Here is a 55,730-nt window from a genome sequence, read left to right as displayed (position 1 = left end):
CGCCACACCGGGCTGAACAGCGACGGCGCAGATTCGCCGCCAATCAGCAGCGGCGTTTCCTGCGAACCCAATTGTGGAGCATGCCGTAAACCTACTTCGACAGCGCGACGCCGTCAAGGCTAAAAATCCTAGAATTTGAATTTAGTCCTTAAATTGGAATTTTGTCCGAGCGATCAACGCGCTGGCTATCGCGGCGGCTGCGACCACGCCGCTCCCGGCGCACCGGTGATCTTGCCGGGATAGTCGATATTGACCACGCAATTGCCGCGCAACGCAGCCGCGGCCTGCAGGCACTGCTGATAGTCGAAGAACCGGCAGATCTGCGGCACACTCCCCGGCCCGCGGGGGCCGCCGGTCAACACGCAGAACGGCGGAATACCGGAGCTGGCCGCGACCGATGGCCGCGCCTGCGCAGAATCCACAGCCGGCAACGACGCCGACGCGATTGCAATCGCGGCCACAGCCCATACGAGCCCGCGAATCCTTGTTGTCATCGATGTGTCCCTCACGAACCGGCGATCACTCAACGCGCGCGCCCGCGACGTTGGGGCGCGGGTTCCGTGGCAGCTCCGCCGCGATACTCGACATTGCCCACGCAGTTGCCTCGCGTACCGACGGCAGCATTGATACATTGCTGGTAGTCAGAAAAGATGCAGTTGCTGACATAGGAGGATTCGCCGTTGGCGCCACTCTGGGCGATGCAGAATTGCGCACCAGCCGCCGAGGCCGGCGTCGCTCCCGCGAGGACGAATGCCGCAAATCCCAAACCGGCCAATGCCGAAAGATTCAAACGCGAATTCAATGTCATGATGATCATCCATATGAAAATGCGCAGGCTCGAGGCCCGCGCACGATCATATAGGGTGCAGCCCCCCAATCGATAGGACATTCACGACATTGCGTTTCGACAAGACAGCCATGTCTTTTGTCGATTGCAATGGCGGCGCCCGGCACCGGCCGGTCTTCGCTGCCCTATTTCAGCGAGGTATTCACGGCGGCGTAGCGCCCGTTCAGCGTGGTACCAAGGCCCTGCACAGCCACGATGATCGCGAGGCTGATGCCAGCAGCGATCAGCGCATATTCGATGGCCGTCGCACCGGACTCATCGTCGATAAATTTCGAAATCAAACGCAACACGGAAATCTCCTCATACGGCCGCGGATTTCTTCCACGCCGTCCCCTGAAAACTGAGCTCAACCTAAGCGGCAGAGGTTGCAGGAAGGTTCACCAACAGGCTCAATTATGAATTAATCATGCGGTAACCATGTGTGCGCTCGCCCGGAGCAGCGGGACTTGGGAGTATCCTGGGGCCGGGTATCGTCTGCATTTCAGCTTGCACTTAACCAGAAGTGTCGAGGCTTGTCCCAATGGCATCTGAATCTGTCGCATGCAGCCAATCCGTCGCGGCGTTCATTCCCGAATTCGAGCATCTTGTCGTAGAGGTCATGAAGGAGTGGAAGGTCCCGGGCCTCGCCGTCGCTATCGTGCAGGACCTGGAGGTTGCGTTCGTCGGGACCTATGGCCTTCGCGATATCGAAGCCGGCCTGAACGTCACGACGGATACGCAGTTTCAAATCATGTCGGTCTCGAAGTCGTTCGCTGCTACGGGCCTGGCTCTGTTGGTCGACGAGCGACGCATGGATTGGAAGAAGCCGGTGCGGGAATACATCCCGGAATTCCGGCTCTATGACGCCGTTGCGAGTGACCGCGTCACGGTGCGCGACGTGCTATGCCACCATTCCGGATTGCCACGTCACGATTGGATCTGGCTGCCCGGCGATCTGTCACCCGCCCAAATGCTGGCAGCGCTGCCCTATCTCGAACCGAGCGCCGACATTCGCAGCGCCTTTCAGTATTCGAACCTCGGCTACCTCATTGCGAGCATGGTGGCCGAGCGCGTCAGCGGCCGGAATTGGGCCGACTTCACCCGCTCGCTGACCGACAAGCTGGACATGAAGGTGACGTTCACTGTGGAGGAGCTTGCCGCAGCTACCGACGCGGCCGTGCCCTACGGGATGATGGGAGACACTTGTCAGCGCACGAAACTCTGGCCCATCAGCGTGCCGGCTGCGGGCGGCATGAGCACGTCGATTACAAGCTTCGCGAACTGGCTTCGTTTTCATCTCGGCCAGGGCGCGTTTGAAGGACACCGTCTTCTGTCATCCGGCTTGATACAGGAGCTCCAGAAGCCGCGCGTGCATGTCGGGGCAACCGGCTTCGCCGAGTACAGCGATGTGCATTACGGTTTCGGCTTCCGCTCGCACTGGTATCGCGGAGAACGCGTGGTGTGGCACGGAGGCGGCTTCACCGGCACGAATGCGCTGATGATGATGTTGCCCGATCGCGGCGTCGGTGTCGCGGTGCTCGCCAACAACGGCATGACTCCGATACTCGCTCCGCACATCCTCGCGAATTATGTCTTCGACCGCGTCTGCGGCAAGGAACCAGTACCCTGCTTCGATCGCTTCCGCGAGCAACGCCGCAAATTCGTGACGCAATACGAGGCCTGGCTGCAGGCCGGGAAAGCCGCACCGACGTCGGCCACCGAGCCGCACCGTGACCTCGCGGATTATGCCGGTGACTACGAGCATCCTGGCTACGGCCGCATGACGATCACGCATAGCGAAGGCAAATTACATTGGGCGTTCCGCAGCATGTCCGAGCCACTCGCGCATCGGGGCTCGGACACGTTCGAGCTGCCCGAGGCACCCGATTCACCGGGCGGCCTGATGCCGAGCCGGCTTTCCCTCTCATTTTCCACCGGCGAAGACGGGAATATTGCGAGCGTGGCAGTCCCGCTCGAACCGCTGGTCAAGGACATCGCCTTCACACGCATTGCAGCGGGGCATGCCTGAAGTCGGATGACGGTTTCGCCCTACTCCGAAACCAGTGACGGCTTCGCCTTTGCCGGCCCCGCCAGCGGGCGTTCTTCCATCAGCAGCAGGAACAGTGTCGACAGCGCCAGCAGAGCTGCCGCGGCTTCGAACACATAGCGGAAGGCGCTGACCATATCACTGGCCGCGATCGGATGCGTGCTGGCGGCATGTTCGCCTGAGATCGAGATGTCCGTGCCCAGCGCCATCAACAGGATGGTGGTGAAAGCAGCGACGGTGAACGACGCCATCAGCGCGCGGAAGAAATTCATCGCACCGGTGGCGGTGCCGATCTGTGGTCGCGGCACGGCGTTCTGGATCGAGACGAGGCTGACGGGAAACACCGTGCCAAGCCCGATGGAGAACAGGCCGAGCATCGTCAGCAGCGCCCACAGCGGCAGCGGTGTCATCAGCGCCAGCAGCAGGCCCATCAGCGCCGACATGGCGGTGCCCGCGATCGCCACGCGCTTGTAGTGTTTCGCCTTGGTCATCATGTGCCCGGCAAAGGCGGCGCCGCCGACCGACACCGCCGCGATCGGGATCAGCGCGACGCCGGCCTCGCCTGCGGTCAGGCCGTAGACGACTTCGTAATAGAGCGGCATGTGCACGGTGAGCCCGAGCATCGCGCCCATCGCGCAGCCGCCGGCGGCCATGGCGAAAGGCACCACCGAGCCGGACATCAGCGGCAACGGCAGGAACGGCTCGTCGTGATGGATCGCATGCCAGATAAAGGCGAATGCCATCACCGCTGCTGCGCCGATCATCGCGACGATGGTCGGCGACGCCCACGAGAATTTGGTGCCGCCCCATGTCAGCACCAGCATGAAGACAACGGCGGAGGCCATCAGCAGCATGCCGCCGAGCCAGTCGACCTTGCGGCGGCGATGGAACACAGGAAGCTTCTTCATCTTCGGCAGCAGCAGCGCCAGCGATCCCACACCGAGCGGAATATTGATCCAGAAAATCATCGACCAGTGCAGATGTTCGGCGAACAGCCCGCCGATGATCGGGCCGCCGATGCCGGCCGCCACCCACACGCCGCTGAAATAAGCCTGGTACTGACCGCGCTCACGCGGCGACACCACGTCGGAAATCACCACCTGCACGATCGGCAAAATGCCGCCGCCGCCGAGGCCCTGCAGGGCACGTGCGACGATCAGCACGATCATGTTCGGTGCCAGGGCGCAGAGGATCGAGCCGACCATGAACAGCGCCATCGCGGTGATGATCATGGCGCGGCGGCCATAGATATCGCTGAGCGTGCCGAACACGGGCGCCACTGCGGTCGATGCCAGCAGATAGGCGGTGATCACCCAGGACAGATTGTTCACGTCGGCGAATTGCCGGCCGATGGTCGGCAGCGCGGTGGCGACGATGGTCTGGTCGAGCGCTGCCAGGAACATGGTCAGCAGCAGGCTCATCAGGATAGTGCGGACTTCGGCGGGGGTCAGCGGCACCTTCACGACAGCAGGCGCGTCGCCGGGTTCGATTACTTCTGTGGGAATCCGCGACAGTTCCTGCGCGATTTCGTCCGACAGGAGCTCATCCGACGGGATTTCCTCGGGCAATACCTGATCATCGGCCGCTGACCGGCTCTGTCGCTCGAACTTGTTCATGAAACTTCGGATTCAAAGGACTTGGGAGGTAACCGGAGAGCCAGATCGGCACGAACTCCCGCGCACAGACTCTCTTTGGAAGAAATCTATTCCCCTGCCCCGTACAGCAACAGTTGTTTCCTTGCATGGGAGCGTCCCGCGGCGATCATCTGACCGTCATATGCGCGTGATCGAACACCGCGCGCCGCAGATTCTACGCCGGCCGCTTCTTCAGCTTCGCCTTGCGCGGCAGCAGCGCCGGCCAGGTCACGATGTGATCCTGCAGTTCGTCGTCGGAGATCGTGTCCTCGCTGCCCTCGACCCGCCCGCGGACCGATACGCCGGCTTCATGGACGGTGTCGGGGCTGCCGGAAATCAGCGGATGCCACCAGTAGAGATCGCGCCCCTCGGCCGCGAGCTTGTAGCCACAGCTCGGCGGCAGCCAGCTCAGGGTGCGGACATTGTCGGGGGTCAGCCGCACGCAATCGGGAACATGGTCGGAGCGGTTCGGATAATCCTTGCAGGCGCAAAGACCCGCATCGAGCAATCGGCAGGACACATGGGTGTAATAGATCTTGCCGGTATCCTCGTCTTCCAGCTTTTCCAGACAGCAACGTCCGCAGCCGTCGCACAGGCTTTCCCACTCGGCGCCGGACATCTCTTCCAACGTCTTGGTTTTCCAGAACATTCCCTCCTGTGCGGAAGGACGCGGGGGACGCGCGGTCATGCGATTTGAATCGATCCAGGTTGCAGCGAAACGCCCTTCTAGGAGTTGCGGTGCAGGCTCTGCAAGCAACATCGTGTCGGCCGGCTCGCAAACAAGGGCAAAACCGGCAAGCTGTTAGCCCTGTCGTGCAAATGATAAGCAATGCCATTGGTTTATCCGCCCTGCTCGGCTAGAACTTGAACGACTCTCCGGCGGCCGCAAACCTGCCGCCGGGTTGCCGCATTATTTCAGCATGACGTCCGCGCGGTGCCGGTGGGTGCACGCGAGCGCTGCAACAAACCAAGGGCCCCTGTGCCTCAGATCGTGCCATCCCGTTGGAAGACCAAGTTCCGGCATTTCCTGCTGGATCTGGATGCGCGCATCGATTCCGGCCTGTTCTCGTCCGGCCGCGGCACCCGCGAACTCTGGGAACGCTACTCGACCTTCATGGACCGCTTCTATGTCGGTCGCTGGAAGCGCTGGGTGTTCATCGAGCCACTGTCGGAAATGGCCACCATCGGCCTCGGCGGTCTCATCCTCATGCTCGCTTTGGCGCAGCCGGCGTTTCGCGAAACCGCCGATGAAGACTGGCTGAAGAAATCCGACCTCGCGGTCACGTTCCTCGATCGCTACGGCAATCCCATCGGCAGCCGCGGCATCAAGCACAACGACTCGATCCCGCTGGAAGACTTCCCGGACAATTTGATCAAGGCCACCCTCGCCACAGAGGACCGCCGCTTCTACGATCACTTCGGCATCGACATCGCCGGCACCGCGCGCGCGCTGGTCACCAATGCGCAGGCCGGAGGCGTGCGCCAGGGTGGTTCGTCGCTGACGCAGCAGCTCGCGAAAAATCTGTTCCTGTCGAACGAGCGCACCATCGAGCGCAAAGTCAACGAAGCGTTCCTGGCCATCTGGCTGGAAACCCGCCTGACCAAGAACGAAATTCTGAAGCTCTATCTCGACCGCGCTTACATGGGCGGCGGCACGTTCGGCGTCGACGGCGCAGCGCATTTCTATTTCAACAAATCCGCGCGCGACGTGAACCTCGCGGAAGCCGCGATGCTCGCCGGCCTGTTCAAGGCCCCAACCAAATACGCGCCGCATATCAACCTGCCCGCCGCCCGCGCCCGCGCCAACGTGGTGCTCGACAACCTCGTCGATGCCGGCTTCATGACCGAAGGTCAGGTGTTCGGTGCGCGGCGTAATCCCGCCGTCGCCGTCGATCGTCGTCAGGAAATCTCACCGAACTACTATCTCGACTGGGCCTTCGACGAGATGCGCAAGCTCGTCGATACATTCCCGAAATCCTATGTCGAACGCGTTTTCGTGGTCCGCACCGCCATCGACATGAATGTGCAGCGCGCCGCCGAAGCCGCCGTGGAAAACCAGCTTCGCCAGTTCGGCCGCGACTATCACGCGACGCAGGCTGCCACCGTGGTGTCGGACCTCGAAGGCGGCGTCCGCGCCATGGTGGGTGGCCGCGACTACGGCGCAAGCCAGTTCAACCGCGCGGTGGACGCGATGCGCCAGCCCGGTTCATCGTTCAAGCCCTATGTCTACACGACGGCACTGCTCAACGGTTACAAGCCGACCTCGATCATCCTCGACGGCCCGGTCTGTATCGGCAACTGGTGCCCGCAGAACTATGGCCACTCCTATTCCGGCAACGTCACGCTGACGCAGGCCATCACCCGTTCGATCAACGTCGTGCCGGTGAAGATTTCGATTGCGCTCGGCAAGGGCGCGCAGAATCCGGCCAAGGCCGGCCGCGTCAAGATCGTCGAGACCGCGCGCCGCTTCGGCATCACGGCGCCGCTGCTCGATACGCCGTCGCTGCCGATCGGCTCCACCGAAGTCACCGTGCTCGAACACGCCGTCGCCTATGCGACTTTCCCGAACAAGGGGCGCTCGTCGAAGCCACATGCAGTGCTGGAAGTCCGTACCGGCGCGGGCGACCTCGTCTGGCGGTTCGACCGCGATGGTCCGAAACAGTTGCAGGCCATCCCCGCCTCCGTCGCCTCCGATATGGCCGGCATGATGAGCCACGTGGTCAGCGAAGGCACCGCGCGCCGCGCCGCACTGGACGGCATCCCGACAGCAGGCAAGACCGGCACCACCAATGCGTATCGCGACGCCTGGTTCGTCGGCTACACCGGCAACTTCAGCTGCGCAGTCTGGTACGGCAATGACGACTACTCGCCGACCAACCGCATGACAGGCGGATCGCTGCCGGCGCAGACATGGCACGACATCATGGTCGCCGCCCATCAGGGTATCGAGATCAAGGAAATCCCGGGTGTCGGCGCGGGTACCAAGAATCCTGCTGCAGCCGTCTCATCCGTGATGGCCGCCAACGCGCAGGACGCCAAGCCCGGCCCGCCGCCGGTGCTGACGCGCCGCGGCGCCGACGTCCTGCTGCGTGTCGAGAAGCTGCTCGACGACGCCGGCAAGACCGCCGGCCGCACATCATCCAACGAACCGTTGAAGCCCCGCGCCTCCTCCGCGTTGGCCTTCCCCGAGAGCTACGCGTCGGCGAATGATGCACCGGATGCCAAAACGACCACATCCGCAACCGCCCCCGCGTCGCGCAAGAACTGAAGCTGCTATCATGACGGTGCGCACGTGCGGCTGATCTTCCTCACGCTTCTGGCGCTCGCGATCGCCACTGCTGTCGGTCTCGGCCTGACCTGGACCACCGCGACCCGCGGCACAGACCTTGGCACACTCACCATCGGTGCATGGACGGCGCGCCCACGCACCGGCACCAGCGAGATCGATCCCTATGCGCGTGCGTCCATTGCACGATCGGGCGAATTGCCGATCGGCACGGGCGACGGCGTCACCTTCACTGCCACCGCCGACGACAAGAAAAAGCCGCTGGACGGTCGCTGCGATATCGTCGTGTCAGGAGTGACACCGGCTGCGCGTTTCTGGACGCTCTCGCTCTATGACACCAAGGGCCGTCTGGTGCCCAACACATTGCAGCGCTACGGCTTCACCAGCCAGGAAGTGGTGCGCAATGCTGATGGCGCGTTCGAGATCCGCATCGCTGCACGCTCGCGCGCCGGCAACTGGCTGCCGACATCAGCGCTGGAACGCTATGTGTTGATACTACGGCTGTACGATACACCGGTTGGCGTTGCCACCCGGACGCAGAAAGACGCACCGATGCCCGCCATCGCCACGGTGAGCTGCCCATGATCCGGCTGATGTTCGCGCTCATCGGTGGTGTCGTGCTTGGCGGCATCGTGCATCTTGTCAGCGTGCTGGCGTTGCCACGTATCGCGACGCAGGACGCCTATTCGCGCCTCGCTTCGGTGACGAAAGAAAATGCGGTGACAGCATTGCCGCAGACCGAGCCGGCCAATGCGCTGCTGCCATTCATGGACCCGGCCTTCGCCATGGCGGTCTGCCGCTACGACCTGGCCAAGGGACCGATCAAGCTCACCGTGCCGGTCAGCCAGTCCTACACCTCGGTGTCGTTCTACACCCGCAGCGACGTCGCTTACTACGCAATCAACGACCGCTCCGCCGGCCGCCGCGTCATCGAGCTCGATCTGATGACCGAGGCGCAGCACGAAGCGCTGCCCGAGGAAGAGGACGTTACGTCCGCCGACCGCCTCATCATCGACTCGCCGACCGCGACCGGCCTGATCGTACTGAAGGCGCTCGCCGCCGAACCCGGCCTGATGATCCAGGCCCAGGCATCCCTCGCCGCATCGAATTGTCGGGTGCAGACCGATCCGCCGGCTGCGCCGGTGAAAGGCAAGCGCTGATAAGCGATCGTCATCGTAGGATGGGTAGAGCGTCTTCGCGAAACCCATCATGTCGTCGTGTGTATTTGATGGGTTTCGCTGCGCTCTACCCATCCTACGTGCGCTATCCCGTAGCCAGCGGCGTGCCGATATCCGCCACGAGCTTCACGAGATCGGCCTGCCGTGACCTGCCGGTCTTGGCGTAGATCCGGTTGAGATGTGTCTTCAGCGTATTCTCCGAGATCCCGAGCGAAGTGGCCGTCTGGGACGGGTTGAGCCCCTTTCCGGCGCTCACGAGCACGCGCGCTTCGGCGGGCGTGAGCTCGAACAGCGTTGTCAACACGGCCTCCGGCATTGGAGAGGCCGAGGTCGTTGTCGAGACGAAGACGGCCGCACATGCGGGGCGAAAAGCGGCGCGCGCCGTACCAGCGGTCAAAGGCAGGACATAGGCGACCGCGGGCGGTTGTCCTGCCGCCGACACCGGCAAGCCAATGCCTTTGGCGCCGAGCGAGAGGTCCGAGGCAGCGCTTGCGATCGCCTGCAGCAAGGCGTCGCCCATCAATGCGTTCTGTGCCTGAATGGTTCGCCCCTGACGCAGGATCGGACCATCAGTTGCGAACATGCGTTCGGCACTTGCATTGGCATGGAGCACCGATCCGGCCGCGTCGGTCAACACGACGGGCACCGCGAGGTTCTCAAGCGATTCACGAAACAGCTGCGCGGTCACGCGCACGTCATCGAGCAGGTCGCTGATCATCGCGGCCCTGCGCAAATGCGGAGACAGCAAGGTCAGAAACCGTTGATCCTCGGCAGATACGGCAGCCTTGTCCGCCCAGGTGGTGCAGCCGAGCAGACCGATGCGGTCCGGCGTGTGGACGAATTTGACAATGCACCCTTCCCGCAATCCCTGCGGTCCGGCCCAATTACGAAAGAAAGCGGTCTGCTGCAATTCACTTTCGGGCATCAGCGAGAGCGTGGATACGGGCGTATCGATATCGCCGACCACTGCAGCCTTCAGGCCCGGAATATCATCGAAACTGTAGTCCTGCAGCGCGCGCATGCGCTCGGCATCCCAGGGCGATTGGGCAGCAAACCGGCCGTGATTGTCCGACGTGCCAGCGAGCGCAATCGTGGTGTAGGCCGCATCCATCGTCTGTGTGATGCGGGTGAGAACACGCGACCATCCCTCACGGTTCAGAACGCAGTCGTAGATATCTCCGATGATTGAAGAGAGTACGTCATTGTCGACAACGTCCATGAACATTCCAAATCCGTGATTGCGCGCGCTCTGGTGTGGCAGGGCGAGATCGAAGTCAATTTCCGGACGCGCACACGCAGCATATTTTACCACATCATACTTCAGGGTGACGACACGAAATCCCGCGGCGCTTAGCAGTAGCGATGGCGACTCTGGGCTGTTCGGAGGGCGCATATGGGGCCTGCTTGCCTGATCGCCCCCGCATGTCTGGAATTCTCGACTCGAAGTGCTGGAGAACTCAATGTCGAAATCCGCTAAGTTGGCCTGCGTAATCGGCTGCATTCTGCTTGCGTCAACGCCCGTGCTGGCCGCGGACAATCTCGCTCAACCGCACTACAAGGCGGCAGTGTCCCCACAAATCGTGACATGGACAGGCGCCTATATCGGCGCCACCTTGGGCTATGGCTGGACCGAAAGTGCGTCCACCATTACGGCCATCGACACGATCATCACGCCATTTTTCCTGTCGCAGGGCACGATGCCCCGGTCGCTCAATTCCCGCTTTGATGGATTCATCGGTGGCGCTGAGATCGGCTACAACTGGCAGATCGACCGTTGGGTAACAGGTCTGGAAACAGACTTGTCCTATTCGAAAATGGGCGCGGGCGTCACTTATTACGCCCCGGAGATTGGTGCCAATCCGGAAACCCTGACCAGCCATAACACCGAGCTGAGCTGGTTTGGTACCGCGCGTGCACGATTGGGCTATCTGGTGACACCGGAGACATTATTCTTCGCTACCGGCGGTCTGGCCTACGGCCACGTGAAAGTCTCGTCCACTCTTGTGCCGGAGCCGACATTTCCATGTGCCCGGAACGCTCTCTGCTCCGCAGGGTCTGCATCGGAGACACGGATCGGCTGGGCGATCGGCGGCGGCGTGGAATCGAAGATCGCATCGAACTGGACAGCGAAGGTCGAATATCTGCATTTCGATCTCGGAACGATCAGCGATACGACGTTAAGCAAGGCCACCTTCGCGGCCTGGCCAGGAAAGCCGATCATGGGCGTTAATTCGGACATCACAGGCAATATCGTCCGCATCGGCGTGAATTATCAGCTGTAAGACGACCTCGGCGTGACGTTTTTCCGCATAGAAAACGTCCAGAGAGCCCTCTGGCGTAATCTGCCTGCAATCTCCCGCAGCGAAGCTCCGCATCCATCGTCGACCCACGAATCGGCGCGAATGCGGAGCCTCCATGCAACACGACCAAGAGCCGGCCGATACGGCCGTCGGCCATTTCCTGTCCCTGATCTGGTGGCCGCTGCTGTATTTCGGCGCGCTGACGGGCGCATGGTTTGCCTTCGCGAGCACCGCACCGATCCTCTGGTTCAATGTCGTCTATGCAGCGCTGCTGCTGACGATTGTGCTGCTCGAACGCATGACGCCGCATCGCGCCGAATGGCTGGAGCATGATGGCGAAACGCTGAGTGACATCGGTCACACGCTGCTGACCAAGGGGGCGGCGCAACTGGCCGTCGCGGCCACTGCGATCGTACCGATGGCGGTGGCTACCGTGACGCGCGCGGACGATCATGCCTCGCATCTATGGCCCACGCACTGGCCGCTGATCGCGCAGATCGTGCTCGCGCTGGTGGTTGCCGAATTCGGCCTCTACTGGTCACACCGGATCGCGCATGAAAACCTGTTCTTCTGGCGCTTTCATGCGCTTCATCACAGCGTGGTCCGGCTCTGGGTGGTGAATACTGGACGCTTCCACGTGATCGACTCGCTGATCAAGATGGCGCTCAGCCAGGCGCCGCTCTATCTGCTAGATGCGCCGCTGCCAGTCTTCCTCTGGGTCGGCGCCGTGACGGCCATCACCGGCCTGCTCACCCATTGCAACGTGGAGACGCGCACGGCGCTGTTCGATCCGATCTTCGCGACGCCAAAACTGCATCGCTGGCATCATTCGAAGACGCTGACGGAAGGCAACAGCAACTATTGCGAGAACATCATGGTGTGGGACCATGTGTTCGGCACCTATCTCAATCCCGCCAAGGCGTCACCGGACCGGCTCGGCATCAGCGGCAAGGTTGCATCGGATTTTCTGGGACAGATCGTGCAGCCGTTTTCGCGCAAGGGCGCGCGGCAGATTCTTGGCCGTCAAACCGTGCCGGACGATCAGGTGAAGCCAGTGGAAAAGTCCGACGCCGTAGCGCGGATCAGCGAAGCGTAATCCGCCCTACACTTCCAGCCCTACACGTCCAGCTATCCGCCGACCTGGAGCACCTTGCCGGGGCGCACCGGCGTGAGGCTGCCGGCCATGGCCGTGGTCTGCGCCGCCAATTCGCCGATCAGCATATCGGCGCTGGACGCCATGCCATCGGGGGCGTGGATCACCATGCGTTCCAGCGCCCACTTATAGGACGACACCCGGCGCTGCAGGCATTGCTCGACCCACTGCACGATCAGCGCGTTCTCATCCATGCGTGCGATGGCGTCGGCGCGCTCCTTCGGCTCCAGCGCCGACACCAGCTTCAGGCTGGCATTACGTTTGCGATCGAGTTCGACGACCTTTGCAGCCGTCGCATAAAATCCCTCGAAACGCAGGATGTCGTCGCGCGCGTCGTCCATCAGCACGCTGTAGCGCGACGTATGCGAGCGATGTGGCTCGTCGATCAGCAGCCGACCATAGGCCGTGCGATCGAAGGTGACGTTCTGCCGCCATGGCGACGCGATCGGCTTGTAGTCGCCGAACACACTCTTCCACAGCGGGCGCGAATGCGGCGGCTCGATCAGCGGATAAGCGAGATCGCGCATCTGGCGCTCGAGATCGGTGAGCTGGAATTCCGACGACTTCAGGCCGACGCTGCCGGTTGCCTCGACGCCGATCCAGCGATGCATGTCGTCGGTCACCGCATTGTTGCGGGTACGGCCGAAATCGCCGCCGGCGCAGCCGCCGAGCGTGCTGCCGATCAAACTCGCAAGTATCAAACACGGCGCAAGAAACGACGTCTTGCGCCGAAGCCGTATCCGGTTCGGATGGGATATCGCCGACATCAGGATCAATCCGGAATCAGGAACGGGCGCGGCGCTTGCGGCGGCGTCCCGGCGCAGTGCCCTCTTCCGGGCCGCTGCCGCCATTGCTGTCGTCGATCTGACGCTCGATTCGGATCACCGGCAGGATCAGGATTTCGGCGGAGGTTTCGCGGGGCGATGGCGCCACATTCACGCCCAGCCTGCGCGCTGCCGCATCCGCCGGGAACTTGATGATGGTGCTCATTATCCAGTCTCTCCGCGCCGCTTCGCCCGTTTTGCCGACGCATGGTCATTAAGGACATTCATGGTTAACAGCATGTTAACGCCGCCGTGCCGCCATATGGTGGCCGCGTTGGGGAACATGATTGAGCGTCGCAGCATTGACCAAAAGTGGAACGGTATAGGGGCGCATTTTTTCATGAGCGACATCGTTGGAACCCTGATGGAATGCTCCCATTCTACGGACTGGAAATTCCGCATGCGCTGCCCGCGCTGCGGCTCGTCGATCTCCGACATCCAGACCAAGCCATCCTGCGTGAACTATAACTGTGATTACAGCGACGCCGGATTCCCGGTTGTCGATGGGCAGCCGGTACTCATTGACTTCGAGTCCAGCGTGTTCGACCGCCGCCGCTATCATCGCGACAATGGCTCGGTGATGCCGCGGGATGTCGCCGGCCAATCGATCGGTACGCGCCTGCATCGCTTCACGTTTGGTGAAAACCCTGTCGCGGCCAAGAACTGCGAGAAATTCCTCGACCTTCTCAAGCAGGAGACTGCGAGACCCGTCGTGCTCGTTGTCGGCGGCGGCACCGTCGGCTCCGGTGCGGACTGCCTCTATGATGATCCGGATGTCGAAGTCGTCGGAACCGACGTGTTCTCCACCGACAACACCGCGCTGGTCGCCGACGCGCACAGACTGCCATTCGAGGACGCGACCTTTGACGGCGTCTGGATTCAGGCTGTGCTCGAACACGTTCTGGAGCCGGCCACCGTCGCGGCCGAAATCCATCGGGTGCTGCGCCAGAACGGCATTGTCTATGCCGAGACGCCCTTCATGCAACAGGTGCACGAACGCGCCTATGACTTCTCGCGCTTCACCCAGAGCGGACATCGCTGGCTGTTCAAGAAATTCACCGAGATCGATGCCGGAGCCGTCAACGGCGCCGGTATCGGCCTGCTCTGGTCGATCCGGTATTTTTCACGCACGCTAGGCGCCGGCGACAAATTCTCGCGCCTCTTCACCCTGCCATTCTTCTGGCTGCGCTACTTCGATCGCCTCGGCCGCTCGCGTGCCCGCGCCGACGCGGCGTCAGGCGTGTATTTCATGGGCCGCCGGGCCGAACGGGCCATCAGGCCGCACGAGATGCCGCGCTATTACAACGCTCAGGCCTGAACCGACTCGTCGGAATCAGATCTGCCTCGGCCAACGGCCCATGGTTAAACACATATTAATGCGTCCGCGATAATTTGAGGCAAGGTTCCCTTAGTAAGCGTATGCCATGCCTGCCTCACCTCCAATGTTTCCGGGCTTTGACGGATTGCTGACGCTCTCGCGTCGCGAAGGTGTAGACGTGCGACCGACCTTGCTGCGCGTGCTGACGGATCTTTATGTCCAGGCACCGAACCATACGATCGACGAAGAGAAGCAGTTCGTCGAACTCACCGCGCGCCTGATCGATCAGGTCGACGACGCCACCCGCGCCACGGTGCGCGCTCGGCTGTCGATCTATCCGAACACCCCGCGCGCGATCCTCAACCGGCTCAATCTGCGCCCGACCGAACCCGGCCAATCGGTGCCGCTCGCGCAGCCCATTTCCGCAGCAGAATCTCCCGCGCCGACCGTGAAGCAGCCGAGCGAAGTACAGATGCGTGTCGCCGCCAATATGGCCATGGCACCCAGGGACGCGTCCGAGATCAGCACGCTGTTCTTTGCCGCATCGAGCAGCGAGCGTACGCAGATCCTACACAATCTCGCCGAAACGCCGCTGCGATCCTCCGCCCGGATTCCGCAAGCGCGCGCCGCACGCGCCATGCACATTCTTGAAATGGCCGCCTTCGCCGAAGACCGCGACAACTTTGCGCGCGAGCTGAGCGAAGCCCTGATGCTGCCTGCCAGCATTGCCGAGCAGGTCGTCAGTGATCCCGGCGGCGAGCCCCTCGCCTGCTGCGCCAAGGCGCTCGGCATGCGGAGCGACATCTTCCAGCGTGTCCTGCTGTTCCTCAATCCGGAATTCGGCACCTCGGTGACGAACGTCTACCGGATCGCGCGCATGTATGACGTGCTGCGCGAACGCTCGGCGCTGATCATGGTGGCCGCCTGGCGCGGCGCGCATATGGCCGCGACGCGCGCCAAATTCCGGCCTGCGCTCTATGACGACGAACGCCATCGCGCTCGGCCGAGCGCGCCGCAGGCACGGCCAAGCGTCCAGCCGGATGTGGATATCACGCGCGTGACGCGGAATTCGTCGGGGCGCTAGCCCTTCGCCAATTCGAGAAAATGCCGTCCGGCCTTGTCCTCGGTCTCGACGATCCAGACGTCGGGATCGAACGAGATCTCCTTCTGCAAGCGCTCTTCGATCTTGCGTTCTTCGACGGGCTGCGGCGGTGACGGCGCGAAGACGCGATCGACAGGGCGGCTCTCGTCATAGGCGCTTTGCGGCGCCGGCGTGTAGAGCATCGCGGTGCCATCCAGCAGCGCAACCTTTACGAACACAGCGCCCGCCTCCTCCGCACCACGACGGCGCACGGCGCCGAACACGCCTTCGGTCTGGCAGCGGCGCAGATATGCGGCCACCCATATTGCTGATTTCAATCTCATGGGGAGGACGATAGGCCAGCCGAAAGGCCGGCGCTAGTCGATCGCGCGTCCGGTGACGGTGGCGAGTTCGCGCACCATGCGGTCGGACACCTGGCCGGTGACCGGCAGCTTGCGTTCACGTTCGAAGCGCTGGATCGCGGCTGCTGTGTCCGAGCCGACATTGCCGGTCGGCTTGAGCTGACCGTAGCCGTATTCAGTGAGCGCACGCTGCACGGCGGCGACGCGGCGCGTATTGGTGATGAGATCGCCGAGCGGATCGGTGCGCGTCGCATTCGGGATCGCCGCCGGCGGGCGCGCCACAGCGCCCGTGGTCGCCGGTGAGGCCGATGGTGCCGGCGCCTTCAGGAGATTGCCGACCGGATCGGCCGCGCGCTGTTCGACGGGCTTGGCCGCGAGTGATGGCTTCGGCTCATTGGCGCTGTTGACCGGCTTGGAATCCAGCATGCGGGAATCGAGCTTGGTGTCCGGCGACGCAGCATCCAGCGGGCGCGGCTTGGGCAGCGGATTGGCGACCTGCGCCGGTGCCGGAAATGCAACGACGGTGCTGGAACCGAACATCGGCGACGGATGATGCCCCTTCTGCAGGAAAATGGCATTGGCGATGATAGCGCTGACCGCCGCGAATGCGATCAACCCGGCGACCATGTCCTTCGGGCTGTGCAGGAGCACGCGCAGGACGATGCCGCGCTCCGCGGGCTCGTCGACGATGGCGACGGCGCGGCCGCGTTTGGACTTGGTCGCTTTGGAACTGGCTTTAGGCACTCTTCTTCACCTGATGGGCTTGGTCGGACGGCGCGGTGCGCGCCGCGGGATTCAAGATCGCGATATTGCTGACGTGTTCAGCCTGCGGCGTAAACTCCAGCGGCAGCGCGATTGTGATGGTGGTGCCTTCGTCGATCCGGCTCTGCACCTGCATCTCGCCACCATGCATGCCGACGAGGCTCTTCACAATGGACAGGCCTAGGCCGGTGCCCTCATGGCGCCGCTGATAGGTCTTGCCGGCCTGGAAGAACGGATCGCCGATCCGTGCGAGATCGTCCGATGCAATGCCGACGCCGGTGTCGCTGACGCGCAGCATCAAGCGTGATCCTTCGACGCCCGCTGCCACGGTGACGCTGCCGCCGCGCTCGGTGAACTTGATGGCATTGGACACGAGGTTGAGCAATATCTGACGGAATGCGCGCGGATCGCCGTTGACCTCAGGCAGATCCTTCGGCGCATCGGTGATGAGATCGATGCCGTTCTCGCGCGCCTTCAGCGCCAGCAGATTGCAGCAATTGATCAGCGCCGGACGCGGGGCGAAGGGCTCGGGCGAAATCTCGAAATTGCCGGATTCCAGCTTCGACATGTCAAGGATACCGTTGACCACCGACAGCAGGTGCTGGCCGGAATCGTTGATCAGCTGGGCATATTCCTTGCGCTTGGTCGCATCGAGCATCATCAGCTCTTCCTGCACCAGCATATCCGAGAAGCCGATAATGGCATTCAGCGGCGTGCGCAGTTCGTGGCTCATGGTGGCGAGGAAGCGCGTCTTCGACGCATCGGCGCGCTCGGCCTCGATGCGGGCCTGTGCCAATGCCTCTTCCTGCAGCTTGCGGTCGGTGACATCGCGCAGCACCGCGACGACTTCCGCATCGGCATTAGGCGACGAGATATCAGCGCCCTGCTCCATTGGGCGGCAACGCATTTCAACCCAGATGAATTCGGCGCCAGACGGACGCATGCGATCATTGCCGCGCGCGACATCGCGGCGCAGGCGGAATTCGACGCTGCGGGCTTCGCCGCCGCGCGCGGCGTCGGACAGAGCCGTGAGATAGGCCGGGCGATCCGCGACATGGACGCGATCGAACAGGCCATGGCCGAGCAGTTGCTGTGCCGGAGCGCCGACCAGTGCTTCTGCCGCCGGCGAAATGAACTGCACGGCGCCATTGTGACGATGACGCGAGATCACGTCGCTCATATTGCGCGCCAGCAGGCGATAGCGGTCTTCCTCGACATAGAGCAGCGAGACGCTGGTGCGCGCCAGCGACTCCGCGCCGAAGGCCAGACCTGCTGCATAGATGGTGGCGGAGGCAATACCAAAGCCCATGAAGACGCCGTGGCCGGCGACACCAGCTTCGGATGCGGGCAACCAGTCAAGGCTGGTCAGCGCGATGAGAATGCCGACGCAGGACAGCGCCAGCGCCGATGCAAAGGCAACGATACGGCGCGAAGCCGAGAGTGCCGCCTCGATCGGTACCACCACAAGCCAGATCGCCGCGAACGAATTGATGCCACCGGTGGAGATCGCCATCATCATCACGAGGCCGGCGAGTGCGATGGACGACAATACCTGTGCGCTTTCGTAGCGACCGGTGCGCGACAGAAAATATGAGCAGAGGATCGGCGCCATCAACCAGGCAAAGGCCGCAACCTCGATCGCGTTTGGCGCGCCGCGTAGCGCGAGATAGACAGGAAAAGCCGCAAAGGCCGCAAGGCTGCCGAGCAGACGCGGCGCCATGAATGCGCGATGACGCGCACTCGTCAGCGCATCGTAGCGCACTGAAGGGTGCAGCATGGCATCAAGGCAGTCGCGGATGATGGTCGATACTGTCACTGGTCTCGCTTCGGCTTGATCGTCAATTCAGACGCGCCGAAACGCCTCCTTTTATCGTTGCGCCAACGTGTCAGAGCGACATTAAGCGAACACTAAAGTGACCGCCGCGTTCGCCATGCCTAACGTGTAAGTGCTGATTTAAGAGGAGTTTTCGCGTTTCCATTCGACAACGATGGTGAACGAGTAGTTTCCATCGCCGCGTCCATATGGTTTCGAAAGTGTGCATCCCCAACATCGTGTCGGAAAACGCACGAACAGCTCATCAATGGAAAATTTACGCCAAACCGAATGAAGCGAATTTTCGTCGATTTAACCGCATCGCAAATACTTGCAATTTATCGACTGCTGCTAACTTCGATCCCAATTGCGACAAATCGCAACGGTTCGAAGAGACTAACGGGGTTCGCGATGTTCTTCCTGCTTCGCATGGCATTCTGGCTCGGGCTCGTGCTCGTGCTGCTGCCGAGGGACAAGACGCCGGAATCGGACAAGCTGCCGCAGATCGGCGCGTCCGATGCGGTATCGGCTGCGAGTGCGGCGATGTCCGACATGGCTCAATTCTGCAAGCGCCAGCCGGCCACCTGCGAAGTCGGCGGCCATGCGGCCACCGTGATCGGCGAACGTGCCAAGGACGGCGCGAAGAAAATCTACCAGATCATCACCGAGAAGAAGCCGGATACCACCGGCTCGATCGGTGGCGAAGGTGAAAACCAGGGGACGATCGCCATGGTCAAACCTGACACGCTCACCCAGGACGACCTCGCCGCCGAGTGGCAGCCGCCCACCGTTGCTCCCTAAACGGCTGATTGCGGCGGATAAATACCGCAAACGGCGGTCGCTTTCGGCGCTGTTCGTCCCTATATAGGGCCTGACATTGCTTGCAGGCCCCGATGACCACAATTGACGATATCCGCGATAATTTCGAGCTACTCGAGGACTGGGACGACCGCTACCGGTACGTCATCGAACTCGGGCGCAGCCTCACGCCGATGCCGGATGAGGAACATTCCTCCGCCAACAAGGTCAACGGCTGCGCGAGCCAGGTCTGGCTGTCGCGCCAGGTCGCCCGCGACCACGGCACGCCGGTGCTCAGCTATCTCGGCGACAGCGACGCGCATATCGTTCGCGGGCTGATTGCGATCCTGCTGACGCTGTATTCGGGCCGCAAGGCCGAGGACATCCTGGCCACCGATGCCATCAAGGTGTTCGACGAGCTCGGCTTCAAGGAACACCTCACGCCGCAGCGCTCCAACGGCCTGCGCGCCATGGTCGAGCGCATCCGCCGGGACGCCACCGAGACCCTGGCAGATGCGAACCAGGGCGTGACCCCATAGGCTCGAGCGTCCGCGGGCGCTGCACCAGCGCTCCGCCAGGGATCCACTGATCGGAGCGCATCTGAGGCCCGTTTACCGGGCTTCAGCCCCAAGCGCGCCCGACCGAGCTCTCGCCTGCAGCCGGGACACCGCCTCGGCCAAAGGAACGTCGGCCTGTGAGCCGTCGCGCTCGCGCAGGCTCACCCGGCCGTCCCTCATCTCGCGCCCGCCGACGATCGCCATCACCGGCACCGCCATGTCATGCGCCGCTACGATGCGCCGTGAAAGCGTATCGGCGCCGTCATAGGCAACGGCCCTAATCCCCGCATCCTCGAACGCCGCCACGACGTCAGCGCCGTATCCGGCCTGGTCTTTCGAAATCGGCGCAACGGCGACCTGATCCGGCGACAACCAGAAAGGAAGCACGCCGCCGTGGTGCTCGAGCAGGATCGCGATCATGCGGCCAAGCGATCCGAAGATGGCATGGTGGATCATCAGGGGCCTCGCGCGGCTGCCGTCGGCGGCGATGTAGGACGCGTCGAGCCGCTGCGGGAGAACGCTGTCGAGCTGCACCGTGCCGCACTGCCAAGATCGTCCCAGCCGGTCGCGCAACGCGAATTCCAGCTTCGGTCCGTAGAACGCGCCTTCGCCAGGATTGATTTGAGGCGCGAGGCCGCATTGCCGCGCGGCATCGCCGAGCGTCGCCTCCGACCAGTCCCAAGCCGCGTCGTCGCCAGCGCGCATCGCCGGACGCGTCGACAGCGCCACTTCGTAGTCGGGGAAGCCAAGATCGCGATAGACCTCGTCTAGCAAAGCGATGAAGCGCGCGACTTCGTCCTCCACGTCCTGCTCGCGGCAAAACACATGCGCATCGTCCTGCTCGAAGGCGCGCGTTCGCATGATGCCGTGGAGCGAACCGGACGGCTCGTTGCGGTGGCAAGCGCCAAACTCGGCATAGCGGATTGGAAGCTCCCGCCACGAGCGCAGACCCTTGTTGAAGATCTGTACATGGCAAGGGCACGACATCGGCTTCAGCGCCATCGTCTGCTCGCCGTCATCGACCCGGAACATGTGCTCGCGGAATTTGTCCCAGTGGCCGCTGCGGCTCCAGAAGTCCTTTGGCAGCAGCTGTGGCGTTTGGACCTCGACATAGCCGGCTCTGCGCATCTTGCGCCGGAGATAGTCCTCCAGCACCCGGTAGATCGCGTAGCCGCGCGGATGCCAGAACACCATGCCCGGCGCATCGTCCTGCAGGTGCCAGAGTTTGAGTTGTACGCCGAGATTTCTGTGGTCGAGATCGTCCATGGCTGTGTTCCTTACGAGGGGAAAAAGCGCGGACGGGGATCATCAGAAACAGAAAAGGCCCCGTCCGTCGCCGGCGGGGCCTTTTCTGGGTGAAGTACGCTTGTCTCTAGCGCGCGCGACCAGAAGGCGATCCGCCGTGAGCGGTCGCCGTGGTGGTCAATGCAGCTGATCGAAGCTTGTTCATGCGCTGTATATGGCGGCAAAACGCGCAGGCGTCAACGAAAGCTGCTTGGCGTCGCGGCATCGATGATGCGCCTATGAGCGCCGCCACGACCTGGCCGTCGTCAAGCTCGCATCTATCCTCATCTGGCTGCGCGCTATCGACTCCGCAGCCTAGCTCTCGAACGCCGCATCGTCTGCGAGCCAGGTTCGCACTTTCGATGGCTGCCCCCTGACCTCACTGGCGAAGCCGTAGTGCCGCGCGAGGCGATCCAGCGCGAGTTGCAACACGACCTTGGCGGAACGCGCCGGCCAGTTGCGTTCGCGCTCGATGTCTTCGAGGCCACGCAGAAAACAGCACACATCCATCAGAACCCCTGAAAACTCGGGCCCGCAAGCCTCCAGCGCCTGACTGACGTGCTGGCGCGCTGTCATCATAATATCCGTCATCTCGCCGGGACTGCTGCCGGCCCCGCGTGGTCGGCCGCCGGTCGGCGCGGCCCAGTTCGCCGTCATGCGCGGCGCCATGTTGCCGCGCGTGAAATCGGCGCGCAGCTTTTCGCCGGCGATGAACTGATGCGGGCTGATCATGCAGCGACCATCGCGGCCCTTGCGCCGGGCCAGCCAGCCGAGCGGGCTTTCACTGTCATTGACGAGGACGCTGGCGACGCCGTCCTCGGTGAGGATCTGCCGCGTTTCCAGCGACAGATGCTGCGCGCGGTGGTGATCGACGCGGTCGGGATGCCTGGTGGTGGTGCTGCGGGATGTCTTCATCGGAACGACTCCATTTAGGATAATAAGCTCACATCCCGAATGGCCTCGCAAGCAGAATTTTAGACTTTATTCCTTTCTGGGCTTTTATTCAAAAGAACCAGTGCCTTCGCATGATCGCTCAAAGCCGCGGCATTAAGAAAGCGGGTTTCCGGCGGCGACTGCGACTGATCCGCGGCCGGCGCGCGCGAAGAGTTCATCGCAGTCCTCGGCCACGACCTGCGAGCAAAGCCCACCCCCCGTCGTCCGACAGATCACGTCCAAGATTTCGCGGTCGGGCATCGATGCGCGGGATGGCCTCAACGTCCGCTTGAAAGTCTCCCGTCATACCCGCCAAGTTCACGTATCGCCTGGCTGTGTTGTCACACACCAATTGCGCGTGGCCGGAGATGTATCCCGCATCCAGACGTAGAACTTTCTTCGTCTCCGATTTGTTCTATATTGGTTCCTGCGGATGGAACCTGACTTTATTGCTTAGCTTTACTTGTGCGGATTACTTACGGGATCACTCGCCCAGATCGCTTGCTCAAGTCACCTGTTCAGGTCACTTGCGCCGGCGGCGCTGCTGACCCAGCCCCATTTTCTTGGCGAGCTGCGAACGCGCCACCGCATAGTTCGGCGCGACCATCGGATAGTCGGCCGGCAGGCCCCATTTCTCGCGATACTGTTCCGGCGTCATCGCGTACTGCGTGCGCAGATGGCGCTTCAACGATTTGAAACGCTTGCCGTCCTCGAGACAAACCAGATATTCGGCGGTCATCGATTTCTTGACGGACACCGCCGGTTTGGCCGGCTCCGCTGCGACCTCCGGCCGGCCGTTCGACACCCGCACCAGGGCGGCGTGAACCTGACCGATCAGCGCCGGCAGTTCGGACGCCGGTGTCGGATTGTGACCGACATAGGCCGACACGATCGTCGCCGTGAGATCGATGAAGCTCTTGCCGGCGATGTCGTTCATGGTCCGTCGTCTTTCAAGGATTCGAGCCGCACTTTACTTGACAATCATGCGGGCATTACAGCCACGAGGGCAATAACAACGTATAGCGCGCCGGTTTCATTCTGCGTGCAAGATTAGTCGAGATCAGCTGAAAGTGACCGCCAACGGAAAATGGCTGAGCGGATGTCAGCCCCTGTTGTCGAGATGCTCACGCAACTCGTCGATCGAGGCGAAGCGCATCATGCCTTCGGGCATCTGCGCCTCGATGGAGCCGTCGGAATACAGCGAATAGGCCATGCCATCGACGACCCCCGATTTCAGCACGGTGACGTCCGGTGCTTGCGACGGCTCTTCAGCCGGCGTCGGCGGAACGTAGCGATCCGGGATCAGCGCGGCATCCGGCAGTTTGTCGCTTGGCGAGGACGAGGTACGGGCGGCGCGGCGGATCGCGTCGGAGCGCGACCGATCCGGCTGCGGCCAGGCATCCTCGAAACTCTTCGGCTGCTCGGCGGGCGCCTCCGGCGTTGGCATGGCCGCCTCGAATGCGGCAGCTGCCTCGGCCCTCTCCCGCTCCCGGCGCGATGATTGGAACAGCAGATTGCGACGCTTCGGCTCCTCAGGCACCGGTGCCTCGGCAGCAGCGGACGCGAGCCGCTCACGGTCGCGCAGCACTTCGTCCTGCCACGGAGGAACACCTGGCTCCGGAACGGCAGGCCGCGCGGCCGGCTGGTCACGGCTGAACAGCGGGGCCGGCGCGGGCGCGTCATCCGCCTCCTCTGCGTCCTCCCCCGGAACCGGCGGCAGTTTCAGTTCCCGGCGCGGCAGCCGGGGCGACGGAACCGGTTCATCGATCTCGCCCTGCGGCCCAAACTTCTTCAGTTCGCCGACGGCGAGCGCCATGCTCACCATGATCAGGCCGGTGCAGGCGCCGACCGTTCCAGTCAGGATCAGGGTATTGCCGAAGCCGAATTCCTTGACCGGAATGCCGAAGCCGATCGCGGCAAGGCCCGCCAGAATGACCCCGATCCCGGCAATCAGCAGCAATTTCATAGTCTTCGAACTCCTCGACGGACCACTCGCGAGTCTCGTCATGGGTGCCACGATAGCGTCATATTGCGTGCACCGCCAAACGGCATTTTGCGTTCATCCCTTGTACATCGGCCTGGTGGTAAGTTTTGGGAGAGTTTTCTTCCACCGGAGACAACAGGTTTGGGACAGCCGACGCCGATCTATCCCTAAACGGTAAAGCTTTTACCTTGTCCTGTTTGTTGCAACGCATTAAGAAACTTCAGCCACAATTCTCAATTACTTCAAAAGAGAAGTGCGCTATATCGATGCCGGGGAAACGAGGCTCAAAGAGCGCTAAAGCCGAGCCATTGGGGACACCGGGTTATCCATCGCCATGTCATCGATTACGACTGCGGCCATCGACACGCCAGTAAGGCGCTCGGTGGAACGGACGTGTGACGACCTCGCCATCCTGGCGCTTGTCGTTGTCAGTATCGTCGCAAGCTTCACGTTCCGGGACTATGGTCTCGGATGGGACGACTATACCCACGCTGAATATGCAGATCTTCTATTGAAGATGTACGGGTCGGGCTTCACCGACACCGGCGCTTTGTCTTTTGCAAACCTCTACATGTATGGCGGCGGCTTCGATATGGCGGCCGCGCTGCTGCACAAGATCATCCCGCTGGAGCTGTTCGAGACGCGACGCCTGCTCGGCGCGATCGTCGGCGTCATCGGCCTCGGCGTCACCTGGCGTCTCGGGCGCCGCGTCGCCGGCCCCGTGGGCGGCCTCGCCACGCTGTTGCTGCTGGCGCTGTGTCCGACCTTCTACGGTCATATGTTCATGAACCCGAAGGATGCGCCTTTCGCCGTGGCGATGGTCATCCTGATGCTCGGGCTGGTGCGCCTTGCGCAGGAATATCCGAACCCGTCGCCGCGCACGGTTCTGATCCTCGGCCTCGGTGCCGGCTGCGCGATCGGCTGCCGCATTCTCGCCGGCCTCACGCTGATCTACGCAGTGATCGGCTTCATGCCTCTGTGGATCGAGGATGTCCGCACCAATGGCGTGCGCGAGAGCGTGCACCGCTTGCTGCATGTGCTCTACGTGCTGCTGCCGGGCCTCGCTTTCGGCTATCTGATCATGGGCCTGATCTGGCCGTGGTCGATTCTCGAGCCCGCCAATCCGCTGCGCGCACTGGGCTACTTCTCTCACTTCTTCGAAAAGCCGTGGAAGGAGATGTTCGACGGCGCGATGATCTCGGTGCCGGACATGCCATGGTCCTATCTGCCAACGCTGTTCGCGCTGCAACTTCCGGAAGTGCTGCTCAGCCTCACCTTCGGCGGCATCGCGCTGACCATCATGTCGCTGTCGCGCGACACCGTGCCGGCGCGTCGCAAGACCATCCTGTTGATGCTGACCTTTGCCGCCACTCTGCCACTGGTGATCGCCATGGTGAAGCGCCCGGCGCTGTATAACGGCATCCGGCATTTCATCTTCGTGCTCCCACCGATGGCGGTGCTCGGCGGCGCGGCTTTCGCGGCGCTGATGGACTGGCTGCGCGTCAATCATCGCGGCGCGCAAGCGGCTGCCGTCGCCGTGTTCTCCTTCGGCCTGATGCTGCCGACGGCCGAGATGATCCGGCTGCATCCGTATCAGTACACCCACTTCAACTACATCGCCGGCACCGTTCGCCAGGCCGATGCGCTGTACATGCTGGACTATTGGGGCCTTGCGCTGAAGCAGGCCTCCGATGCGCTGCGCGAGCAGATCGTCGAGCGCCAGGAAAGCCCGCCGGTCGGCCGCAAGTGGAAGGTCGCCGTGTGCGGCCCGCAGCGTCCGGCACAGGTCGCGCTCGGTCCCGACTTCACCATCGGCTGGGACAGCCAGTCGGCCGACTTTGCGATGACGCTCGGCGAGTTCTACTGCAAGGGCCTCACCGCCCCCGTGATTGCCGAGATCAAGCGTGACGACGTCGTCTTCGCCAAGGTCTACGACATCCGCGGCAGCAGCATTTCGAGCCTGCTCGCGATCCCCGCGCCGTAAAATTCTGCGTTAGTACTAAGTTCCAAGTTTTCGTCATGCCGGCCTTGTGCCGGGCATCCACGTCTTGGCGACCATGAAAGGCGTGGATGGCCGACAAGCCCGGCCATGACGACTCTTGTTGTTCATGGCCTGTGTCGGCCCGCGTCGTTGACTAACGCGCCGCCTGAAACCTGATGTCGCCGTTGTTCAGAAAACACGTCTTGCTGAACAGGCCGAGATCGACAGGATTCGGCAACCGGACGTCGTCCAGATCAGGACATGGCTTCACAGCCGGATCGTAGGACCGGTGGATCTGCGAGATGAAGACGAAGATCAACCCGCGTTCCCTCGCGAATGACTGCAGCGCGCGCACCTGCACCATCAATGCCGGGTTCTCGCGTTTCTGATCGAGCAGTTGCAGATAGTCGATCACCACAAGCGTGCCGCGCGGCGCGTCCGCCAGTTTCCGGGCGACGTAGTCCGCGCAGATGTCGTCGGAATTGTCGAATGCGAACAGCGTATCGAAACGCGCCCGGTCCACGCCGATGGCACTGAAACGGTCCAGCACGTCCTTTTCAGCGTATTCCAGCGAGAAGAACACGCTGCGATGGCCGGATTGCATCGCCTCCACGGCGAGCTTCAGGCTCATCAGCGTCTTGCCATGGCCCGGGCGCGCGCCGACCAGCACGAGATCGCCAGGAGACAGTTGCTCGAACAGTTTCGCGGCAGGTGTCACCGAAGACATCCGCGCCACCAGCAGGCTCCAGGCAGCAAAGCCTTCTCGCACGGCGATCCGATCAAGTGCCTCGTGCAGCGGAATGTTATCGGCGCGGGAGAGAAGCCTGGCCTTGCGCTTCAATTGATAAACAGGCGCAGAAAGACGCATTGTGAGAACCTCCTGGTGCGAGCGTTGTCACAACCCCTCCTTATGCTTGATGCTCGAACAGTTGGTTCGGTGATCAGAGAGCCCGGTATGATCGATACTTTCCCGCTGGAGGGGGGAGGCGTGGGCCGCGCCAGAATCAGAGTGTAGCGCAATCCCCTTCCCCGCGAAATTGCGGACTTCCAATCGCCCGCCATCAATTCTCCCTCTTCGCCCGCGAATGACACGCCATGATGATCAATCGACGAACATTGCTGGCGGCTGCGCCAGCGCTCATGGCGTGGCCGGCCTTTGCCCAAGAAGCTGCAAAGGAAGCGGCAAAGGACGCACCGGCGGCGTTGCAAGCCTATGAACGCGACACCGGCGGGCGGATCGGCGTCTATGCCGAGAACCTGAAGACGGGCGCAAAGATCGCGTGGCGCGCCAATGAGCGCTTCGTGATGTGCAGCACGTTCAAGGCCTCGCTCGCCGCCTGCGTGCTCGCCCGCATCGACCGCGGCGAGGACAAGCCCGATCAGATGATTTCCTACGCCGCGGCGGACCTGCTCGACTACGCGCCGGTCGCGCGCGACAATCTTGCCAAGGGCGCGCTCTCGGTCGCCGACATGTGCAAGGCCATCGTCGAGCTCAGCGACAACACCTGCGCCAACAAGCTGCTGGCGCGCGTCGGCGGTCCGGCCGCCCTCACCGCCTTCTGGAACAGGACCGGCGACAGCGTCTCGCGCCTCGATCACAACGAGCCGCTATTGAACCGTTCGCGCCCCGGCAATCCGCAGGACACAACCACACCCGCCGCGATGGCCGGCAACGTCAAACGCTTCGTCACCGGCAATGTGCTGACGCCCACGTCGCGCGATCAGCTCACCGACTGGATGGTGAACTGCAAGACGGGCGACAAGCGCCTGCGCGCCGGACTCCCCAAGACATGGAAGATCGGCGACAAGACCGGCAATAACGGCAAGGACGCCGCCGGCGACATCGCCGTGACCTGGCCGAAGCCGGACCAGCCCGTCGTCATCGCCGCCTATACGCAGGGCGGCACGCCGACGGCTCCGCAATTGGAGACGGTGTTCAAGGCGATTGGCGAGATGGTCGAGCGGCAACTGGGATAGGTTGCGTCGTCGGCACAACATCTGGCTTCCGGCGCGACATCGTTCCGACGACAATCCCGCCAAGAATCATGGCCATCGAGGCGATCAGCGACAGCTCGATCGCCTCGCCCAGCACCAGTGCGGAGATCGCAACGCCCATCACCGGCGTCGCCAGTAGACCGAGGGACGTGATGGTCGCCGGCAGGCTGCGGTTGATGATCACCATCGCCCAATGCGCCAGCGCCGTGCCGAAGATCCCGCCGAACAGCAAAGCGCCGACGAGTTCGCGCGTCCAGGCGATAGCGGGGACGCCTTCGCGCATCAGCGCCAGTACTGTCAGCAGCACGCTCGCGAGCAGCGCCTGCCAGAACACGAGTTGAAACGGCTCGGAGATCCAGCGATGGCCGCGGACATAGACGATATTCGCTGCCCAGCACAAAGCCGCGAGCAACAGCAGCCCGCTGCCGATCAACGCATTGCCGTTGCTCCAGTCGAATGCCGACGGGTTGAACATGACAGCGATGCCGGCAAGCCCCAGCACGATGCCCGCGAGACGTTCTCGCGGAACGGGTTCGCGCAGCAGCAGCCAAGCGGCGGGCGCAACCCAGAGCGGCGTGGTGTAGCCGAGCACGATGGAGCGCCCGACCGGCACGAATTGCAGGCCAAAGGCAACCAGCACCGAGAATAGGCCCATATGCAGCACCGCGACACTGACGATCACCGGCATGTCGCCGCGCCGCGGCACGATGAATTGCCGGCGCGCCAGCGTAATCGCCGCAAGAGCGAGCGCTGCAATCACGGCGCGAATCGCCACCGACCACAGCGGCGAAATGTGCTGCACCAGAAATTTCGTCAGCGTCCAGTTCAGCCCCCACATGGTCACGACGACGGCAAACAAAAGCAGCGCCGTGCGGCGCGACAGGGGATATTCGGACATGGCTTCATCTCACGGCTTCGGTGCATGGCGCACTCGACAGACCGAGGACACTAGGTTTTACTGGCCCCAATCAAAGATCCATTCCAGTAAAAATGACTGAGCCAGTTTGATGGGCGACATTCTCGCAGGGCTGATCGATATCGCTCGCGGATCCGCGAGCGGCGAGACGTTGACGCGGCAGCTCTATGATCAGCTTCGCGCGGCGATCCTGAGCGGCGCGCTGCCGCCGGGCCATCGCCTGCCGTCGAGCCGCGACTGCGCGCAGCAGCTCGGCCTCGCGCGCAACACCGTCTCGACCGTCATCGATCAGTTGGCGATGGAGGGCTATCTCGACGTCACGCAGGGACGACGCCCCATGGTCGCCGCCGCCGAGCGCAAGGCGTTGCTCACCGGACGCAACATTGCCGGCAAGACGCCGAAGCCGCTCGGCCTGTCGCGCTGGGCCGAGCGCGTGCAGAAGTCGGATTGGCCGTTCATCAACAAAGGGCGGCCTCTGCTGTTGGCCCCGGCGCTGGCAGATGCGCGGCTGTTTCCCCACGACATCTGGGCGCGCTGCCTGCGCCGCGCGGCGCGACGCGGATCGACCGGCGATCCCGCCATCAATCGCGCCTCGTTGCGCAACGCCCTGCTCCGCCATCTCATCGCCTATCGCGGCGTGCGGGCCGAGGCACGACAGATTGTCCTGATGCCATCGGCGCAGTCTGCGCTTGAACTCATCGCGCGCGTGTTACTCGATGCCGGCGATCTCGCCTGGGTCGAAAGCCCCGGCTATGGCGGCGCATATGCGGCGCTCAATGCGGCCGGTGCGACCTTGCGCGGCATTTCGCTGGATGGCAGCGGCCTCTCCATCAAAGGCCGGCGCGATCGCCCGCGGCTGATCTTCGTGACCCCGTCGCATCAGCATCCCACCGGACGGCTGATGCCTGTGAGCCGGCGGCAGCAATTGCTTGCATTTGCCAATGACATCGGGGCTGCCATCGTCGAGGACGACTATGACAGCGAATTCCACTATGACGGCCGCCCCGTCGCCGCCCTGCAGGGCCTCGATGACAGCGGCCGCGTGTTCTATGTGGGCACGTTCTCGAAACCGATGTTCGCGGACGTGCGCAGCGGCTACGCCATCGTGCCGCCGGATCTTGCCGACCTGTTCGAAAAGGCGCAGCGCCACGGCAGCCATATCGTGCCGGCGCCGGTGCAGGATGCGCTGGCCGAATTCATCGACGACGGTCACTTCGCAGCGCATATCCGCAAGATGACGCGTGTCTATCGCAGCAGGCGCGATCACCTGCTCCAGGCACTGCAAATTCATGCCGGCGATCACCTGACGATCGAACCGCCGGCCGGCGGTATGCAGTTGCTCGCCCATCTCGATCTCGATCGCGACGACCGCGCCATTTCGGCACGACTTGCCGAGCTCGGCGTGACCGGCCGCCCGCTATCGATGTATTTCACCGGACCTGTGGCCGGCCAGGGATTGTTCATGGGCTTTTCCGCCTGGAACGAACAGGAGATCGACAAGGCCGCCGCCATCGTCGGACAGGTGCTGCGCGCCACCGCCACGCCGCGCGGCCGCTCCGGCAAGGCACCGAAGCGGCCGAAGGGCTGACGCGTTCCTATGCTGCCGCGAGCTTCCTCTCGACGGCCAGCGCCGCCGGCAGCGGTCGCCACAGCACCGTCATTTCCTGTATGAGGCCGGCGTCGTTCAGACGCCAGTAGTCGACGCCATCCAGCTGTTCCGTTCCGACGGTGATACCGAAGAAGGCGGACACGTGTTCGGGCCCCTGCAGCACTTCGCGGAAATCGAAACTGTCGACGACACCCAGCAGCGCCGTGACCACCGGACGGATTGCCGCCTTGCCCTTGAATGGCTCGGCGGCAAGCGGCGTCTTCAGCACGATGTCGTCGGCCATATGCGAGAGCATGGCATCGAGGTCTTTGCGCTGCATCGCTTGGGTAAATGCATGGATGTGCGTGAGGTTCATGGTCATGATCCTTTCGATCATATTAGAAGCGGCTTGCGCAACTCACTCCGCCGCTGTCGGCACGATGATGCCAAGCTTCGTCGCGATGCGTTGTGCGGTGGCCTCGCGTTGCGCGGTGATCTTCGCCACCGACTGACGGGTCTGCGCCAGCACCGTCGCCGGTGCGGTTTCGGGCGTGCCGCTGTTGAACGGCGGCTGTGGCGCATATTCCATGAACAGCTGAATTCCCTGCGCCACCTCGTCGCCGCGCAATTCTGCAGCCAGACGCAGCGCGCCATCGATGCCCGACGTCACGCCGGCGGCGAAGATCCAGTTGCCGTCGATCACCACGCGCTCCTTGACCGGCGTTGCGCCAAAATAGCGCAGCAGATGAAACGACGCCCAATGCGTGGTCGCGCGGCGGCCCATCAGCAATCCCGCAGCGCCGCAGATCAGCGCGCCGGTGCAGACCGAAAAGATTCGAGCGTGTCCGGCCTGCTGACGGAGCCAATCGAGCACAACCGTATCGTCCATCAGCGCTTCCTGGCCGAAGCCGCCGGGCACATGCAGCACGTCGAGCTGGGGCGCGTCGCCAATGGCTGCATCCGGCGTAATACGGAGCCCCCTGTAGTCGCGCACGGGATCGGTGGTCTTGCCATAGATTCGATAGGTCGAATTCGGGATCCGCGACAGCACTTCGAACGGGCCGGTGAGATCGATCTGGTCAAGCCCCTCAAACAACAGCGAGCCGATCTGGAGATGTTGGTCTGGCGGGATCATGGAATGCTCCAAGCATTTGTGAATGGACAAGCCGAACCTAGCCCGGCACAGTCTGGCGAATATGCCAAAGACCCCTCGTTCTCCGCCAAACTCTGTTGCGACGGTTCCGCGCGTTATCGACGTGCTGGCGTTCCCGTCGGTGCAACTGCTCGACGTGTCCGGCCCGCTGCAGGTCTTCGCCACGGTCAATGAGATCATGCAACGCAAGGGACAACCTGCGCCCTATAGGCTGCGCGTGATCGCGCGCGGCGGCCATAGTGTGACCGCCTCTGCCGGACTAGGCCTCGCCGTGAGCGATCTGCCGCGCCAGGCCGAACCGATCGACACGCTGTTGATTGCCGGCGGTCCTGGCGTCCATGCCGCCGCTTCCGATCCCGCTATGGTCGCCTGGGTGCGCAAGCGCGCGGCCAAGGCGCGGCGCACCGCCTCGGTCTGCACCGGCGCCTTCCTGCTCGCCTCAACCGGCCTACTGGACGGCCGCCGTGCCGCGACCCACTGGTCCTGGTGTTCCGAACTGGCGCAGCGCTTCCCCGACGTGCATGTGGAGTCCGATCCGATCTTCGTGCGCGACGGCGCGTTCTGGACGTCAGCTGGCGTGACCGCTGGGATCGATCTCGCGCTGGCATTGGTGGAGGAAGACCTCGGGCGCAGCGTCGCGCTCATGGTGGCGCGTCACCTCGTGGTGTTTCTCAAGCGCCCCGGCGGCCAGTCACAATTCAGCGCGGCATTGTCGCTGCAGACCGCGGACGACAAGTTCGGCGCGCTGCATGACTGGATCGGCAAGCATCTCGCCGACGACATTTCGCTTCCCATGCTGGCAGAACAGGCCGGCATGAGCGAACGCAGCTTCAGCCGGCACTATGCGGACGCCACCGGCATCACGCCCGCCCGCGCCGTCGAGCAGTTGCGCGTCGAAGCCGCACGGCGGCTGCTCTCGGAAACGAAACTGCCGGTGAAACGCATTTCGCAACGCTGCGGCTTCGGTTCCGAAGAAACCATGCGACGCAGCTTCCTGCGATTGCTTTCTGCCACGCCGCAGGACTATCGCGCGCGTTTCAGTTCCTGAATGTCGCGATCGGGCCTTCTGCCACCCTGGTAAGCATGTCTGCCGCGCAAACCGTCCGGCTTGCTGCCGCAACAGGGCGGGATTAGGCTGGCATCAGCCAAACGCCAAAACACTGCCAGTCAATCCGGGAGCACTCACCATGTCACCAGCCGAAGCCCGCCTCAAGGAAGTGCCGTCGCATATGAGTGAGGGCGAATGGGCCCAGCGCGTCAATCTCGCCGCTGCCTATCGCCTCGTTGCGCTCTACGGCTGGGACGATCTCATCGACACCCACATCTCCGCCCGCGTGCCCGGCCCCGACCATCACTTCCTGATCAATCCCTATGGCCTGATCTTCGAAGAGATCACCGCATCGTCGCTGGTCAAGGTCGATCTCGACGGCAACCAGCTCTCCGAAAGCGAATACAGCATCAACCCGGCCGGCTTCACCATCCATTCGGCAATCCACGAAGTCCGCGAAGACGCCGGCTGCGTGATGCATCTGCACACGCCGGACGGCACCGCAGTGGCCTCCTGCATGGAGGGCCTGCAGCCCCTGAACCAGACTGCTCAGCTCGTGATCCCCGAACTCGCCTATCACGACTATGAAGGCGTCGCGCTCGATCACGACGAGCGCCCGCGCCTGCAGAAGGATCTTGGCACCAAGAACGCCATGCTGCTGCGCAATCACGGCACGCTGACCGTCGGCCGCTCGGTCGCCTCGGCCTTCGAGCGCATGTATTATCTGGAACGCGCCTGCACCATGCAGGTCCGCACCCGGATGCTCGGCCCGACCGCCTATCCGGTCGACCAGATCGTCATCGACAAGAACGCCGCGCTGGTGGGCAACCCCGACAAGGCCGAATTGCGCTCCACCAAGCTGGTCTGGCCGCCGATGCTGCGCAAGCTCGACCGCCGCGATCCGTCTTACAAGACCTGAGATTTGGTGCTATAGAGAGGTCATAGACCTCTACATAGTGATTCAAAACGCCGTCCAATTCCGGACGGCGTTTTTTCTTTGTTTTGGTTTTCTCGTCATTCCGGGGCGCTCGCACTTGCGAGCGAACCCGGAATCCCGACCTGTTCATCACCACGAGATTCCGGGCTCAGCCCCATCGCCTTGGGCGTTGGTTCTGCCCCGGAATGACGGGATTAATCACGGCCGCATGAACGCAAAATCCGTGTCGGGATCGCAATTATCGGCAACGAAACGCAGCTCCGATTGAACGTCAGCCGTGGTCCTTGTCTCCAGATACTTCGAGACCACGAGATTCACGAGGGAGCGACAGACGCTGTCCTGATCGACCCCGGCGGTCTGAGCTGCCGCCATGGCGGCAGAGAAATGAGTATTGGCGATTTCGGCTGCGGACATTGCATCCTCCCTTTTTTTGTCTTTCGATCAGGAAAGCCTGACGCAAGCCTTGATGTGGGTCAACGCGCAGCCATACTCGTCATTCCGGGGCGGAACGGGCGCCGCAGGCGACAGGACCGAACCCGGAATCCCGCAGTGATGAACACGTCGAGATTCCGGGTTCGCGATCGCCAAGTGGCGCTCGCGCCCCGGAATGACGAATGTGTAGCTTACTTCTTCACATCCGCCAGCGCCGCAATGATCCGCGCCCACGACCGGATGCCCTTGTGGAAGCTCTTGAGGTCGTACTTCTCGTTCGGCGAATGGATATTGTCGTCATCGAGGCCGAAGCCGATCAGGAGCGAGTCCAGACCGAGTGTGCGCTTGAAATCCGCGACGATGGGAATCGACGCACCTGAGCCGATCAGCAGCGCCTGCTTGCCCCATTCGTCGGTCAGCGCATCGCGCGCAGCGGCGAGCGGCTTCATGTTCCAGTCGAGCGCGATAGCCGGCGCGTTGGAGTGATCGAGAAACTCCGCGGTGCAATCGCCCGGCAGTTGATCGGTGACGAATTTGCGGAACGCATCGCGGATCTTGCCGGGGTCCTGGCCCTCGACGATACGGAACGAGACTTTCGCCGAGGCATGCGAGGCGATCACGGTCTTGGAGCCCTCGCCCGTATAGCCGCCGACGATGCCATTGATGTCGCAGGTCGGGCGCGACGTGATCTGCTCGATCAGTTCGCGGCCCTTTTCGCCAGCGGGGATCGACAGGCCGATCGGCTTGAGGAAGCTCTCCGCGGTGAGACCGAGGCCCTTCCACTGCGCCAGAATATCGGCAGGCAAATCCTTTACGCCATCATAAAAGCCGGGAATGGTGATGCGGCCATTGTCGTCATGCAGCTTGCCGAGAATATTGGTCAGCACGCGGATCGGATTGCGCGCACCGCCGCCATAGATGCCGGAATGCAGATCGCGGTTGGCCGCGGTGATCTTCACCTCTTCATAGACGAGCCCGCGCAGCGACGTGGTGATCGCCGGGGTGCTCGGGTCCCACATGCCGGTGTCGCACACCACCGCGAAATCGGCGGCGAGATCTTTCTTGTTGGCTTCGAGGAACGGCACGAAATTCTTCGAGCCGACCTCCTCCTCGCCTTCGATGCAGATGGTGAGATCGATCGGCAGCGAGCCTGTGACATTCACCCAGGCCCGGCAGGCTTCCACGAAGGTCGAGAGCTGGCCCTTGTCGTCCTGCGCACCGCGCGCAACGATGATGTCGCGGCCATCGGCATGTTTGGTGACGACCGGCTCAAACGGCGGACGATGCCACAGGTTCAACGGATCGACCGGCTGAACGTCGTAATGACCATAGAACAGAACATGCGGCCGCTTGCCGGTGTTGCCCTTGGCAGTGGCGACGATAGCGGGATGGCCCGCCGTCGACCGTACCTCGGCGTTGAAGCCCAGGCCCTCGATCTCGCCGGCGAGATGCTTTGCCGCCGCCTTGCAGTCCTCGGCGTAAGCCGGATCGGCGGAAATCGACTTGATCCGCAACAGCGCGAACAACCGCTCCAGAGCCCTGTCGAAATCGGCATCGACGCGATCGAGAACGGATGCAAGCTGCGTATTGGACATGAGCGAATTTCCTTAAGCGTGATGGTCCGGAATTTCGGAGGAATCTAGCAGCACCGGCGGGTGGTGCATATGCCAGATCAATCCGCCTGCGAGGATGGCCGTTGCCAGCAGATTATTGCCCCAGGCCTGCAGCATGGCCGGGAATACCGGGATCGACAGCGCCATCAGCATGCCAATGATGCCAAGCAGCCACCATGTCCCGGTCCGTACATTCGGCCTGGGATCATCGGCGGCGCGATGCATCAACACCGTGAGCGGCAGGAACAGCCACATGAAGTAATATTGCCGCGCCAGCGGCGATGCCACCGTCATCAAGCAGAACAGGACGCCGAGTTCTTCGGCACGTGAGCGCGGCGTGAGTTTCGATCGCGGCAAAAGCGACCAGATGAAGCCGAGACCAATCAGACCGGAGACCGCGAGCACGATCAGGTTCGCGGTTTTATAGCTGACATCGATCACGTTCATCGTGGCCGATCCACGCTTGCGATCATCCTGGAAATAATCGATCGGCCGCACCAGACGATGCGTCATCGCGATGATCGACTGATTGACCCAGGACCAGTTCTGTTCGTCGCGCTGGCCGAACCCCTTCTCGGAGCTGGAGCCGACCATTTCGGTGTACCAGGTCTTCACCTCGGCCGCATTGCGCTCGAAGCCGCGAAACGGCGCCGGCACGACATAGAGCAACAGCAGCGTGCAGATGATCATGCTGGCCGAGGCCGCCCAGTGCCGCCGCCAGATCAGATAGGGTAGCACCGCCACCGGAAACACCTTGATAGCGGTTGCCAGCGCGAACATGCTGCCGCCGAGCCACGGCCGATCCTTCTGCATCCACCAGAAGCCGAGCAGCATCATCGCCAGCAGCACGAGATTGGGCTGGCCGAGATCGTACATGTCGAACACGAAGGTGATGGTCGCAAAGCCCGGCAGCGCCGCGAGCCACGCCGCCGGAATCTTCTTCGAGCCGGTCATCGCATTGGACAGCTGGCTGGTGATCGCCCAGGCCGCCGAATTCAGGATCGAGAGCAAGAGATAAAGCGGGACCTTGCCGAACCAGCTCGGGAGCGCCAGCAAAACCGCCGACAGCGGCGGATAGATGAAGTCCAGCGCGCCATTGGTCTTCGCTTCATAGAGCGGCGCACCGTGCAGCACCTGCCGCCCGGCCCAGAACCACAGCGCGTAGTCCTTGGTCTTGCCGTTGCCGAAGATTTCCGGAACGAGCACATCCGCCGTCAGCAGGACGCAGGTCAGAAGAAACAGTACGTCCAGCGGCTGCCGCAAGGACGGCCACCGCAAAACCGGCATTTCGCCGTCACTTTTCGTCACTTCGCAGTCCCGCTTAAAAGACCCGCCGGCACGGCGCGGTTCAGACCGCGGTGGGTAGCAGATGGCGCCGGGACCTGCAAAGCCGCGGGCGGGTGCATAATGGACAGTCTGGACGGTCCTTACCGCTTCAAAATCCCGCCAAGCGTCCCGCGCACGATCTCGCGGCCGATCGAGCTTCCCAGCGAGCCGCCCACCTGCTTGCCGATATTGGCGACGATGCCGCCGACGACCTTGTTGGTCACGCTGCGGGTGACGCTGCGCGCAATCACCTGGCCGGTGGAGAGCCTGTTGCGGCCGGTATTGGTGCCGAAGATGGTGCCGACGATCGCACCGAGCTGGCCCAAAAATCCACCACCACCGCCACCACCGCCCGCCGCGTCGCCAGCCTCGGCGGGCGTCGCCGCCGTCCCGGCGATGCGCTTCTGCAGCGTCTCGTAGGCGGATTCGGAATCGATCGCGGTGTCGTATTTGCCCTTCACCGGGCTCGCCGCGAGGATCGCCTTGCGCTCCTCAGGCGTGATCGGCCCGATACGTGCAGTCGGCGGACGCACCATGATGCGCTCAACCATGGCAGGCGTGCCGTTGCCTTCGAGGAAAGAGACCAGTGCCTCGCCCTTGCCGAGTTCGGTGATGACCGTGGCGGTATCGAGTTTCGGATTGGCACGGAAGGTCTGTGCTGCCGCCTGCACCGCCTTCTGGTCCCGCGGCGTGAAGGCGCGCAGAGCGTGCTGAACGCGATTGCCAAGCTGGGCGAGTACGCGATCGGGCACATCGATCGGGTTCTGGGTGACGAAATAGACGCCGACACCCTTGGAGCGGATCAAGCGCACCACCTGTTCGATCTTGTCGAGCAGCGCCTTCGGGGCATCGTTGAACAAGAGATGCGCTTCGTCGAAGAAGAACACCAGTTTGGGCTTCGGCAGATCGCCGACTTCGGGCAATTCCTCGAACAATTCCGAGAGCAGCCACAGCAGGAAGGTTGCGTAGAGCCGCGGGCTCGACATCAGCTTGTCGGCGACGAGGATATTGACCATGCCGCGACCGTCGCGGTCGGTCTTGAGAAAATCTTTCAGCTCCAGCGCCGGCTCGCCGAAGAATTTATCGGCGCCCTGGTTCTCCAGTACGAGCAATTGGCGCTGGATGGTGCCGATTGTCGCCTTCGTGACGTTTCCGAAGCTCAAGGCCGATTTGCGGACATCGGCGAGTGGATCGACCTCGTCCTTCTTGGCAGTCATCGGCACGATGGCGTCGAGCAACGCGCGCAGATCCTTCATGTCAAGCAGCGTCAGGCCGTTCTCGTCGGCGACGCGGAAGGCGACGTTGAGCACGCCTTCCTGCACATCGTTGAGATCGAGCAGCCGCGCCAGCAACAGTGGCCCCATCTCCGAGATGGTCGCGCGCACCGGATGGCCCTGCTCGCCGAACACGTCCCAGAACACGGTCGAGAACTGATCGGGCTGGAACGTCAGCGCCATCTCCTTGGCGCGCTGCAAAATGAAGTCCTTGCCCTCGCCGACTTCGGCTATCCCCGAGAGGTCACCCTTGATGTCCGCAGCGAAGACCGGCACACCGGCACGTGCAAAGCCCTCCGCCATCACCTGCAGCGATACGGTTTTACCTGTTCCCGTCGCGCCCGTGACGAGACCGTGGCGATTGCCGAGGGCCAGCGTCAGCCATGCCGGTTGGTCGCCCTTGCCGATGAAGATCTTGCCGTCGGTATCGCCTGACTTCAGTTCGGTGGTCGCCATCGGATCGCCTCTGTCGCGCGCATCAAGAAAAAGATTTCAAAAAAATTTGCGGCTCACCATGATCTTACCGCATCTTGGCGAGCGATTGAAACGCAAAGCGTTCCCGCCACACCTGAAACCCGTCCGTCGTTCCCACGGACGAAACACAAGCCGTATCTTTTTGCTCTTTCCCAAGTACGGCGCTGTCGCATCTGCGAACAATTGACCAAAATTTCACGTTTGCTCTTGCATTGGTGCAACACTCGATACGCGATCACACTGAATCGCACGTCGGGCGAGTTGGCGCGCTTGTAATTCGAATCACAGCGGCTCAAGATCACTTTTCAACATAAGGGCATCGGCACTCAACCGATGTGAGGCGGGGCATCATGGACGAATTGATCAAAGCGCTGACCGCAAAGGTCGGCATCGACGAAGCTGTAGCTGAAAAGGCTGTCGGCATTATCTTGGGGTTCCTGCGCAAGGAAGCACCGGCCGCGCCGGTCAATGCGCTCATCGAAAAAATTCCGGGTGCGGATGCAGCCATCGCATTGTCAGAGGGCGGTGGTGGATTGAGCAGCCTGATGGGCGGCGGCATCATGGCCCTGGGCAGCAAGCTGATGGGTCTTGGCCTCGGCATGGGCGAGATCCAGAGCGTCGCGCGCGAACTGTTCAAGTTCGGCCGCGAGAAGATCGGCGCGGATGCCATGGACGAGATCGTTGCCGGCACACCTGGCCTGAGCCAGTTCTCCTGACCGTCTGTTACGTCAGCAGCCGCGCGTAAGCGTCCAGCATCTTCATACGTCCGATCTTCATACGTCTGAGTACCATGACATATCCCATCTCCAAGATTGACGGTTTGACGGCCTTCGCCGCGACCAAACTGAAAAAGGCAGGCATCCGCACCATGGAAGGGCTGCTGGACGCCGCTCACTCCGCGAAGTGCCGCAAGGAACTCGCTGCCAAGACCGGGTTCAGCGAACAGCAGCTGCTCGAATGGGCGAACCTCGCCGACTACCTGCGCATCCCCGGCATGGGCAAGGCCAAGGCCGAACTGCTCCGCGCCTCCGGCGTCAACACGGTACGCGAATTGACCCACCGCAATCCCGCCCGCCTCGCTCAGGCGATGCGCGACGCCAACGACAAGCGCAAGCTGGTGCGGGTGATGCCCTCGGAGAAGTCGGTCGGCGACCTGATCGAGAAGGCCCGCCAGCTGCCGCTGAAGATTTCGTATTGAGGCTCTCGTCATTCCAGGGCACGCGCAGCGCTAGCGGAGCGTGAACCCGGAATCCCGAGATGGCTGAATCGCCGGATCGCTTCACACTGCAAGATTCCGGTTCGCCTGCGGCTCACGCCGCATGCGCCCCGGAATGACGTTTTGATCCACCTTGACTCCCTCCCCCCGACCGCGCAAAGCGACCTCATGATCGCGCGTCCGACCACGTCTGCTCCGACTGTCCACCCGGTGCTGGCCGCGCTGCTGGCATCGCCGGTGCCTGCCGTGATGGGCATCCTGAACGTCACCCCGGACTCCTTCTCCGATGGCGGCCAGTTCGACGCCCCCGAGCGTGCGCTGGCGCAGGCCAGGCGAATGATCGCCGAGGGCGCCGGGATCATCGACATCGGCGCCGAGTCCACGCGGCCCTATGGGTCCCGGCCAGTTACTGCCGATGAAGAATGGGCGCGGCTCGTGCCGGTGCTGGCCGACGTCGTCGCGCTCGGCACGCCGGTATCGATCGACAGCATGAAGGCGTCCGTCGTCGCCAAAGCGCTCGCCGCCGGCGTCGCCATCGCCAATGACATCTGGGGCCTGCAGCGCGATCCCGACATGGCACGCGTCATCGCCGAGCACAGCGCGCCTGTGGTCGTCATGCATAACCGCGACGAGGTCGATGGCAGCATCGATATCGTCGCCGACATGAAAGACTTTTTCGCGCGCTCGCTGGAGATCGCCGCCAGGGCCGGCATCCCTGCGGGCCACATCGTACTCGACCCCGGTATCGGCTTCGGCAAGACACCTGAGCAGAGCATGATTGCGCTGGCGCGGTTCGACGAACTGACCAGCTTCGGCCTGCCGGTGCTGATCGCCGCCTCGCGCAAGAAATTCATATCGACCGTCGTGCCGTCGGAGCCACAGCAGCGCATTGGCGGATCGCTCGCCGCGCATCTGCTGGCGGTGCGGCACGGCGCCAAAATCGTCCGCGCCCATGACGTCGCGGAAACCGTTCAGGCCCTGCGCGTCACCGCAGCCATCGAGGACTTAAGATGACCGACATGATCTTCATCAAGGGCGTATCCGTGCATGCCCATCACGGCGTGCTCGATTACGAAGGCGTCGTTGGGCAGCGCTTCGTCATCGATCTCGAACTCGATGCCGATATCGACCTAGCCTCGCGCACCGACCGCCTCGCTGATACCGTGTCCTATGCCAATGTCGTCGCCACCGCGATCGCCGCTTTCAAGGACACCAATTACAAGCTGCTGGAACGCGCCGCCGGTGCGGTGGCCGATGCGGTGCTCGCGGATTTTCCGCGCATCAGCTCCGTCAAGGTCACCGTGCACAAGCCGCACGCGCCGATCGCCGCGATCTTCGACGATGTCGGCGTGGTGCTGCGCAGATCGCGGGCGTAACCGATGGCCAGCGTCCTCATCGCGCTCGGCGGCAATGTCGGCGATGTCCGCATGACCTTCCGCAAGGCGATCGGCAATATCTGCGGCATGACGCAGGCCGCGTTGATCGAACGCTCGGCAGACTACAGCACGCCGCCGGTGGGAGATGTGCCGCAGGACCACTTCGTCAATGCGGCAATCGAGATCGAGACCGAACTCGATCCGCACGCGCTGTTGTTCACGCTGCACAAGATCGAACACAAATTCGGCCGCAACCGCGTTGCCGAGGGCCACTGGGGTCCGCGGCCGCTCGATCTCGACATGATCGCCTATGACGACGTGGTCATCGCCAAGCCGGAACTGCACCTCCCCCACCCGCGCGCCACCACCCGCGCCTTCGTCCTGGTGCCGCTGGCCGAGATCGCCGCGGACCGGATGATATCAGGCAAGACCGTTGCCGAGCATCTGAAGGCCCTCTCAACCGACGGCATCGAGAAGCTGCCCGACCTCGATTGAGCGCCAACACGCCGGAACTATCCTCACAAGATCACTCGCAGATCCCACGGCGCGATCCGCTCCGACCAGATTGGTTTGGCTCTGTGCCCCGCCCCTCACCCGTCGTCGCTGCGCGACGCCGCCCTCTCCCCGCATTGCGGGGAGAGGGAAGAAAGCGCCAATTCCGCGCATCCCCATGCTCGAACAGCCATTGGCAACCCCTTCTCGGCATGGCATTTTCCGGCTCAACCACGAAGCAATACCGGGAGTGAAGTTCCTCAATGTCGACTGCGACTGACGACCTGCGGCTGGCCGCCGATTTTGCGCCTGCGAGTTACGATGACTGGCGCAAGCTCGTCGATGGCGTGCTGAAAGGCGCGCCGTTCGAGAAGCTGATCAGCAAGACCTATGACGGCGTCAAGATCCAGCCGATCTATCCGCGCGCCCGGGATGCGGCGCCGATCGCCGGCCGCCCGGCCGCGGCGCCATGGCAGATCATGCAGCGGATCGATCACCCGGATGCCGGCAAGTCGAACAAGCAGGCGCTGCACGATCTGGAGAACGGCGCCACTGGTCTCACACTGGTGTTCGAAGGTGCCAATGGCGCGCGCGGCTTCGGCCTCGTCGCCTCGCCCGACACCATCGAGACGCTGTTCGACGGCATCTATCTCGATGCCGGCATCGGCATCGAACTCCATGCCGGCCCGCAGTCGCGCATGGCCGTGACGCATCTCGCCGATTACATCAAGACGAAGGGCATCGATCCCGCCACATGCGATATCCGCTTTGGCCTCGATCCCATCGGCGCCACCGCCGTATGGGGCACCAGCGCCTATAACTGGTGGGAGATGGCGCCCGCCGTCACCGACACCATCAAGAAGCTCGCCGCACAAGGCTTCAAGGGCCCGTTCGCCGTTGCCGACGGCCGCATCATCCACGATGCCGGCGGCTCCGAAGTGCAGGAACTGTCCTACGTCCTCGCGGTGATGGTGTCCTATCTGCGCGCGATGGAAGACCATAACATTCCGCTCGAGACGGCCCGCAGCATGGTCTATGCGCGTCTCGCGGCCGATGCAGATCAGTTTCTCACCATGGCGAAATTCCGCGCGCTGCGCCTGCTCTGGGCGCGCATCGAGGAAAGCTGTGGCCTCGCGCCGAAGCCGCTGTTCATCGCTGCCGATACCGCATGGCGCATGCTCACCCAGCGCGATCCCTATGTGAACATGCTGCGCGCCACCATGGCGACATTCGCCGCCGGCCTCGGCGGCGCCAACTCCATCTGCGTGCTACCGCATACGCTGGCGCTCGGCCTGCCCGATGGCTTTGCGCGCCGCGCTGCGCGCAACACCCAACTGGTCCTGCTGGAAGAGTCCAATCTCGCCAAGGTCACCGATCCCGCCGCCGGCGCCGGCGGCATCGAGGCGCTGACGCGCGAACTGTGCGACGCCGCATGGGCCCAGTTCCAGGACATCGAAAAAGCCGGCGGCGCCTTCCCGGCGCTTGGCAACAATGTGATCCAGCCGAAGGTCGCCGCCACCCGCGCTGCCCGTCAGGCCAGCGTCGCCAAGCGCCGCGAAGTGCTCACCGGCGCCAGCGAATTCCCGAACCTGCATGAGGCCCGCGCCAGTGTGCTGAAGGTCAAGCCGATCCCCGGCAAGCCCTATGGCAAGGACAAGATCAAATTCAACCCGCTGGAACCGATCCGGCTGGCCTCGCCCTTCGAGGCGCTGCGCGATAAATCGGATCACCTGCTGGCGCGCAAGGGTGCCCGTCCGAAAGTGTTTCTGGCCAATCTCGGCACGCCCGCCGATTTCACGGCCCGCGCGACCTTCGCCAAGAGCTTTTTTGAAACCGGCGGCATCGAAGCCCTCGACAGCGACGGTTTCTCCGATCCGGCCGTACTCGCCAAGGCCTGGAAGGCCTCCGGTGCCGCGCTGGTATGTATCTGCTCGTCCGACAAGCTCTATGCCGGCCAGGCCGCGCCCGCAGCAAAAGCGCTTCAGGCCGCCGGCGCGAAGCATATCTATCTGGCAGGCCGCCCCGGCGACCTCGAGGCGCCCTTGCGCGACGCAGGCGTTAGGGATTTTATCATTGCCGGCGGCGATGCGCTGGCGATGCTGGTGCAGGCCCATGATCTACTAAATTCGGCCTGATGGAGTAAGCCATGACGGCAACGGCGAGCAAACCCGCGCTGACCGGCGGCTGCCAATGCGGCGCGATCCGCTTTGCGCTGTCGGCTGCGCCGACCCGGGTCAGCATCTGCCATTGCCGGATGTGCCAGAAGGCCACCGGCGCGCCATTCGCCTCGCTCGCCGATATCCCGAACGAGAACTTTGCGTGGACCCGCGGCAAGCCGGCGGCGTTCAAGTCATCGTCGATTGCGGAACGCGACTTCTGCGCCAAATGCGGCACGCCGCTGAGCTATCGCGCGATCGGCGGCCCCAAGATCGAGATCATGACCGGCGCCTTCGACCGGCCGGACCGCGTGGTGCCGACGCAGCAATTCGGCACGGAGTCACGCCTGGGCTGGGTCGGCAACGTGTCGAACCTGCCGAGCAAGACGACGATGCAGAATTTCGGACCGGAGAAATGCGCGGAAGTGTTCAGCTATCAGCATCCGGATCATGATTGAGATAGCGTGTTTCAACAAGGATCGCGCGCATGGGCAGTTTGCTATTCGACTTGCTGATGTGGCCGATCGCCAAGGTGCTTGAAAAAGTGTTTGACGTGGTACTCTGGCGGAAAACTGAAACGCCCCCGTCAGACGACCCGACCTACAAGAAGAACGTTCAGAGACTCATCGAACGCAATCGAGAATTCGAGAAACGACCATGACCAAGATTCCTGACTTCACCAACATCGCTTTCTCGCCCATCGCCGCCGGTGCGCCATCGCAGGGCGAACCATGGTTGACGCCCGAAGGCATCCTGGTGAAGCCGGGTTACGGCGAGGATGACGTCAAGGGCATCGATTTCCTCGATACCTATCCCGGCATCGCGCCATTCCTGCGCGGCCCCTACCCGACCATGTATGTCAACCAGCCCTGGACGATCCGGCAATATGCCGGGTTCTCCACCGCGGAAGATTCCAACGCCTTCTATCGCCGCAACCTCGCCGCCGGCCAGAAGGGCCTCTCGGTCGCGTTCGATCTCGCCACCCATCGCGGCTATGACTCGGATCATCCGCGCGTGTCGGGCGACGTCGGCATGGCCGGCGTGGCGATCGACTCGATCTATGACATGCGCACGTTGTTCGCCGGTATTCCGCTCGACCAGATGAGCGTGTCGATGACCATGAACGGCGCGGTGCTGCCAATCCTCGCGCTCTATGTCGCCGCCGCCGAAGAACAGGGCGTGCCGCCGGAGAAGCTGACCGGAACGATTCAGAATGACATTCTGAAGGAGTTCATGGTGCGCAACACCTATATCTACCCGCCGACGCCCTCGATGCGGATCATCTCCGACATCTTCGCCTACACCTCACAGAAGATGCCCAAGTACAATTCGATTTCGATCTCCGGCTATCACATGCAGGAAGCCGGCGCGACGCAGGATCTCGAACTCGCCTATACGCTGGCCGACGGCGTCGAATATCTCCGTGCCGGTCTCGCCGCAGGTATCGACGTCGACCGCTTTGCGCCGCGGCTGTCGTTCTTCTGGGCGATCGGCATGAACTTCTTCATGGAAGTCGCCAAGATGCGCGCCGCGCGGCTGCTGTGGGCCAAGCTCCTGACGCAGTTCAATCCGAAGGACCCGAAATCGCTGTCGCTGCGCACCCATTGCCAGACCTCGGGCTGGTCGCTGACCGCGCAGGACGTCTACAACAACGTGATGCGCACCACCATCGAGGCGATGGCGGCGACACAGGGCCACACCCAGTCGCTGCACACCAACGCGCTCGACGAAGCATTGGCGCTGCCGACCGACTTCTCCGCGCGCATCGCCCGCAACACGCAGCTGTTCCTGCAGCAGGAAACCGGCACCAACCGCATCATCGATCCATGGGGCGGCTCCTATTACGTCGAACGTCTCACCCACGATCTCGCCACCAAGGCCTGGGCGCACATCCAGGAAGTGGAAGAACTCGGCGGCATGGCCAAGGCCATCGAGGCCGGCGTGCCGAAGCTGCGCATCGAGGAAGCCTCGGCCAAGACGCAGGCACGCATCGATGCCGGCCGTCAGGCGGTGATCGGCGTCAACAAGTACAAGCCGGAGAATGAAGAAGCGCTCGACGTGCTCAAGGTGGAAAACTCCACCGTGCGCCGGCTGCAGATCGACAAGCTGAAGCGCCTGCGTGGCGAGCGTAGCCAGGCCGACGTCGATGCCGCACTGGCCGCACTGACGCGCTCGGCCAAGGACGGCAACGGCAACCTGCTGGCGCTGGCCATCGATGCCGCACGCGCCAAGGCCACCGTCGGCGAAATTTCCGATGCGATGGAGAAAGTGTTCGGCCGTCACCGCGCCGAGATCAAATCCATCACCGGTGTCTACAAGCGCGAGGCGTCCACCATGAACGACAAGGTCCAGAAGGTTCAGGCGCTGATCGACGCCTTCGAGGACGCCGAGGGCCGCCGCCCGCGTATCCTCGTCGCCAAGATCGGCCAGGACGGCCATGACCGCGGCCAGAAGGTGATCGCTTCGGCCTTTGCCGATGTCGGCTTCGACGTCGATATCGGGCCGCTATTCGCGACCGCCGATGAAGCCGCGCGGCAGGCCGTCGAGAACGACGTGCACATTCTCGGCCTCTCCTCGCTGGCCGCCGCTCATCTCACCGCCGTGCCGGAGCTGAAGGCCGCGCTCAAGAAGCAGGGCCGCGAGGACATCATGATCATCATCGGCGGCGTCGTCCCCCCGCAGGATTATGACGAACTCTACAAGGCCGGCGCCGAGGCGATCTTCCCGCCCGGCACGGTGATCTCCGAGGCCGCCGAAGAGCTGATCCACAAGCTCAATGCACGGCTGGGCCATAGCGAGGCGGCGGCGTAGCTGCAGCGTCACGGCAAACGTGGTAGGATCGCGGGATGACCGACGTGATCGACATCCCGCTGGAGACGATCCTCGCAAAACTGCGAGCGATTGCGCCTGCCATCAAGGCAGAAGGCGTGACGCGGCTGGCCGTGTTCGGCTCTAGGGTTCGCGGTGACGCACGGCCGGACAGCGATCTGGATATTTTGATTGAGACGTTCGACAGAGCGTCTTCAGCGCGACGCTTCGATCTGTTCAAGGTCATGCATCTCATCGAGGATACGATTGGAATTTGGCCGCACGTCATGTTTCCAACCGAATTGACACCTCGCATCAGGGAACGCATGGCCGACGATCTGATCGAGGTGTTTTGATGCCTCCCACGTCCGAAGATCGTCTGAAAGACATTCTTGATCGCGTTCATCTCATCGAGCGCGTCACGAGCGGCATGGCGCCGGATCAGTTCGCCGAAGACGAAGTTGTTCGCGGTGCGGTAGAGCGCTTCCTTGCCATCATCTGCGAAGCGTCATTGCGGTTACCGGATAACGTCAAGATTCTCGCTCCGCATATCAATTGGCGAAGAATGAATGATTTCGGAAATCACCTCCGTCACGCTTATCATCTAACGGATGCGAACGAAGTCTGGCAGATCGTGCAGAATGACCTGCCTCCCCTCAAAGCCTTTGTTGAAAGCGTCATCCGCGAATGACTATACGTGCCTTTCATCAGTCGCTGCTTGCGGCTTTGCTCCTCGCACTGCCATGCATCGCGCCCGCCCTCGCTGCTGAGCTAAAGCCCGACATCCAGCTCAAGGCCAAATACACCGAGGTCGCCGTCTTCTTCGATGCCGCGATCAAGTCGGATGCCCCGCTGCTGAAATATCTCACATCCGCCAGCAATGGCTGGGCTGCGAAGACGCTCAAGGAGCTGGCCGAGCAGCGCAAGGAGATGAATGATCTCCCTGCCGACATCCGCAACCGGCCATGGGAATCCGAACGAACCTATGCGCAAAGCTCATTGGTCGCGGGTCGCTATGTCAGCATCATTCGCGCGGACTACAACTACACCGGCGGCGCGCATCCCAATCGTGCCAATGACACGCTGCTGTGGGACAGGCAGGTCGGCAAGATGATCAGCATTCGTCCTTTCTTCACCGAGCTCGCCGATAGCGGGCCGGCGATGACGGCGATCCGCGATGCGGTCGTCGCCGATCTGAAAATCGAGAAGAAAAAGCGCGACAACGACAATCCCGACATGAGCCTCGTCGATGCGCTGGAGCCAAAGCTGCTCAAGATCGGACCGGTATCGCTGGCGCCGTCGACATCGGCCGGCAAGAGCTCCGGCCTCAGCTTCCATTACGGCCCCTATGCGGTCGGCTCCTATGCCGAAGGCGATTACGACGCCTTCGTGCCGTGGGAGAAACTCAAGCCCTATCTGTCGGCCGAGGGCAGCGCGATCTTCGGCGGCGAGCGGCCGAAGGACGACGACAAGGGGCCGCAGTGACGAGAGCACCCATCGACATAGACGCCCTCGCGCGTGACGTCCGCGCCGGCAGCCGCGCCGCGCTGGCGCGGGCGATCACGCTGGTGGAAAGCCGCCGTGCCGATCATCAGGCCGCCGCGCGCGAACTCGTGCAGGCACTCCTGCCCGACACCGGCCGTGCGTTTCGCGTCGGCATCACCGGCTCGCCCGGCGTCGGCAAGTCGACCACCATCGATGTGCTCGGCATGTATCTGATCGAGCGCGGCCACAAGGTCGCGGTGCTGGCCGTCGATCCATCCTCGGCGCGCACCGGTGGTTCGATCCTCGGCGACAAGACGCGGATGAACGATCTGTCTGCCCATCCGAACGCCTTCATCCGTCCCTCGCCGTCCTCCGGCACGCTCGGCGGCGTCGCGGCGAAAACGCGCGAGGCCATGTTACTTTGTGAGGCGGCAGGTTTCGACGTGGTGCTGGTGGAGACCGTCGGCATCGGCCAGTCGGAAACCGCGGTCTGCGACATGACCGACTTCTTTCTGGCACTGATGTTGCCCGGCGGCGGCGACGAGTTGCAGGGCATCAAGAAAGGCCTGATCGAACTCGCCGACATGATCGCCATCAACAAGGCCGATGGCGACAACCTCAAACGCGCCAATATCACCGCTGGGGATTATCGCGGCGCGCTGCATATCCTGGCGCCACGCTCGGAGCACTGGCATCCGCCGGTGGTCACCTATTCGGCGCTGACCAAGACGGGTATCGCCGAGCTCTGGGACAAGGTCGTCGCGCATCGCACGGCGATGAATGCTTCCGGCGATTTCGCCGGCCGCCGCCGCGAGCAGCAGGTGAAATGGATGTGGACCATGCTGGAGGATCGGTTGAAGGCGCGGCTGCGCAGCGATCCCGGCATTCGCAGCAAGGTCAAACAGGTCGAACGCGACGTCGCCGATGGCACGATGACGCCTGCCGTCGCGGCGGAAGCGATCGTGGAGTTGTTGAGGTAGCGCGCCCTAACCTCTCCCCGCTTGCGGGGAGAGGTCGGCTGGCGGAGCGCAGCGAAGCCAGACGGGTGAGGGGGACTATCCACTCGCTCCTAGTTCGTGGAGAGTCCCCCTCACCCGCCTTCCACATGCTTCGCATGTTACAGGCGACCTCTCCCCGCTTGCGGGGAGAGGTTAGGGCGCCGTCGCGATCATGGAGGCGAATGTTGAACCGTCCCGGTACATCCCCCCGCATCCTCGTCACCGGCTTCGGCCCCTTCCCGGGCGCGCCGGTGAACCCGACGCAGGCGCTGGTGCGAAAACTCGCAACGCTGCGCCGCCCCGCTTTCGCTGACGTCACCCGCATCGCGCATATTTTCGACGTCACCTATGCCACCGTCGATCGCGAACTGCCGGAGCAGATCGCACGCCATCGCCCGGATGCGCTGCTGATGTTCGGCCTCGCCGCACGCACGCCCTATATCCGGATCGAGACGCGCGCCCGCAATGCGGTGTCGATGCTGTGGCCCGATGCCGGCCACACAACGGTGTGCCGCGCCAGCATTGTTCCGGGCGCTGACGCGCAGATGTTCGGCCCGCACACGGCGCGTCTGTTCCGGGCTGCCCTCGCCAGTGGCGCCGACGTGCGCCCCTCACGCGATGCCGGCCGCTATCTCTGCAATTACCTGTCCTGGCGCAGCATCGAGGCCACCCGCGCGCCGAACGGGCCACGCCTCGCGGCCTTCGTCCATGTGCCGCTGCTGGCACAAGACACCACCTCGCACCGCATGACCTCCGACGAGCTCACCGATACCGGTGAAGCGATCCTGCTGGAAATGATCCGCATGACCCGGGTCAAGTTGCGTGACGCAGCCCGGAATTCCGGGGTGTGAGGCCGTCGAGACGGCGCCCCCGGTTATTCTCTGAACATTAATTCATAAGTTGGGGAAATTCCGCCGGTTTCCGCGACGCAGCCATGCCGAAAGTCAACTTGTGCATCGCAACATGAAGACCCTAATGGCGGGAATGCTTTCAGGGACAGCTTTGTGACCGACATCAACGCCGACGCCCCCCTCGCGGTGTCATCGACCCATAGCCCAATGAAATTTGGCGAATTCGTCGTCGTGATCGCTTCGATCATGGCGCTGAATCCGCTTGCCATGGACATCATGCTGCCGGCGCTGCCGCATATCGGTGCGGCCTTCAAGGTCCCTGATGCCAACCACCTTCAGACCGTCCTCTCGGTCTTCCTGCTCGGCTTCGGCGTGGCCCAATTCGCCATGGGTCCGCTGTCGGACCGCTACGGTCGGCGCCCCATCCTGCTCGGCGGAATGGCCGTCTATTGCGCCGCGAGCGTGCTCGCGCTGTTCGCACCGTCGTTCGAAATCCTACTGCTTGCCCGCCTGCTGCAGGGCGTCGGCACCGCGGCGACGCGCGTGATCGCGGTGTCGATCGTCCGGGACTGCTATGCCGGCGGTCGCATGGCCAGCGTCATGTCACTGGCCATCATGGTTTTCATTTCCGTGCCGGTCATCGCCCCGTCTTTCGGGCAGGCCCTGATGGTGTTCACGGAATGGCGGGGCATCTTTGTCGTGCTGATGCTATACGGCCTTCTGACGCTGGCATGGAGTGCCTGGCGAATGCCGGAGACGCTGCCGGTCGCCAAACGCCGCTCGCTCGCCATTCGTGATGTGCTCTATGCCTATCGGCAAACCGTCAGCCATCGGCAGACGCTCGGTTACGGCCTCGCTGCCGGCATCCTGCAGGGCGCACTGTTCGCCTTCGTGTTTACGTCGCAGCAGGTGTTCACCGAGATTTTCCATCTCGGGCCATATTTCCCGCTTGCCTTTGCTTCCATCGCTTTCGGCGTCGCTGCGGCCAGCTTCTTCAACTCGCGCGTAGTCCATCGCCTTGGCATGCGCGCACTCTCCCACGGCGCCCTGCTCGGTTTCGTCACTGCTGGCGCGGCGATGTTATTGGCCGTGGCGATGGGTTTCATGCCGCTATGGTTGTTCATCGCGCTGTCGATGCTCATGATGTTTGCCTTCGGCCTGATGTTCTCGAATTTCACCGCACTGGCGATGGAGCCGCAGGGCCACATCGCCGGCACGGCCTCCTCTCTCTACGGGACGCTGACCACGCTGCTGGGTATCGCCATCGGCACGGTTATCGGCCAGCACTATGACGGCACTCTGCTGCCGTTCGCGACCGGCCTTTTTCTTTGCACCCTCACTGCATTCGCGGTGATCCTCGTGGTGGAAAAGGGCCGCCTGTTCAAGTCTCACAAGATGGTGAGCTGAACGCTCTCGCGACGCAGCCGAATGGCCGCCGCGCAATTTTGAAATGTCTGGGAATACGTCGGGGCGAACCCGACGCCGCCATGAACGTTATCAATTTTTACCGGAGCAATCCGATGCCCTATGCACTGTTCTGTGACGACGCGAAACTGAGTAAAGCCTATCCGACCGAAGCCGACGTGTGGAAACTTGCCGCCGAGAGCGGCCTTGTCACCGATGTCGAAGCCAAGAATTCGAAGCCGACACCGCGCCGCGTGCTCGACAACGACTACGAGATCCGTCCCTGCCAGGCGGAGCCCGGCGAATGCCCGGAAAAGAACGAACGCGACGCCCAGGCCGAGAAGGATTTCCAGCTCGCGCTGACGGGACGATAGCGCGCGGGGCCCTCGGGCGCCCCAGCGAAGCGACGTTCGACATTAAGCGCCTGCGCGCTCCGCCGTTGGCATTCTCCCCACCACACGTCGTCATTCCGGGGCGCGCGTCGCCGGCGAAGCCGGCAGAGCGAGAACCCGGAATCTCGAAGTGTTGCTGAACAGGTCGGGATTCCCCGCCACTCCAATTGGAGTGGCTGAGGTTCGCCTGCGCGAAGGCGCGCAGCCGCCCCGGAATGACAGCTTGGGGCGATACGGCACGGGAACATTTTTTCCTATTTTCTCTTGACAATATCCCTTTAAGGTTTATATTCCCCTTCGTCCTGCCCCACCGAGAGGGGCGATCGCGATCGTCACGTTCGCGGGGTGGGATGCGGTGGACGCCGGAGATGCGGCGTCACGCGGTTCATGGGGGACGTCTGTCTTCGGGCAGGACGGATCTGCGCCAGCACTGCCACTGGCAAGGAGACGGCCGACCTTGAGATGGACAACCCCCTGGACAGTGTGACGGACGACCAAATCGAAACGCGTTCGGCCAAGTGCTTTGCGGCTACCCTGTCCCTCCGCCCTGGGACATTAATTTTGGCGATGGGACCGTTCGCCATGGCAGATGTGCAAGCAACCGAAAAAACACCGCATGCGGAACGCCGGGCACTCGCTCGGCGCCTCCGAAAGTCCTGATGCACACTAACCTGCGGAAGACCGCATTCGCATCAGGCACCAAGGGTGCAACGGGCACCCGGCGTTCCGCACGCCCTCTCGCAAGGGGGCGGGAATGCGAAGCACGACGGCGCCCCCGCGCCGCAAACAATGGGGGTGATGACGCATGTCTGAAGAGCAGTGGCTGTTTGACAGTTGAATCTGCGACGGCGCGATGGAGGCGCCACACCCACAGGTGTCATCCCCGGGCTTGACCCGGGGATCCAGCTTGGCCCGCACGCCGTCGCACAAGACAAGGTGGATGGCCGGGTCAAGCCCGGCCATGACGTGGGGAGAAGCCTGGGATTATCACGAAGCTCGCTTCGCGCTGTCGGGCCATGACGACCGGGAGTGATGCACGCGCGTGCCGCCTGTCCAGCGCGCGCAGGTGAGCGCATCATTAACCCTACCCTGCACATTCATCGCGGCCACTCTCGCCTGGCAACGTCACACGCATCATCTTGCGTTACCTCATCAGCGGACATCCACCGGGACCTCGAACCATGGACCTGCATCGCCGCCATCTGCTGACTGCGTCCGGCGCGGGTCTCGCCGCCGGCGCATTCGCCGCATCGAGCGATGCGGCACGCGCCGCCCCGCTCACCTCGACGCTCGGACGCGACGCCGCGCAATATGGCGTGCGCGCCAATAGCCAGGACGACCAAACGCGCGCATTGCAACGTGCCATCGACGAGGCGGCACGTGCGCAGGCACCGCTCGCATTGCCGCCCGGCAACTATCGCACCGGCATGCTCAGGCTCGCGCGCGGCTCGCAGATCATCGGCATGCGCGGTGCAACGACCCTCACCTTCAGCGGCGGCGCGTCACTGCTGTCAGGCGAAGGCGCGGACTATGTCAGCCTCAGCGGCCTCACGCTGGACGGCAACTTTGCCAACCTGCCGCCGCGGCGCGGGCTGCTGCACATGGTGCAGGCGCGCGAACTCCGCATCAGCGATTGCACCGTGACCAATAGCGGCGGCGCGGGCATCTGGCTGGACAACACGGCGGGCGCGATCACCGGCAATACACTCACCAACATCGCCACCACGGCCATCGTCTCGTTCGATGCGCAGGGATTGATCGTCGCGCAAAACACCATTTCCGGCACCAGCAGCAACGGCATCGAGATCCTGCGCACCGCCATCGGCGATGACGGCACGCAAGTGATCGACAATCGTATCGAGGATATCAAGGCCGGCCCTGGCGGCTCCGGTCAATATGGCAACGCCATCAACGCCTATCGTGCGGGCAATGTCATCGTCTCCGGCAATCGCATCCGCAACTGCGATTACTCGGCGGTGCGCGGCAACTCAGCATCGAACATCCACATCACGGGCAACAGCGTGTCGAGCGTGCGCGAAGTCGCGCTCTATTCGGAATTTGCCTTCGAGGCTGCGGTGATCGCCAACAATACCGTCGATGGTGCGGCGCTCGGTGTCTCCGTCTGCAACTTCAACGAGGGCGGCCGCATCGCAGTGGTACAAGGCAACATCATCCGCAACCTGCTCCCGAAGCGGCCGATCGGTACGGCGCCCGACGACGATGCCGGCATCGGCATCTATATCGAGGCGGACGCCAGCGTCAGCGGCAATGTCGTCGAGAACGCGCCGTCCTTTGGCATGATCGCGGGCTGGGGCAAGTATCTGCGCGATGTCGCCATCACCGGCAACGTCGTGCGTAACAGCTTCATCGGCATTGGTGTATCGGTCGCACCGGGCGCCGGCACCGCGCTTGTCAGCAACAACATGATTTCAGGCGCGCCACGCGGCGCTGTCGTCGGCCTCGATCATGCAAAGCCGGTGACACCTGACCTCACCGCCGATGGCGCACAGCGCTATCAGCAGGTTGCGCTGTCCGGGAACACGGTGCGCTAAAGCGCTGTCCGCAGCATCGGATAGCGCGCGCTGATGACCAGAGGATCGAGCGCCTTCTGCCAATCCAGATCTGCCGGCGTCACCGTCGCCTGCCGAGGCGGTGCCTGCCGCAACAGGGTTTCGATCGGGATCAGGACGGGCGAAGCCGCTTCAGCGACCGGCTCGATGTCGGGCTGCAACGGCGCGACGGCGGGCGCAGCGATGGCAGGAGCCGCGACGGCAGCCGGCCGCGGTTCAGGGGCGCGCGGCGTCCGGTAGATCACGCCTTCCGAAGACAGAACGCGCCTCACGGCGGCTGTCTCGCCCTCGACCATCAGCCGCCAGCGTTCAACCGCGTCCTTGGCTTCCTGAATATTGTCGAGGAACTCGGCTTCACTGTGAAAACGGCGCCACCGCCCGCTCTCGAACAGTTCTGTCAGGTAATCCAGTCGGCTCTCGGCAAGAGCGCACCAACGCTGGGCCAGTGGCCGACCGATGCCGGCATGTGGGTAAGGAAAATTCAGGTGAGATGACATGGAAATGTCCGCAAGAGAAAAAACGGACGCAAAGCAACAAACGAATCACTCACCAATACTTGGAGAGTTTCTGTGGAAAAGTTTTCGGGGTCCAGCGCAATGTGGTCAAACTTGGACAATTGCGTTGGAAACACGTGAGAAAGCCCCGTCAAACCTGAGGTATTGCAGTCAAGCCTTGCTTGAGCCTTGCTCGACGCCCGGCCATGCACCGGCAATCTATGACCTGAAGGTTAAAATTTTTGGTTAACAAAAACGAAAGACCCGTCCGGGGGGACAACCGGACGGGTCAAGCTATACCGGCGCGAATGTTTGGGCGCATGCGCCGGATATGGCCTCGTTGGGGAGGGAATGCCGCTCCCACATCCATATGTCCGGTCCACCCGGCCAAACGTTCAACGATCAGGAGATTATTTTTGGACGTCTGACGCCATCGACGGCGACGATGCCTCGACGGCACGCGTCGTCGGCGCCGGCGCGGTGACGACAACAGGCGTGACAGGCGCAGGCGCTGTCGCCACGGGTTGCTGAGCGCCCTGCACTGCCGATACCGCACTATAGGCATCCGCCGCTCCGGCACCGAACAGGTCGTCACGGCCGGGCGCACCAAG

The 55,730-nt window shown here is 62.9% G+C and carries 57 protein-coding genes (1 of these 57 cut by a window edge); 32 read left to right on the top strand and 25 right to left on the bottom strand.

The window, feature by feature from the left end; all coding sequences use genetic code 11:
• Positions 1-185 precede the first annotated feature (185 nt).
• The 3 genes from AB7828_RS01955 to AB7828_RS01945 form a co-directional block, all read right to left on the bottom strand.
• Complete coding sequence (locus tag AB7828_RS01955; protein ID WP_441229244.1) at positions 186-494, bottom strand: hypothetical protein; 309 nt, start codon at positions 492-494, stop codon at positions 186-188.
• 29 nt (positions 495-523) lie between these two features.
• Positions 524-817 (bottom strand): DUF3551 domain-containing protein, encoded by a 294-nt coding sequence (locus AB7828_RS01950; protein WP_441229243.1) that lies wholly within the window; start codon positions 815-817, stop codon positions 524-526.
• A gap of 155 nt (positions 818-972) precedes the next feature.
• Entirely contained in the window at positions 973-1,137 is a 165-nt protein-coding gene (locus AB7828_RS01945) for a Flp family type IVb pilin (RefSeq protein ID WP_093759013.1), read from the bottom strand.
• A 230-nt stretch (positions 1,138-1,367) separates the two neighbouring features.
• Here AB7828_RS01945 and AB7828_RS01940 point away from each other — a divergent pair, with 230 nt between their 5' ends.
• Positions 1,368-2,855: a serine hydrolase gene (locus tag AB7828_RS01940; protein ID WP_441229242.1), complete on the top strand. Its 1,488-nt coding sequence runs from the start codon at positions 1,368-1,370 to the stop codon at positions 2,853-2,855.
• 20 nt (positions 2,856-2,875) lie between these two features.
• Here the strand turns inward: AB7828_RS01940 and AB7828_RS01935 are convergent, their stop codons facing one another.
• Positions 2,876-4,489 (bottom strand): MDR family MFS transporter, encoded by a 1,614-nt coding sequence (locus AB7828_RS01935; protein ID WP_441229241.1) that lies wholly within the window; start codon positions 4,487-4,489, stop codon positions 2,876-2,878.
• A 193-nt stretch (positions 4,490-4,682) separates the two neighbouring features.
• Positions 4,683-5,195 carry a YcgN family cysteine cluster protein gene (locus tag AB7828_RS01930; RefSeq protein ID WP_184515499.1) on the bottom strand — a complete coding sequence of 171 codons (513 nt, stop codon included), beginning with the start codon at positions 5,193-5,195 and terminating at the stop codon, positions 4,683-4,685.
• Positions 5,196-5,486: 291 nt separating this feature from the next.
• Between AB7828_RS01930 and AB7828_RS01925 the strand changes: the two genes are divergently transcribed.
• The 3 genes from AB7828_RS01925 to AB7828_RS01915 are packed head-to-tail and all read left to right on the top strand — an operon-like array spanning position 5,487 to position 8,953.
• Complete coding sequence (locus AB7828_RS01925) at positions 5,487-7,775, top strand: transglycosylase domain-containing protein (protein ID WP_441229240.1); 2,289 nt, start codon at positions 5,487-5,489, stop codon at positions 7,773-7,775.
• 24 nt (positions 7,776-7,799) lie between these two features.
• Positions 7,800-8,378 carry a DUF1214 domain-containing protein gene (locus AB7828_RS01920; protein WP_441229239.1) on the top strand — a complete coding sequence of 193 codons (579 nt, stop codon included), beginning with the start codon at positions 7,800-7,802 and terminating at the stop codon, positions 8,376-8,378.
• The gene (locus AB7828_RS01915) at positions 8,375-8,953 is read left to right on the top strand and encodes a DUF1254 domain-containing protein (protein ID WP_089267023.1); all 579 of its coding nucleotides are present in this window, start codon (positions 8,375-8,377) and stop codon (positions 8,951-8,953) included. Before AB7828_RS01920 ends, AB7828_RS01915 begins: the two co-directional genes overlap by 4 nt.
• A 103-nt stretch (positions 8,954-9,056) precedes the next feature.
• Here the strand turns inward: AB7828_RS01915 and AB7828_RS01910 are convergent, their stop codons facing one another.
• On the bottom strand, positions 9,057-10,190 hold the full coding sequence (locus AB7828_RS01910) for a helix-turn-helix transcriptional regulator (RefSeq protein ID WP_175367481.1): 1,134 nt from the start codon (positions 10,188-10,190) through the stop codon (positions 9,057-9,059).
• Between the two features lie 241 nt (positions 10,191-10,431).
• On the opposite strand from AB7828_RS01910, the gene AB7828_RS01905 reads away from it, so the two are divergent.
• Together AB7828_RS01905 and AB7828_RS01900 are read left to right on the top strand one after the other, a co-directional pair.
• Complete coding sequence (locus AB7828_RS01905) at positions 10,432-11,253, top strand: outer membrane protein (protein ID WP_175367482.1); 822 nt, start codon at positions 10,432-10,434, stop codon at positions 11,251-11,253.
• Positions 11,254-11,386: 133 nt separating this feature from the next.
• Positions 11,387-12,367, top strand: coding sequence for a sterol desaturase family protein (locus tag AB7828_RS01900; RefSeq protein ID WP_441229238.1), 981 nt, complete (start codon positions 11,387-11,389; stop codon positions 12,365-12,367).
• 32 nt (positions 12,368-12,399) lie between these two features.
• Here AB7828_RS01900 and AB7828_RS01895 read toward each other — a convergent pair whose 3' ends face one another.
• On the bottom strand, positions 12,400-13,191 hold the full coding sequence (locus tag AB7828_RS01895; RefSeq protein WP_175367484.1) for a hypothetical protein: 792 nt from the start codon (positions 13,189-13,191) through the stop codon (positions 12,400-12,402).
• Positions 13,192-13,207: 16 nt separating this feature from the next.
• Entirely contained in the window at positions 13,208-13,414 is a 207-nt protein-coding gene (locus AB7828_RS01890; RefSeq protein WP_068730489.1) for a hypothetical protein, read from the bottom strand.
• A 174-nt stretch (positions 13,415-13,588) separates the two neighbouring features.
• Between AB7828_RS01890 and AB7828_RS01885 the strand changes: the two genes are divergently transcribed.
• Positions 13,589-14,566 (top strand): methyltransferase domain-containing protein, encoded by a 978-nt coding sequence (locus tag AB7828_RS01885; protein ID WP_441229237.1) that lies wholly within the window; start codon positions 13,589-13,591, stop codon positions 14,564-14,566.
• Between the two features lie 106 nt (positions 14,567-14,672).
• Entirely contained in the window at positions 14,673-15,650 is a 978-nt protein-coding gene (locus AB7828_RS01880; RefSeq protein ID WP_441229236.1) for a DUF2336 domain-containing protein, read from the top strand.
• Here the strand turns inward: AB7828_RS01880 and AB7828_RS01875 are convergent.
• The 3 genes from AB7828_RS01875 to AB7828_RS01865 are packed head-to-tail and all read right to left on the bottom strand — an operon-like array spanning position 15,647 to position 18,548.
• Positions 15,647-15,991: a DUF1491 family protein gene (locus AB7828_RS01875; RefSeq protein ID WP_439085670.1), complete on the bottom strand. Its 345-nt coding sequence runs from the start codon at positions 15,989-15,991 to the stop codon at positions 15,647-15,649. The genes AB7828_RS01880 and AB7828_RS01875 overlap by 4 nt on opposite strands.
• Before the next feature lie 33 nt (positions 15,992-16,024).
• On the bottom strand, positions 16,025-16,753 hold the full coding sequence (locus tag AB7828_RS01870; protein ID WP_441229235.1) for a peptidoglycan-binding protein: 729 nt from the start codon (positions 16,751-16,753) through the stop codon (positions 16,025-16,027).
• Positions 16,746-18,548, bottom strand: coding sequence for a PAS domain-containing sensor histidine kinase (locus tag AB7828_RS01865; protein WP_441232181.1), 1,803 nt, complete (start codon positions 18,546-18,548; stop codon positions 16,746-16,748). Before AB7828_RS01865 ends, AB7828_RS01870 begins: the two co-directional genes overlap by 8 nt.
• 447 nt (positions 18,549-18,995) lie before the next feature.
• Here AB7828_RS01865 and AB7828_RS01860 point away from each other — a divergent pair, with 447 nt between their 5' ends.
• Both AB7828_RS01860 and AB7828_RS01855 read left to right on the top strand, forming a co-directional pair.
• The gene (locus AB7828_RS01860; RefSeq protein ID WP_441229234.1) at positions 18,996-19,385 is read left to right on the top strand and encodes a DUF5330 domain-containing protein; all 390 of its coding nucleotides are present in this window, start codon (positions 18,996-18,998) and stop codon (positions 19,383-19,385) included.
• Between the two features lie 92 nt (positions 19,386-19,477).
• The gene (locus AB7828_RS01855) at positions 19,478-19,921 is read left to right on the top strand and encodes a SufE family protein (protein ID WP_068734257.1); all 444 of its coding nucleotides are present in this window, start codon (positions 19,478-19,480) and stop codon (positions 19,919-19,921) included.
• Between the two features lie 72 nt (positions 19,922-19,993).
• On the opposite strand, the gene thrS is transcribed toward AB7828_RS01855, so the two are convergent.
• The 4 genes from thrS to AB7828_RS01835 all read right to left on the bottom strand — a co-directional run bounded on the left by thrS (position 19,994) and on the right by AB7828_RS01835 (position 24,122).
• Positions 19,994-21,205 carry a threonine--tRNA ligase gene (gene thrS / locus AB7828_RS01850; RefSeq protein ID WP_441229233.1) on the bottom strand — a complete coding sequence of 404 codons (1,212 nt, stop codon included), beginning with the start codon at positions 21,203-21,205 and terminating at the stop codon, positions 19,994-19,996.
• A 333-nt stretch (positions 21,206-21,538) separates the two neighbouring features.
• Positions 21,539-22,138 carry a DUF6456 domain-containing protein gene (locus AB7828_RS01845; RefSeq protein ID WP_439076629.1) on the bottom strand — a complete coding sequence of 200 codons (600 nt, stop codon included), beginning with the start codon at positions 22,136-22,138 and terminating at the stop codon, positions 21,539-21,541.
• Between the two features lie 541 nt (positions 22,139-22,679).
• Positions 22,680-23,093 carry a MucR family transcriptional regulator gene (locus AB7828_RS01840; RefSeq protein ID WP_089267012.1) on the bottom strand — a complete coding sequence of 138 codons (414 nt, stop codon included), beginning with the start codon at positions 23,091-23,093 and terminating at the stop codon, positions 22,680-22,682.
• Between the two features lie 165 nt (positions 23,094-23,258).
• Positions 23,259-24,122 (bottom strand): hypothetical protein, encoded by an 864-nt coding sequence (locus tag AB7828_RS01835; RefSeq protein WP_093759030.1) that lies wholly within the window; start codon positions 24,120-24,122, stop codon positions 23,259-23,261.
• A 352-nt stretch (positions 24,123-24,474) separates the two neighbouring features.
• Here AB7828_RS01835 and AB7828_RS01830 point away from each other — a divergent pair, with 352 nt between their 5' ends.
• Positions 24,475-26,124 carry a glycosyltransferase family 39 protein gene (locus tag AB7828_RS01830; RefSeq protein WP_089267010.1) on the top strand — a complete coding sequence of 550 codons (1,650 nt, stop codon included), beginning with the start codon at positions 24,475-24,477 and terminating at the stop codon, positions 26,122-26,124.
• A 151-nt stretch (positions 26,125-26,275) separates the two neighbouring features.
• On the opposite strand, the gene AB7828_RS01825 is transcribed toward AB7828_RS01830, so the two are convergent.
• Positions 26,276-26,989 carry a DNA helicase gene (locus AB7828_RS01825; protein WP_441229232.1) on the bottom strand — a complete coding sequence of 238 codons (714 nt, stop codon included), beginning with the start codon at positions 26,987-26,989 and terminating at the stop codon, positions 26,276-26,278.
• Positions 26,990-27,216: 227 nt separating this feature from the next.
• Here AB7828_RS01825 and bla point away from each other — a divergent pair, with 227 nt between their 5' ends.
• Positions 27,217-28,098: a class A beta-lactamase gene (gene bla / locus AB7828_RS01820; RefSeq protein ID WP_441229231.1), complete on the top strand. Its 882-nt coding sequence runs from the start codon at positions 27,217-27,219 to the stop codon at positions 28,096-28,098.
• On the opposite strand, the gene AB7828_RS01815 is transcribed toward bla, so the two are convergent.
• On the bottom strand, positions 28,058-29,014 hold the full coding sequence (locus tag AB7828_RS01815) for a DMT family transporter (protein ID WP_441229230.1): 957 nt from the start codon (positions 29,012-29,014) through the stop codon (positions 28,058-28,060). The genes bla and AB7828_RS01815 overlap by 41 nt on opposite strands.
• Before the next feature lie 109 nt (positions 29,015-29,123).
• Between AB7828_RS01815 and pdxR the strand changes: the two genes are divergently transcribed.
• Entirely contained in the window at positions 29,124-30,620 is a 1,497-nt protein-coding gene (pdxR, locus tag AB7828_RS01810; RefSeq protein WP_441229229.1) for a MocR-like pyridoxine biosynthesis transcription factor PdxR, read from the top strand.
• A gap of 7 nt (positions 30,621-30,627) precedes the next feature.
• On the opposite strand, the gene AB7828_RS01805 is transcribed toward pdxR, so the two are convergent.
• Together AB7828_RS01805 and AB7828_RS01800 are read right to left on the bottom strand one after the other, a co-directional pair.
• Complete coding sequence (locus AB7828_RS01805; RefSeq protein ID WP_441229228.1) at positions 30,628-30,996, bottom strand: nuclear transport factor 2 family protein; 369 nt, start codon at positions 30,994-30,996, stop codon at positions 30,628-30,630.
• Between the two features lie 42 nt (positions 30,997-31,038).
• Complete coding sequence (locus tag AB7828_RS01800) at positions 31,039-31,755, bottom strand: DJ-1/PfpI family protein (RefSeq protein ID WP_441229227.1); 717 nt, start codon at positions 31,753-31,755, stop codon at positions 31,039-31,041.
• 61 nt (positions 31,756-31,816) lie between these two features.
• On the opposite strand from AB7828_RS01800, the gene AB7828_RS01795 reads away from it, so the two are divergent.
• Together AB7828_RS01795 and AB7828_RS01790 are read left to right on the top strand one after the other, a co-directional pair.
• Positions 31,817-32,821 (top strand): GlxA family transcriptional regulator, encoded by a 1,005-nt coding sequence (locus AB7828_RS01795; RefSeq protein WP_441232180.1) that lies wholly within the window; start codon positions 31,817-31,819, stop codon positions 32,819-32,821.
• 139 nt (positions 32,822-32,960) lie between these two features.
• Complete coding sequence (locus tag AB7828_RS01790; protein ID WP_089267004.1) at positions 32,961-33,740, top strand: class II aldolase/adducin family protein; 780 nt, start codon at positions 32,961-32,963, stop codon at positions 33,738-33,740.
• Positions 33,741-33,956: 216 nt separating this feature from the next.
• On the opposite strand, the gene AB7828_RS01785 is transcribed toward AB7828_RS01790, so the two are convergent.
• The 4 genes from AB7828_RS01785 to AB7828_RS01770 form a co-directional block, all read right to left on the bottom strand.
• Positions 33,957-34,172 (bottom strand): hypothetical protein, encoded by a 216-nt coding sequence (locus AB7828_RS01785; RefSeq protein WP_184515462.1) that lies wholly within the window; start codon positions 34,170-34,172, stop codon positions 33,957-33,959.
• A 209-nt stretch (positions 34,173-34,381) separates the two neighbouring features.
• Positions 34,382-35,785, bottom strand: a complete 1,404-nt coding sequence (locus AB7828_RS01780; protein ID WP_441229226.1) for a M20/M25/M40 family metallo-hydrolase — start codon at positions 35,783-35,785, stop codon at positions 34,382-34,384.
• A gap of 12 nt (positions 35,786-35,797) precedes the next feature.
• Entirely contained in the window at positions 35,798-37,090 is a 1,293-nt protein-coding gene (locus AB7828_RS01775) for a glycosyltransferase family 87 protein (RefSeq protein WP_441232179.1), read from the bottom strand.
• 140 nt (positions 37,091-37,230) lie between these two features.
• Positions 37,231-38,859, bottom strand: a complete 1,629-nt coding sequence (locus tag AB7828_RS01770; protein WP_175367502.1) for a helicase HerA-like domain-containing protein — start codon at positions 38,857-38,859, stop codon at positions 37,231-37,233.
• Between the two features lie 368 nt (positions 38,860-39,227).
• Between AB7828_RS01770 and AB7828_RS01765 the strand changes: the two genes are divergently transcribed.
• The 17 genes from AB7828_RS01765 to AB7828_RS01685 all read left to right on the top strand — a co-directional run bounded on the left by AB7828_RS01765 (position 39,228) and on the right by AB7828_RS01685 (position 54,607).
• Positions 39,228-39,593 (top strand): DUF2267 domain-containing protein, encoded by a 366-nt coding sequence (locus AB7828_RS01765; protein WP_441229225.1) that lies wholly within the window; start codon positions 39,228-39,230, stop codon positions 39,591-39,593.
• A 74-nt stretch (positions 39,594-39,667) separates the two neighbouring features.
• Positions 39,668-40,075 (top strand): DUF4332 domain-containing protein, encoded by a 408-nt coding sequence (locus tag AB7828_RS01760; RefSeq protein WP_068734294.1) that lies wholly within the window; start codon positions 39,668-39,670, stop codon positions 40,073-40,075.
• Positions 40,076-40,261: 186 nt separating this feature from the next.
• Complete coding sequence (gene folP / locus AB7828_RS01755; protein WP_441229224.1) at positions 40,262-41,107, top strand: dihydropteroate synthase; 846 nt, start codon at positions 40,262-40,264, stop codon at positions 41,105-41,107.
• Entirely contained in the window at positions 41,104-41,469 is a 366-nt protein-coding gene (gene folB / locus AB7828_RS01750; RefSeq protein ID WP_089266999.1) for a dihydroneopterin aldolase, read from the top strand. The genes folP and folB overlap by 4 nt, the downstream gene beginning before the upstream one ends.
• Before the next feature lie 3 nt (positions 41,470-41,472).
• A complete protein-coding gene (gene folK / locus AB7828_RS01745) occupies positions 41,473-41,964 on the top strand; it encodes a 2-amino-4-hydroxy-6-hydroxymethyldihydropteridine diphosphokinase (protein WP_441229223.1) in 492 nt (163 codons plus the stop codon).
• 260 nt (positions 41,965-42,224) lie between these two features.
• Positions 42,225-44,096, top strand: coding sequence for a methylmalonyl-CoA mutase family protein (locus AB7828_RS01740; protein ID WP_441229222.1), 1,872 nt, complete (start codon positions 42,225-42,227; stop codon positions 44,094-44,096).
• Positions 44,097-44,107: 11 nt separating this feature from the next.
• Entirely contained in the window at positions 44,108-44,575 is a 468-nt protein-coding gene (locus AB7828_RS01735) for a GFA family protein (protein ID WP_093759041.1), read from the top strand.
• Positions 44,576-44,604: 29 nt separating this feature from the next.
• Entirely contained in the window at positions 44,605-44,778 is a 174-nt protein-coding gene (locus tag AB7828_RS01730; RefSeq protein WP_170849709.1) for a hypothetical protein, read from the top strand.
• The gene (gene scpA / locus AB7828_RS01725; protein ID WP_175367509.1) at positions 44,775-46,928 is read left to right on the top strand and encodes a methylmalonyl-CoA mutase; all 2,154 of its coding nucleotides are present in this window, start codon (positions 44,775-44,777) and stop codon (positions 46,926-46,928) included. The genes AB7828_RS01730 and scpA overlap by 4 nt, the downstream gene beginning before the upstream one ends.
• 35 nt (positions 46,929-46,963) lie before the next feature.
• Positions 46,964-47,281, top strand: a complete 318-nt coding sequence (locus AB7828_RS01720) for a nucleotidyltransferase family protein (protein ID WP_093759043.1) — start codon at positions 46,964-46,966, stop codon at positions 47,279-47,281.
• Positions 47,200-47,616: a HepT-like ribonuclease domain-containing protein gene (locus AB7828_RS01715; RefSeq protein WP_441229221.1), complete on the top strand. Its 417-nt coding sequence runs from the start codon at positions 47,200-47,202 to the stop codon at positions 47,614-47,616. Before AB7828_RS01720 ends, AB7828_RS01715 begins: the two co-directional genes overlap by 82 nt.
• Positions 47,613-48,410: a DUF3298 and DUF4163 domain-containing protein gene (locus AB7828_RS01710; RefSeq protein WP_175367510.1), complete on the top strand. Its 798-nt coding sequence runs from the start codon at positions 47,613-47,615 to the stop codon at positions 48,408-48,410. Before AB7828_RS01715 ends, AB7828_RS01710 begins: the two co-directional genes overlap by 4 nt.
• Positions 48,407-49,390, top strand: coding sequence for a methylmalonyl Co-A mutase-associated GTPase MeaB (gene meaB, locus AB7828_RS01705; protein WP_441229220.1), 984 nt, complete (start codon positions 48,407-48,409; stop codon positions 49,388-49,390). The genes AB7828_RS01710 and meaB overlap by 4 nt, the downstream gene beginning before the upstream one ends.
• 200 nt (positions 49,391-49,590) lie before the next feature.
• The gene (locus AB7828_RS01700; RefSeq protein ID WP_441229219.1) at positions 49,591-50,259 is read left to right on the top strand and encodes a pyroglutamyl-peptidase I family protein; all 669 of its coding nucleotides are present in this window, start codon (positions 49,591-49,593) and stop codon (positions 50,257-50,259) included.
• Between the two features lie 153 nt (positions 50,260-50,412).
• The gene (locus tag AB7828_RS01695; RefSeq protein ID WP_441229218.1) at positions 50,413-51,666 is read left to right on the top strand and encodes a multidrug effflux MFS transporter; all 1,254 of its coding nucleotides are present in this window, start codon (positions 50,413-50,415) and stop codon (positions 51,664-51,666) included.
• Positions 51,667-51,779: 113 nt separating this feature from the next.
• On the top strand, positions 51,780-52,037 hold the full coding sequence (locus tag AB7828_RS01690; RefSeq protein ID WP_089267288.1) for a hypothetical protein: 258 nt from the start codon (positions 51,780-51,782) through the stop codon (positions 52,035-52,037).
• 1,199 nt (positions 52,038-53,236) lie between these two features.
• A complete protein-coding gene (locus AB7828_RS01685) occupies positions 53,237-54,607 on the top strand; it encodes a TIGR03808 family TAT-translocated repetitive protein (RefSeq protein WP_439076602.1) in 1,371 nt (456 codons plus the stop codon).
• Here the strand turns inward: AB7828_RS01685 and AB7828_RS01680 are convergent.
• Together AB7828_RS01680 and AB7828_RS01675 are read right to left on the bottom strand one after the other, a co-directional pair.
• Positions 54,604-55,122, bottom strand: coding sequence for a TIGR03809 family protein (locus tag AB7828_RS01680; RefSeq protein WP_441229217.1), 519 nt, complete (start codon positions 55,120-55,122; stop codon positions 54,604-54,606). The genes AB7828_RS01685 and AB7828_RS01680 overlap by 4 nt on opposite strands.
• 407 nt (positions 55,123-55,529) lie before the next feature.
• A protein-coding gene (locus AB7828_RS01675) for a S8 family serine peptidase (RefSeq protein ID WP_441229216.1) crosses the window boundary here: on the bottom strand, positions 55,530-55,730 show its final stretch. 1,548 nt of this gene lie beyond the right edge of the window; 201 of the gene's 1,749 nt are visible here — the last part of the coding sequence; its start codon lies beyond the right edge, outside the window; the stop codon is at positions 55,530-55,532.

The sequence above is a fragment of the Tardiphaga sp. 215_C5_N2_1 genome, from assembly GCF_052076055.1.
GTDB classification, from domain to species: domain Bacteria; phylum Pseudomonadota; class Alphaproteobacteria; order Rhizobiales; family Xanthobacteraceae; genus Tardiphaga; species Tardiphaga robiniae.
The sequence above is the reverse complement of the archived record's forward strand: the minus strand, read 5'-3'. Positions and strand labels throughout refer to the sequence as shown.

Excerpts from the sequence above, each read along its gene's own strand:
- AB7828_RS01955 (WP_441229244.1), bottom strand. The coding sequence starts at position 494 with ATGACAACAAGGATTCGCGGGCTCGTATGGGCTGTGGCCGCGATTGCA.
- AB7828_RS01950 (WP_441229243.1), bottom strand. The coding sequence starts at position 817 with ATGATCATCATGACATTGAATTCGCGTTTGAATCTTTCGGCATTGGCC.
- AB7828_RS01940 (WP_441229242.1), top strand. The coding sequence starts at position 1,368 with ATGGCATCTGAATCTGTCGCATGCAGCCAATCCGTCGCGGCGTTCATT.
- AB7828_RS01935 (WP_441229241.1), bottom strand. The coding sequence starts at position 4,489 with ATGAACAAGTTCGAGCGACAGAGCCGGTCAGCGGCCGATGATCAGGTA.
- AB7828_RS01930 (WP_184515499.1), bottom strand. The coding sequence starts at position 5,195 with ATGACCGCGCGTCCCCCGCGTCCTTCCGCACAGGAGGGAATGTTCTGG.
- AB7828_RS01915 (WP_089267023.1), top strand. The coding sequence starts at position 8,375 with ATGATCCGGCTGATGTTCGCGCTCATCGGTGGTGTCGTGCTTGGCGGC.
- AB7828_RS01910 (WP_175367481.1), bottom strand. The coding sequence starts at position 10,190 with ATGGACGTTGTCGACAATGACGTACTCTCTTCAATCATCGGAGATATC.
- AB7828_RS01905 (WP_175367482.1), top strand. The coding sequence starts at position 10,432 with ATGTCGAAATCCGCTAAGTTGGCCTGCGTAATCGGCTGCATTCTGCTT.
- AB7828_RS01900 (WP_441229238.1), top strand. The coding sequence starts at position 11,387 with ATGCAACACGACCAAGAGCCGGCCGATACGGCCGTCGGCCATTTCCTG.
- AB7828_RS01895 (WP_175367484.1), bottom strand. The coding sequence starts at position 13,191 with ATGTCGGCGATATCCCATCCGAACCGGATACGGCTTCGGCGCAAGACG.
- AB7828_RS01890 (WP_068730489.1), bottom strand. The coding sequence starts at position 13,414 with ATGAGCACCATCATCAAGTTCCCGGCGGATGCGGCAGCGCGCAGGCTG.
- AB7828_RS01885 (WP_441229237.1), top strand. The coding sequence starts at position 13,589 with ATGAGCGACATCGTTGGAACCCTGATGGAATGCTCCCATTCTACGGAC.
- AB7828_RS01880 (WP_441229236.1), top strand. The coding sequence starts at position 14,673 with ATGCCTGCCTCACCTCCAATGTTTCCGGGCTTTGACGGATTGCTGACG.
- AB7828_RS01875 (WP_439085670.1), bottom strand. The coding sequence starts at position 15,991 with ATGAGATTGAAATCAGCAATATGGGTGGCCGCATATCTGCGCCGCTGC.
- AB7828_RS01865 (WP_441232181.1), bottom strand. The coding sequence starts at position 18,548 with ATGCTGCACCCTTCAGTGCGCTACGATGCGCTGACGAGTGCGCGTCAT.
- AB7828_RS01860 (WP_441229234.1), top strand. The coding sequence starts at position 18,996 with ATGTTCTTCCTGCTTCGCATGGCATTCTGGCTCGGGCTCGTGCTCGTG.
- AB7828_RS01855 (WP_068734257.1), top strand. The coding sequence starts at position 19,478 with ATGACCACAATTGACGATATCCGCGATAATTTCGAGCTACTCGAGGAC.
- thrS (WP_441229233.1), bottom strand. The coding sequence starts at position 21,205 with ATGGACGATCTCGACCACAGAAATCTCGGCGTACAACTCAAACTCTGG.
- AB7828_RS01845 (WP_439076629.1), bottom strand. The coding sequence starts at position 22,138 with ATGAAGACATCCCGCAGCACCACCACCAGGCATCCCGACCGCGTCGAT.
- AB7828_RS01840 (WP_089267012.1), bottom strand. The coding sequence starts at position 23,093 with ATGAACGACATCGCCGGCAAGAGCTTCATCGATCTCACGGCGACGATC.
- AB7828_RS01835 (WP_093759030.1), bottom strand. The coding sequence starts at position 24,122 with ATGAAATTGCTGCTGATTGCCGGGATCGGGGTCATTCTGGCGGGCCTT.
- AB7828_RS01830 (WP_089267010.1), top strand. The coding sequence starts at position 24,475 with ATGTCATCGATTACGACTGCGGCCATCGACACGCCAGTAAGGCGCTCG.
- AB7828_RS01825 (WP_441229232.1), bottom strand. The coding sequence starts at position 26,989 with ATGCGTCTTTCTGCGCCTGTTTATCAATTGAAGCGCAAGGCCAGGCTT.
- bla (WP_441229231.1), top strand. The coding sequence starts at position 27,217 with ATGATGATCAATCGACGAACATTGCTGGCGGCTGCGCCAGCGCTCATG.
- AB7828_RS01815 (WP_441229230.1), bottom strand. The coding sequence starts at position 29,014 with ATGTCCGAATATCCCCTGTCGCGCCGCACGGCGCTGCTTTTGTTTGCC.
- pdxR (WP_441229229.1), top strand. The coding sequence starts at position 29,124 with ATGGGCGACATTCTCGCAGGGCTGATCGATATCGCTCGCGGATCCGCG.
- AB7828_RS01805 (WP_441229228.1), bottom strand. The coding sequence starts at position 30,996 with ATGAACCTCACGCACATCCATGCATTTACCCAAGCGATGCAGCGCAAA.
- AB7828_RS01800 (WP_441229227.1), bottom strand. The coding sequence starts at position 31,755 with ATGATCCCGCCAGACCAACATCTCCAGATCGGCTCGCTGTTGTTTGAG.
- AB7828_RS01795 (WP_441232180.1), top strand. The coding sequence starts at position 31,817 with ATGCCAAAGACCCCTCGTTCTCCGCCAAACTCTGTTGCGACGGTTCCG.
- AB7828_RS01790 (WP_089267004.1), top strand. The coding sequence starts at position 32,961 with ATGTCACCAGCCGAAGCCCGCCTCAAGGAAGTGCCGTCGCATATGAGT.
- AB7828_RS01785 (WP_184515462.1), bottom strand. The coding sequence starts at position 34,172 with ATGTCCGCAGCCGAAATCGCCAATACTCATTTCTCTGCCGCCATGGCG.
- AB7828_RS01780 (WP_441229226.1), bottom strand. The coding sequence starts at position 35,785 with ATGTCCAATACGCAGCTTGCATCCGTTCTCGATCGCGTCGATGCCGAT.
- AB7828_RS01775 (WP_441232179.1), bottom strand. The coding sequence starts at position 37,090 with ATGCCGGTTTTGCGGTGGCCGTCCTTGCGGCAGCCGCTGGACGTACTG.
- AB7828_RS01770 (WP_175367502.1), bottom strand. The coding sequence starts at position 38,859 with ATGGCGACCACCGAACTGAAGTCAGGCGATACCGACGGCAAGATCTTC.
- AB7828_RS01765 (WP_441229225.1), top strand. The coding sequence starts at position 39,228 with ATGGACGAATTGATCAAAGCGCTGACCGCAAAGGTCGGCATCGACGAA.
- AB7828_RS01760 (WP_068734294.1), top strand. The coding sequence starts at position 39,668 with ATGACATATCCCATCTCCAAGATTGACGGTTTGACGGCCTTCGCCGCG.
- folP (WP_441229224.1), top strand. The coding sequence starts at position 40,262 with ATGATCGCGCGTCCGACCACGTCTGCTCCGACTGTCCACCCGGTGCTG.
- folB (WP_089266999.1), top strand. The coding sequence starts at position 41,104 with ATGACCGACATGATCTTCATCAAGGGCGTATCCGTGCATGCCCATCAC.
- folK (WP_441229223.1), top strand. The coding sequence starts at position 41,473 with ATGGCCAGCGTCCTCATCGCGCTCGGCGGCAATGTCGGCGATGTCCGC.
- AB7828_RS01740 (WP_441229222.1), top strand. The coding sequence starts at position 42,225 with ATGTCGACTGCGACTGACGACCTGCGGCTGGCCGCCGATTTTGCGCCT.
- AB7828_RS01735 (WP_093759041.1), top strand. The coding sequence starts at position 44,108 with ATGACGGCAACGGCGAGCAAACCCGCGCTGACCGGCGGCTGCCAATGC.
- AB7828_RS01730 (WP_170849709.1), top strand. The coding sequence starts at position 44,605 with ATGGGCAGTTTGCTATTCGACTTGCTGATGTGGCCGATCGCCAAGGTG.
- scpA (WP_175367509.1), top strand. The coding sequence starts at position 44,775 with ATGACCAAGATTCCTGACTTCACCAACATCGCTTTCTCGCCCATCGCC.
- AB7828_RS01720 (WP_093759043.1), top strand. The coding sequence starts at position 46,964 with ATGACCGACGTGATCGACATCCCGCTGGAGACGATCCTCGCAAAACTG.
- AB7828_RS01710 (WP_175367510.1), top strand. The coding sequence starts at position 47,613 with ATGACTATACGTGCCTTTCATCAGTCGCTGCTTGCGGCTTTGCTCCTC.
- AB7828_RS01700 (WP_441229219.1), top strand. The coding sequence starts at position 49,591 with ATGTTGAACCGTCCCGGTACATCCCCCCGCATCCTCGTCACCGGCTTC.
- AB7828_RS01690 (WP_089267288.1), top strand. The coding sequence starts at position 51,780 with ATGCCCTATGCACTGTTCTGTGACGACGCGAAACTGAGTAAAGCCTAT.
- AB7828_RS01685 (WP_439076602.1), top strand. The coding sequence starts at position 53,237 with ATGGACCTGCATCGCCGCCATCTGCTGACTGCGTCCGGCGCGGGTCTC.
- AB7828_RS01680 (WP_441229217.1), bottom strand. The coding sequence starts at position 55,122 with ATGTCATCTCACCTGAATTTTCCTTACCCACATGCCGGCATCGGTCGG.